50 protein-coding genes and 1 pseudogene (2 of these 51 running past the window's edge) are annotated in these 57671 nt (G+C 61.1%); 34 read left to right on the forward strand and 17 right to left on the reverse strand.

The features are described 5' to 3' along the window. From pseG to NFC98_RS07665, 12 genes are all read left to right on the forward strand, one after another. Positions 1-1446 carry the 3' portion of a UDP-2,4-diacetamido-2,4,6-trideoxy-beta-L-altropyranose hydrolase gene (gene pseG, locus NFC98_RS07610; RefSeq protein ID WP_254277479.1) on the forward strand. It extends 225 nt beyond the left edge of the window, so 1446 of the gene's 1671 nt are visible here — the last part of the coding sequence; its start codon lies off the left edge, out of view; the stop codon is at positions 1444-1446. Next, positions 1443-2516: a pseudaminic acid synthase gene (pseI, locus tag NFC98_RS07615; protein WP_254277480.1), complete on the forward strand. Its 1074-nt coding sequence runs from the start codon at positions 1443-1445 to the stop codon at positions 2514-2516. The genes pseG and pseI overlap by 4 nt, the downstream gene beginning before the upstream one ends. Before the next feature lie 145 nt (positions 2517-2661). Further along, on the forward strand, positions 2662-4446 hold the full coding sequence (locus NFC98_RS07620) for a hypothetical protein (RefSeq protein ID WP_254277481.1): 1785 nt from the start codon (positions 2662-2664) through the stop codon (positions 4444-4446). Next, a complete protein-coding gene (locus NFC98_RS07625; protein WP_254277482.1) occupies positions 4433-5707 on the forward strand; it encodes a hypothetical protein in 1275 nt (424 codons plus the stop codon). Before NFC98_RS07620 ends, NFC98_RS07625 begins: the two co-directional genes overlap by 14 nt. Positions 5708-5850: 143 nt before the next feature. Next, complete coding sequence (gene wecB, locus NFC98_RS07630; RefSeq protein WP_254277483.1) at positions 5851-7005, forward strand: non-hydrolyzing UDP-N-acetylglucosamine 2-epimerase; 1155 nt, start codon at positions 5851-5853, stop codon at positions 7003-7005. Between the two features lie 3 nt (positions 7006-7008). Beyond that, complete coding sequence (gene wecC, locus NFC98_RS07635) at positions 7009-8364, forward strand: UDP-N-acetyl-D-mannosamine dehydrogenase (protein ID WP_254277484.1); 1356 nt, start codon at positions 7009-7011, stop codon at positions 8362-8364. 114 nt (positions 8365-8478) lie between these two features. After that, on the forward strand, positions 8479-8799 hold the full coding sequence (locus NFC98_RS07640; RefSeq protein ID WP_254277485.1) for a type II toxin-antitoxin system MqsR family toxin: 321 nt from the start codon (positions 8479-8481) through the stop codon (positions 8797-8799). Positions 8800-8813: 14 nt separating this feature from the next. After that, positions 8814-9386, forward strand: coding sequence for a type II toxin-antitoxin system MqsA family antitoxin (locus NFC98_RS07645; protein WP_254277486.1), 573 nt, complete (start codon positions 8814-8816; stop codon positions 9384-9386). Next, positions 9379-9846, forward strand: a complete 468-nt coding sequence (locus NFC98_RS07650; RefSeq protein WP_254277487.1) for a hypothetical protein — start codon at positions 9379-9381, stop codon at positions 9844-9846. Before NFC98_RS07645 ends, NFC98_RS07650 begins: the two co-directional genes overlap by 8 nt. A gap of 105 nt (positions 9847-9951) precedes the next feature. Further along, positions 9952-11697 (forward strand): heparinase II/III family protein, encoded by a 1746-nt coding sequence (locus NFC98_RS07655; protein WP_254277488.1) that lies wholly within the window; start codon positions 9952-9954, stop codon positions 11695-11697. Between the two features lie 44 nt (positions 11698-11741). Beyond that, positions 11742-13007 (forward strand): glycosyltransferase family 4 protein, encoded by a 1266-nt coding sequence (locus NFC98_RS07660; protein WP_254277489.1) that lies wholly within the window; start codon positions 11742-11744, stop codon positions 13005-13007. Between the two features lie 136 nt (positions 13008-13143). Further along, complete coding sequence (locus tag NFC98_RS07665; protein WP_254277490.1) at positions 13144-15561, forward strand: MraY family glycosyltransferase; 2418 nt, start codon at positions 13144-13146, stop codon at positions 15559-15561. Here the strand turns inward: NFC98_RS07665 and NFC98_RS07670 are convergent. Further along, positions 15558-15908, reverse strand: a complete 351-nt coding sequence (locus NFC98_RS07670) for a hypothetical protein (RefSeq protein WP_254277491.1) — start codon at positions 15906-15908, stop codon at positions 15558-15560. The two genes, NFC98_RS07665 and NFC98_RS07670, sit on opposite strands and share 4 nt — an antisense overlap. A 124-nt stretch (positions 15909-16032) precedes the next feature. On the opposite strand from NFC98_RS07670, the gene NFC98_RS07675 reads away from it, so the two are divergent. The 3 genes and pseudogenes from NFC98_RS07675 to NFC98_RS07685 all read left to right on the forward strand — a co-directional run bounded on the left by NFC98_RS07675 (position 16033) and on the right by NFC98_RS07685 (position 19879). Continuing rightward, positions 16033-17121, forward strand: a complete 1089-nt coding sequence (locus tag NFC98_RS07675; RefSeq protein WP_254277492.1) for a hypothetical protein — start codon at positions 16033-16035, stop codon at positions 17119-17121. 272 nt (positions 17122-17393) lie between these two features. Next, positions 17394-18670 (forward strand): annotated as a pseudogene (tviB, locus tag NFC98_RS07680) (Vi polysaccharide biosynthesis UDP-N-acetylglucosamine C-6 dehydrogenase TviB). Positions 18671-18838: 168 nt separating this feature from the next. Then, positions 18839-19879 carry an NAD-dependent epimerase/dehydratase family protein gene (locus NFC98_RS07685; RefSeq protein ID WP_254277493.1) on the forward strand — a complete coding sequence of 347 codons (1041 nt, stop codon included), beginning with the start codon at positions 18839-18841 and terminating at the stop codon, positions 19877-19879. Between the two features lie 121 nt (positions 19880-20000). On the opposite strand, the gene NFC98_RS07690 is transcribed toward NFC98_RS07685, so the two are convergent. The 4 genes from NFC98_RS07690 to NFC98_RS07705 form a co-directional block, all read right to left on the reverse strand. Next, positions 20001-20159, reverse strand: coding sequence for a hypothetical protein (locus tag NFC98_RS07690; protein WP_254277494.1), 159 nt, complete (start codon positions 20157-20159; stop codon positions 20001-20003). Beyond that, entirely contained in the window at positions 20156-20893 is a 738-nt protein-coding gene (locus NFC98_RS07695; protein WP_254277495.1) for a zeta toxin family protein, read from the reverse strand. Before NFC98_RS07695 ends, NFC98_RS07690 begins: the two co-directional genes overlap by 4 nt. 337 nt (positions 20894-21230) lie before the next feature. Continuing rightward, on the reverse strand, positions 21231-21545 hold the full coding sequence (locus NFC98_RS07700; protein ID WP_254277496.1) for an addiction module antidote protein: 315 nt from the start codon (positions 21543-21545) through the stop codon (positions 21231-21233). Between the two features lie 3 nt (positions 21546-21548). Continuing rightward, the gene (locus tag NFC98_RS07705) at positions 21549-21827 is read right to left on the reverse strand and encodes a type II toxin-antitoxin system RelE/ParE family toxin (protein WP_302055100.1); all 279 of its coding nucleotides are present in this window, start codon (positions 21825-21827) and stop codon (positions 21549-21551) included. Positions 21828-22177: 350 nt separating this feature from the next. On the opposite strand from NFC98_RS07705, the gene NFC98_RS07710 reads away from it, so the two are divergent. The 9 genes from NFC98_RS07710 (at position 22178) to NFC98_RS07750 (ending at position 31145) form a co-directional block, all read left to right on the forward strand. After that, positions 22178-23317, forward strand: a complete 1140-nt coding sequence (locus tag NFC98_RS07710; protein ID WP_254277497.1) for an ImmA/IrrE family metallo-endopeptidase — start codon at positions 22178-22180, stop codon at positions 23315-23317. Then, on the forward strand, positions 23314-23805 hold the full coding sequence (locus tag NFC98_RS07715) for a DUF4411 family protein (RefSeq protein WP_254277498.1): 492 nt from the start codon (positions 23314-23316) through the stop codon (positions 23803-23805). The genes NFC98_RS07710 and NFC98_RS07715 overlap by 4 nt, the downstream gene beginning before the upstream one ends. A 257-nt stretch (positions 23806-24062) precedes the next feature. Then, positions 24063-25229, forward strand: a complete 1167-nt coding sequence (locus tag NFC98_RS07720) for a nucleotide sugar dehydrogenase (protein WP_254277499.1) — start codon at positions 24063-24065, stop codon at positions 25227-25229. A gap of 196 nt (positions 25230-25425) precedes the next feature. Then, entirely contained in the window at positions 25426-26958 is a 1533-nt protein-coding gene (locus NFC98_RS07725) for a Fic family protein (RefSeq protein WP_254277500.1), read from the forward strand. Positions 26959-27080: 122 nt separating this feature from the next. Continuing rightward, positions 27081-27515 carry an antitoxin Xre/MbcA/ParS toxin-binding domain-containing protein gene (locus tag NFC98_RS07730; RefSeq protein WP_254277501.1) on the forward strand — a complete coding sequence of 145 codons (435 nt, stop codon included), beginning with the start codon at positions 27081-27083 and terminating at the stop codon, positions 27513-27515. After that, positions 27512-27964: an RES family NAD+ phosphorylase gene (locus NFC98_RS07735; protein ID WP_254277502.1), complete on the forward strand. Its 453-nt coding sequence runs from the start codon at positions 27512-27514 to the stop codon at positions 27962-27964. The genes NFC98_RS07730 and NFC98_RS07735 overlap by 4 nt, the downstream gene beginning before the upstream one ends. 333 nt (positions 27965-28297) lie before the next feature. Further along, positions 28298-28534, forward strand: coding sequence for a helix-turn-helix domain-containing protein (locus NFC98_RS07740; protein ID WP_254277503.1), 237 nt, complete (start codon positions 28298-28300; stop codon positions 28532-28534). Next, positions 28531-29802 (forward strand): type II toxin-antitoxin system HipA family toxin, encoded by a 1272-nt coding sequence (locus tag NFC98_RS07745; RefSeq protein WP_254277504.1) that lies wholly within the window; start codon positions 28531-28533, stop codon positions 29800-29802. The genes NFC98_RS07740 and NFC98_RS07745 overlap by 4 nt, the downstream gene beginning before the upstream one ends. 188 nt (positions 29803-29990) lie before the next feature. Next, positions 29991-31145 carry a Fic family protein gene (locus tag NFC98_RS07750; RefSeq protein WP_254277505.1) on the forward strand — a complete coding sequence of 385 codons (1155 nt, stop codon included), beginning with the start codon at positions 29991-29993 and terminating at the stop codon, positions 31143-31145. Positions 31146-31182: 37 nt separating this feature from the next. On the opposite strand, the gene NFC98_RS07755 is transcribed toward NFC98_RS07750, so the two are convergent. Further along, complete coding sequence (locus NFC98_RS07755; RefSeq protein ID WP_254277506.1) at positions 31183-31830, reverse strand: transposase; 648 nt, start codon at positions 31828-31830, stop codon at positions 31183-31185. Between the two features lie 122 nt (positions 31831-31952). On the opposite strand from NFC98_RS07755, the gene NFC98_RS07760 reads away from it, so the two are divergent. Then, on the forward strand, positions 31953-32723 hold the full coding sequence (locus NFC98_RS07760; RefSeq protein ID WP_254277507.1) for an ElyC/SanA/YdcF family protein: 771 nt from the start codon (positions 31953-31955) through the stop codon (positions 32721-32723). Positions 32724-32771: 48 nt separating this feature from the next. On the opposite strand, the gene NFC98_RS07765 is transcribed toward NFC98_RS07760, so the two are convergent. Both NFC98_RS07765 and NFC98_RS07770 read right to left on the reverse strand, forming a co-directional pair. Beyond that, entirely contained in the window at positions 32772-33215 is a 444-nt protein-coding gene (locus NFC98_RS07765) for a DUF86 domain-containing protein (protein ID WP_254277508.1), read from the reverse strand. A gap of 19 nt (positions 33216-33234) precedes the next feature. After that, on the reverse strand, positions 33235-33636 hold the full coding sequence (locus NFC98_RS07770) for a nucleotidyltransferase domain-containing protein (RefSeq protein WP_254277509.1): 402 nt from the start codon (positions 33634-33636) through the stop codon (positions 33235-33237). A 117-nt stretch (positions 33637-33753) separates the two neighbouring features. On the opposite strand from NFC98_RS07770, the gene NFC98_RS07775 reads away from it, so the two are divergent. From NFC98_RS07775 to NFC98_RS07800, 6 genes are all read left to right on the forward strand, one after another. Next, positions 33754-34167, forward strand: coding sequence for a plasmid pRiA4b ORF-3 family protein (locus tag NFC98_RS07775; RefSeq protein ID WP_254277510.1), 414 nt, complete (start codon positions 33754-33756; stop codon positions 34165-34167). Between the two features lie 55 nt (positions 34168-34222). Beyond that, positions 34223-34876, forward strand: a complete 654-nt coding sequence (locus NFC98_RS07780; RefSeq protein ID WP_254277511.1) for a helix-turn-helix domain-containing protein — start codon at positions 34223-34225, stop codon at positions 34874-34876. Between the two features lie 3 nt (positions 34877-34879). Then, positions 34880-35584 (forward strand): hypothetical protein, encoded by a 705-nt coding sequence (locus NFC98_RS07785; RefSeq protein ID WP_254277512.1) that lies wholly within the window; start codon positions 34880-34882, stop codon positions 35582-35584. Then, on the forward strand, positions 35584-36267 hold the full coding sequence (locus NFC98_RS07790; RefSeq protein WP_254277513.1) for a protein phosphatase 2C domain-containing protein: 684 nt from the start codon (positions 35584-35586) through the stop codon (positions 36265-36267). The genes NFC98_RS07785 and NFC98_RS07790 overlap by 1 nt, the downstream gene beginning before the upstream one ends. 155 nt (positions 36268-36422) lie before the next feature. Beyond that, a complete protein-coding gene (locus NFC98_RS07795; RefSeq protein ID WP_254277514.1) occupies positions 36423-37118 on the forward strand; it encodes a plasmid pRiA4b ORF-3 family protein in 696 nt (231 codons plus the stop codon). Between the two features lie 91 nt (positions 37119-37209). After that, complete coding sequence (locus NFC98_RS07800) at positions 37210-37446, forward strand: hypothetical protein (protein ID WP_254277515.1); 237 nt, start codon at positions 37210-37212, stop codon at positions 37444-37446. Positions 37447-37503: 57 nt separating this feature from the next. On the opposite strand, the gene NFC98_RS07805 is transcribed toward NFC98_RS07800, so the two are convergent. Further along, positions 37504-37956, reverse strand: a complete 453-nt coding sequence (locus NFC98_RS07805; protein ID WP_254277516.1) for a hypothetical protein — start codon at positions 37954-37956, stop codon at positions 37504-37506. After that, positions 37953-39548 (reverse strand): ATP-binding protein, encoded by a 1596-nt coding sequence (locus NFC98_RS07810; protein ID WP_254277517.1) that lies wholly within the window; start codon positions 39546-39548, stop codon positions 37953-37955. Before NFC98_RS07810 ends, NFC98_RS07805 begins: the two co-directional genes overlap by 4 nt. A 541-nt stretch (positions 39549-40089) precedes the next feature. On the opposite strand from NFC98_RS07810, the gene NFC98_RS07815 reads away from it, so the two are divergent. Next, positions 40090-41400, forward strand: coding sequence for an ATP-binding protein (locus tag NFC98_RS07815; protein ID WP_254277518.1), 1311 nt, complete (start codon positions 40090-40092; stop codon positions 41398-41400). A 149-nt stretch (positions 41401-41549) separates the two neighbouring features. Here the strand turns inward: NFC98_RS07815 and NFC98_RS07820 are convergent, their stop codons facing one another. The 4 genes from NFC98_RS07820 to NFC98_RS07835 are packed head-to-tail and all read right to left on the reverse strand — an operon-like array spanning position 41550 to position 44972. Next, positions 41550-42542 (reverse strand): site-specific integrase, encoded by a 993-nt coding sequence (locus tag NFC98_RS07820; protein WP_254277519.1) that lies wholly within the window; start codon positions 42540-42542, stop codon positions 41550-41552. 14 nt (positions 42543-42556) lie between these two features. Beyond that, entirely contained in the window at positions 42557-44122 is a 1566-nt protein-coding gene (locus NFC98_RS07825) for a DEAD/DEAH box helicase (protein ID WP_254277520.1), read from the reverse strand. Further along, positions 44119-44769: a hypothetical protein gene (locus NFC98_RS07830; protein ID WP_254277521.1), complete on the reverse strand. Its 651-nt coding sequence runs from the start codon at positions 44767-44769 to the stop codon at positions 44119-44121. Before NFC98_RS07830 ends, NFC98_RS07825 begins: the two co-directional genes overlap by 4 nt. Beyond that, complete coding sequence (locus NFC98_RS07835; RefSeq protein WP_254277522.1) at positions 44766-44972, reverse strand: hypothetical protein; 207 nt, start codon at positions 44970-44972, stop codon at positions 44766-44768. The genes NFC98_RS07830 and NFC98_RS07835 overlap by 4 nt, the downstream gene beginning before the upstream one ends. A 314-nt stretch (positions 44973-45286) precedes the next feature. Here NFC98_RS07835 and NFC98_RS07840 point away from each other — a divergent pair, with 314 nt between their 5' ends. Continuing rightward, complete coding sequence (locus NFC98_RS07840; RefSeq protein ID WP_254277523.1) at positions 45287-45493, forward strand: Rpn family recombination-promoting nuclease/putative transposase; 207 nt, start codon at positions 45287-45289, stop codon at positions 45491-45493. Positions 45494-45735: 242 nt separating this feature from the next. Here the strand turns inward: NFC98_RS07840 and NFC98_RS07845 are convergent, their stop codons facing one another. The 3 genes from NFC98_RS07845 to NFC98_RS07855 are packed head-to-tail and all read right to left on the reverse strand — an operon-like array spanning position 45736 to position 51334. Continuing rightward, the gene (locus NFC98_RS07845; RefSeq protein WP_254277524.1) at positions 45736-48162 is read right to left on the reverse strand and encodes a hypothetical protein; all 2427 of its coding nucleotides are present in this window, start codon (positions 48160-48162) and stop codon (positions 45736-45738) included. Continuing rightward, a complete protein-coding gene (locus tag NFC98_RS07850) occupies positions 48153-50528 on the reverse strand; it encodes a hypothetical protein (RefSeq protein WP_254277525.1) in 2376 nt (791 codons plus the stop codon). The genes NFC98_RS07845 and NFC98_RS07850 overlap by 10 nt, the downstream gene beginning before the upstream one ends. After that, entirely contained in the window at positions 50525-51334 is an 810-nt protein-coding gene (locus NFC98_RS07855) for a hypothetical protein (protein ID WP_254277526.1), read from the reverse strand. The genes NFC98_RS07850 and NFC98_RS07855 overlap by 4 nt, the downstream gene beginning before the upstream one ends. Positions 51335-52957: 1623 nt before the next feature. Here NFC98_RS07855 and NFC98_RS07860 point away from each other — a divergent pair. Further along, positions 52958-57671, forward strand: the 5' portion of a protein-coding gene (locus tag NFC98_RS07860) for a hypothetical protein (protein ID WP_254277527.1). Its footprint extends 65 nt past the window's final position; the window shows 4714 of its 4779 coding nt (coding positions 1-4714); it begins with the start codon at positions 52958-52960; the stop codon falls past the right edge of the window.

The raw sequence follows: 57671 nt of genomic DNA on the forward strand, positions 1-57671 counted from the left end.
GGCAACGGAGCCGACTCCGGCGCCAAGAAGAACCTCGAGCTGGAGCCTGCACATGCCCACTGGCTGGGCGCGAGTTGGGTCCAGGATGCCGCGGCCTGTCTGCCACACCTGGCCGAGTTGAGTCCCGCCTGGCTGGTAGTGGACCATTACGCCCTGGATCATCGCTGGGAAATGGCGGTGCTCGATGGGCTCTCCGACTCAAGGCCGCGCCTGCTGGTGATCGACGACCTGGCGGATCGCCACCATATTGCCGATCTGCTGCTGGACCAGAACCTCGGCCGGCAGGCGGAGGACTATCGTGGCCGGGTGCCCGAGACCTGCCGGGTACTGTCCGGCCCGCGCTATGCGCTGCTGCGCCCCGAGTTCCGCGAATGGCGCGAGGCCAGCCTCCGCCGGCGTGCTCGCGAGCCTCGACTGCAGCGCCTGCTGATCAATCTTGGCGGCGTGGACAAGGACAACGTCACCGGCCACGTGCTGGAGGCCCTGAGCGGCTGCGACCTGCCGGCTGACCTGCAGATCAGAGTGGTGATGGGAGCCTCCGCCCCCTGGCGGGAGGCGGTGACCGCCCAGGCCGGGGCGATGCCCTGGTCCACCGAGGTAGTGACCAACGTCAGCGATATGGCTCGACGCATGGCCGAGGCGGACCTCGCCATCGGTGCCGCCGGCAGCACCTCCTGGGAGCGATGCTGCCTGGGCCTGCCCACCCTGATGGTGGTGCTGGCCGACAACCAGCGCGAGATCGCTGACGCCCTTGCCGCAAAAGGCGCGGCGCTGGGGCTGGAGCTGGCGGATCTCGGGACGTCGCTGCCAGGCCAGTTGGCCAGGCTTGACGTGTCCGGCGCGCTGACGGCGATGAGCCAGCAGGCGGCGGACCTGGTAGACGGGCAGGGCACGGCCCAGGTGCTGGCAGCGCTGCAGCGGGCGGGCAACCGCCGGCTGCGGCCCATGCAGGCACAGGACCTCGAGCGCGTGCTGGCCTGGCGCAACCATCCCGAGGTGCGCCGTCACATGTATACCCAGCGGCTGATTAACCCGGAGGAGCACCGTGGCTGGTTCGCATGCGCGAGCCAGGCGCCCCAGCGCCACCTGCTGATCTATGAGCAGGACGGCGAGCCCCTGGGTTTCGTCAACCTCAACGTGGTGGACACCGCGGCCGGACGCGCTGAATGGGGCTTTTATCTCGCCCCGGACGCCCCCCGCGGCAGTGGCCAGGGGCTAGGGCAATGCACCCTGACCTATGCCTTCACGACGCTGAAGCTGCACAAGCTGTGTGGTGAAGTCCTCGCCGACAACACGCGCTCGCAGCGCTTCCACGAGCGCCTCGGCTTTCGCCGCGAAGCGACCCACCGCGACCACTTTCATGACGGCAACACCTATCACGACGTCATCGGTTTCGGCCTGCTGGCCGAGGAATGGCGCGACTCACAAGGAGCCGATACCCCATGACATCACCCTGGATCGAGATTGACGGCCGCCGCATCGGCGATGGCCACTCGCCCTACATCATTGCCGAGCTGTCGGCCAACCATAACGGCAAGCTGGAAACGGCCATGCGTATCATCGAAGAAGCCGCCAAGGCCGGCGCCGATGCCGTCAAGCTGCAGACCTATCGCCCCGATACCATCACCCTGGATTGCGACAGCGACGACTTCAAGATCAAAGGTGGGCTGTGGGACGGACGTACCCTCTATGAGCTCTACGAAGAGGCCCACATGCCCTGGGAGTGGCACCAGCCGCTCTTCAAGCATGCCCGCAAGCTCGGCATCACCATCTTCAGCTCCCCCTTCGATACCACCGCGGTGGACCTGCTCGAAGCACTCGGTGCCCCGGCCTACAAGATCGCCTCCTTCGAAGCGGTCGACCTGCCGCTGATCGAGTACGTGGCCAGGACCGGCAAGCCGATGATCATCTCAACCGGCATGGCCGACGCCGAGGAGATTCAGGAAGCCATCGACGCCGCCCGCGGCGCCGGCTGTGAGCAGCTGGCCATCCTCCACTGCGTCAGCGGCTATCCGGCCCCGCCGGAAGACTACAACCTGCGCACCATTCCCGACATGGTCGAGCGCTTCGGCCTGGTCACCGGGCTATCCGACCATACGATCGATAACACCACCGCCATCACCAGCGTTGCGCTGGGGGCCAGCCTGATCGAGAAACACTTCACCCTCGACCGCAACGGCGGCGGCCCCGATGACAGCTTCTCGCTGGAGCCGGCCGAGCTCGCTGCCCTGTGCCGCGATGCCAAGACCGCCTGGCAGGCCCTCGGCCAGGTCGACTACGGCCGCAAGTCGAGCGAGCAGGGCAATGTGCAGTTTCGGCGATCGCTGTACTTCGTCAAGGATCTTAAGGCCGGGGATGTGATTACCGAGGAGGCGGTGAGGAGTGTTAGGCCGGGATATGGGTTGGAACCTAAATATTTTGAACTAATAGTAGGAAAAAAATTGATCAAGCCCGTATATAAGAGTACTCCCGTACTTTATGATTACGTCCAATCCGCAAATGACAATAATTCCTGAATTTTCTCGAAGATAGCGCTTGTTATTAACAGAGTGCTCGTAATTATTATAATTAATAAAATAGATACAGAAGCTTTCAAAGCCAAATGATTCGTTTTATTAGGGCCGCCGATGTTGCTTGATCGCACAACACATAAGGCATAAAATGTATATTTATCTCCATAATAGAGTTAAAAAAAAATATGTTAGCGAGCTTTCGAGAGACAGGCTTGTTGTATGTTCAAGTGCCGTTTCAAGCTCTTTTAAGGAGATGGGGTTTTATGTTGAAGAAATTAATTTAAATAATTACAATTGTGAAAAAGAGCTGGCTGAAAAAGTTTCGATAGAGTTCTCTAAAATAAGTGATGAAGAAGTTAAAGAGCTTGTTAGGCCTTTTTTAAATGAGTATTTTTCATATTCTTTGCGTATAAGTTATCTTATAAATCGCCATGTATTCGACTTGATTAAAAGGTTCAGTCCTGGCTGCGTGACTATAATTTCGCCAGGCTCAAGAATGACCAAGCTTCCTTTTTACGGGTTCGTAACTACAGAGTCCAAGAGAGGTTCTTCAAAATTATATAATGCAGTTTGCGCTAACGTTTTAGCGGATAAAATAACAAAATACCACCCAAATATACTTGTTGCAAGATTTTGTGTGGGCTCTGATTTTCTTTGCTTCAATCTTGTTAGGAAAGCTTTTTACAAGCTGCTAAATGCTATCTTTTTGATTCTGATGGTTTTGCAGTGCTTGATTCTTTCCTTCGCCATGAAGTCGAGAGCTCTAAATAGCAGAGTAAGCACGAATAAAAAAGAGGAGGTAAATTTTCTTATTATAGCTAGAGCTCCTCACCATTACAGGTTTGCAGAGAAATTTAGTTCTAGTTTATCCGGAGCTAAAATTGCTTTGTTTCCGCAGTCAACACAGTTAAATCTCCTTGGCAATTTGTCTTTTATAAAAAAAAATAAGAATGAAGAAAAGTTGTTTGGGTATAGCCCTCTCGATGTTATGCATGCGCTTAAAAGACACGCAAAAACACTAAATAAGCTGAGAAGAAAGTCGAATAGCTTTAGCGAAGAGTTGAGGTTTAAATACATCGACTATCGATGGCTTCTTCAGGAATTGCGCGCAGTATCAGTGGTTTATTTCTACAAAGAGATTTTGACTGTTTCAGTAAAGCAGCCTGTTAAGCGATTGCTCTCTTTTGAGATATCTGGACGTGCTGCTGCTTTTGAAACCGCAGAGATGAGAAAGAAGAACATTCCATCAGTTTCATATCAAACAGTGGTTGTTTCAAGTAAACCATTGGTTTTTTTTCCTTTGCATGATATTTTTTTATCCGACTCATCAGTCAGTAATAAAAATGCCAAATCTATTGGCTCCATTAGAGAGGGCGAGTGTTTATTTAAAGGCGTGCATAATATTAGCGAGGGCGTTTCCCCAGTTAGTGGAAAATCGATAGTTACTTTCTTCACTCAACCCTATGAGCATGAAGTGACACTTTTAATAATAAAAGAAATTGCAGATTGGGCACGGCAAAAAAATTCGACGCTGAATGTAAAATTGCATCCTAGAGATAGTGAGTCTTATTATAAAGAAATTATAGATTATAAGGAAGTTGAAGTCACTGGTGGCAGCAATCCCACACATGTAATTAATAGTTCCGATATTGTGGTCACGCGAACGTCAAGTGTTGCAAAAGAAGCTTTGCTCTTAGGGAAGCCGATTATACTTTGCTTGTTTTCTGACTTTGACAAGAAGGTCGAGGTGGATTTTATAAACAAGAATCTAAAAAGTAGCGTCATTGTGAGAAATGCCAGCGATTTGCTTTCTCTTTTAAATGACAAAGAGTGCCTGTTGGATGCTAATCTGGAGTTGAAAAATTGGCTTTATCAATCTGATGATTGCGGGAATGTTTTCGATTACTTGAGTCTCTTAGATGCTGAAAGTTAATAAGTTTTTCACTCTTATAGTTTTGATCTCTTTGTTCTTCCCGTACGTGGGGTTTGTTAGTGGAATAGATGTTCAGCCGCTGTTTGTGTTTTTTTTACTTCCATCAGTTTTTCTAGCACTTTCAGTATCAGTTCCATTAAAGGCTACTTTGGTTTTTTTATTAAGCATATTTACGTTAATTTTATATGGCTTAGTGTTTGGTTATTCAGTGACATCTAAGTTTATTCTTACTTATTTGTTTGCCGTTACCACTGTCTACTTCATTTACATTTATATTAAAAATTATAATATAGACATTGGTCTAAAATTTGTTTTTTTTGTTCTTTCATGCTACATCGGGGTTGGTCTAGTTCAGCTCTTTTTTATGCCAGAATTTCTGGCTGGACTAGTTCATAGGGATAGCGCGGTGGTACACATCCTTAAGGAAAGTGGTAGAGGTGCTAGGTCATTAACGGGCGAGCCATCGCACCTGGGCAAAGTTATAACTCTTATGAACGTATTGATGCTTTATATAATTATGAAGGAAAATTCTTATGGCTTTTCATCAAGATTAAATATGTCTTTTGTCGCAAGTTTTTTGTTGTTGGCGCTCAGTGGTTTGGTAGCTAGGTCTGCATATGCATTTGCAGTGCACCTTTCGGTTGTGCTTTTTTTCTTTGTAAGCGTTATGAAAGCAAAAACTGTAATTCGCATTATTTCTTCAATTTCATTAATGTTTATTTTTTTTATTTTGCTTCACCTGTTTGATGTGATGTCCGGAACCCGAATCGAAGCCATGTTTTTGCTCGCTTTTAATAACCCAGAAGCTTTGCTTCAGCAAGGAGCCGCGCGAAGAGTTTTTAATATACCTCTCTCACTGAATAATCTTCGATATTTTGGTATTTTTGGGAGCGGCGAGAGAGAGAGTGTATATAACGCAGTGCTGTGGACCCCAATCGGAGACCTAAGTTATTTTGCTAATTACCGTAACCTGGGTGGGCTTATTGAGTTTGTGATGAGATTGGGGGTTTTTAGTTTCCCGTTCTTGTTGGTTTTTTTGTTATTTTCAATAAGGGTATTAAGGCTTAACTCTTTTTCTGACCTGTTTGGGTATTCTGGGTTTGGTTTTTTTGTACTTTATTCTTTTTTGATTACAATGGTTCAAGATGGGCCTTTTGTTCTGCCAATAGGTTGGTTTGTTTTTATTTATATTGTTTTGGATAGTGATAGAGAGAGATGTGGACTGCCGCGAAACAGTGGGCATCTCATTAAGATGAACTGAGGCTCCAAGTGAGATATGGACAGGTGTGCAGTTTTTTTGGATAAACTTTATAGCGATTCGCGAAATATAACATTAACAGATGGCCTGGCCAGCCGGGAGCCTACATGTATGTATAAATCGACCTTGCTGATGGATGACTGTGCATGACTTCACCGCGACCCCTGCGCACGCTCTGCGTCTTCGGTACGCGCCCGGAGGCGATTAAGATGGCCCCATTGGCGCTCGCCTTGCAAGCTGACCCGCGCTTTGATGCCCGGGTGTGCGTAACCGGCCAGCACCGGGAAATGCTCGATCAGGTATTGGACCTGTTCGAGCTGGTGCCGGATGTTGACCTGAGCATCATGCAGCCTGGGCAGGACCTTACCGACGTCACCACGGCCATTCTGCAGGGGATGAAGGCGGTACTGACCGAACAGCGCCCCGACGTGGTGCTGGTGCACGGCGATACGGCCACCACCTTCGCGGCGACACTGGCCGCCTACTACCAGCAGGTCCCCGTGGCCCATGTGGAAGCAGGTCTGCGCACCGGCAACCTCTACTCGCCCTGGCCGGAAGAGGCCAATCGCAAGCTGACCGGGGCGCTGGCCGCCTGGCACTTCGCGCCGACCGAGCGTTCACAGCGCAACCTGCTCGAGGAGGGCGTCGACCCGGCAAGCGTTAAGGTCACGGGCAACACCGTGGTCGATGCGCTGCTGGAGGTGGTCGGGAAGCTGGAGACGACACCGGCGCTGCAGGCGCGGTGTCGCGACCAGTTTGCCTTCCTGGAAGGCGACCGCCGGATGGTGCTGGTCACCGGGCACCGCCGGGAAAGCTTCGGCGGCGGCTTCGAGCGCATCTGCCAGGCGCTGCGGACAACCGCGAGCCGGCACCCCGAGGTACAGATCGTCTACCCGGTGCACCTCAACCCCCAGGTGCAGGAGCCGGTCAACCGCCTGCTGGCGGATATCGACAACGTTCACCTGATCGAGCCGCTGGATTACCTGCCCTTTGTGTACCTGATGCATCGCGCCCACCTGATCCTTACCGACTCCGGCGGTATCCAGGAAGAGGCGCCGTCGCTGGGCAAGCCGGTGCTGGTGATGCGCGACACTACCGAGCGGCCCGAAGCCGTCCAGGCGGGTACCGTCAAGCTGGTGGGCACCGATGTTGACTCTATCACCAGCGCGCTCGATACCCTGCTGGGTGATAACGAGGCCTATCGACGCATGAGCCGCGCCCACAACCCCTACGGGGATGGCCAGGCCTGCTCACGAATCCTCGACCACCTGGCTGACACGGCTCAACCGCAGGAGCACTGAGAGATGGACTTCAAGACAATTTCCGTGGTCGGCCTTGGCTATATCGGCCTGCCTACCGCCGCCGTCATCGCCTCGCGCCGCAAGAAGGTCATCGGCGTGGATATCAGCCAGCGGGCGGTGGATACCATCAACCGCGGTGAAATCCATATCGTCGAACCCGAGCTCGACATGCTCGTGCATGCGGCGGTGAAGGAGGGCCACCTGCGGGCAACCACCATACCGGAGCCAGCGGATGCCTTTCTGGTCGCCGTGCCAACGCCCTTCAAGCGCGAGGAGGGCAAGGAGCATGTGCCGGATCTGAGCTATATCCGCGCGGCCAGTCTGGCAATCGCTCCGGTACTGAAGCCGGGGGATCTGGTCATCCTGGAGTCCACCTCTCCGGTGGGCGCCACCGAGCAGATGGAGGCCTGGCTCGCCGAGGCGCGCCCGGACCTGAGCTTTCCCAGCCAGCAGGGTGAAGCCTCTGACATCCGCGTAGCGCACTGCCCCGAGCGGGTGTTGCCCGGCCATGTGGTGCGTGAGCTGGTGGAGAATGACCGGGTAATCGGCGGCATGACGCCGCGCTGCTCGGAGGCTGCCTGCGCGCTCTATGAGCTATTCGTGCGGGGGGAGTGCATCACCACCACGGCACGCACCGCCGAGATGGCCAAGCTAACCGAGAACAGCTTCCGCGATGTGAACATCGCCTTCGCCAACGAGCTCTCGATCATCTGCGACAAGCTCGATATCAACGTCTGGGAACTGATTCGCCTGGCCAACCGCCACCCGCGAGTCAATATCCTGCAGCCGGGGCCCGGGGTGGGCGGCCACTGCATCGCCGTGGACCCCTGGTTCATCGTCAGCGAGACCCCGGAGCAGGCCCGCCTGATCCGCACGGCCCGCGAAGTCAACGACAGCAAGCCCGAGTGGGTGATCGACCAGGTCAACCAGGCGATTGGGCAGTTCCTTAGCCAACATCCCGAGCGCACCGCACGAGATGTCACTGTGGCGTGCCTGGGGCTGGCGTTCAAGCCGGATATCGACGACCTGCGCGAAAGCCCCGCGCTGGCGATCACCCATGCGCTGAAGGCCAGGCTGCCCGGTAGGCTGATGGTGGTGGAGCCCAATATCGATGAGCTCCCCGAGAGTCTGCATGGCGCCAAACTTACCAGCATCGATGTGGCCCTGGACGAGTCCGATATTGTCGTTCTTCTGGTAGATCACAAGGCGTTCAAGAAGATAGCTAGCGAGCGCCTGGCTGGCCGCCACCTGGTGGACACCCGCGGCGTATGGACCGGGCAGAACCGGCGCCGAAGCGATGTGCTGGTCGCGCTAGTGCGAGAGAGCGTCGAGACGGCCGAGGCGCACCCCGCGCAGTGAAGGCTGGGGTAGCTGGCTACAGGCCCACAGCGTCGCCGGCCCCTGCAGCTGGCGCATGATCGGTTTGCACGTTACACTCAGGGAGCTAACCATGGTGGTTAGAAGGGGTGGGTGGTGCCGATCTATGACCTGAACGATGTCCATGCTGCGGCAAGGCAGCTACGAGTCGAATATCGGGGACGCAAGGTCATGCGCGATGTGGCGAACCTGGGCTATGAGCTTGAGGATGTTGCGGACTGCCTGTCGAGGCTGAGCGAGGCGGAGTTCAGCAAGAGCCATTTTCGGCAAGCCGCGCCCGGTGATGATGAGTACATTTGTCGCTATCCACGGCCGGATAGTCAGGATGGAGAGACGGATCAGCTATACGTGAAATTTTGCTTGATCGATAACTGCCTGGTCGTGGACCTAGGCTCTTTCCATCTGACGCAGTTTTGAAACGAGGTGGCATCATGGGACATTGCAAACTGTGCGGTTCCCACGAAGTTCAGCAATATGCCGAAGTAGAGCCGGTGAAGTATAAAGCAACCGTGCTACAGGTACCGATGGAGTATTCGGTATGTGCCAATTGCGGGAGGGAGTTTATTGCGACGGAGCAGATTCGGCGTAATGATGCTGCAGTCCGCGATGCGAAGCGTGCTCAAGATGGCCTGCTGACCGGTAGTGATATTGTTCGATTGCGCAGTGAGCTCGACCTCAATCAGGAAATGGCGGCTCTGCTGTTTGGCGGAGGCAGAAATGCATTTTCCAAATACGAAAGAGGGGAGGTGACCCAAAGCGCCGCGATGGATAGATTGCTGCGCTTGTGTTATCGCCACCCTGAGCTGGTCGATGATTTGAAGGCCATGACTCATCGCTCTTTTACTTTTCGAAAGCGTGTTATCGGCCATCAGGTATCCGGCGGGTCGGAAGATACCGAGTCCTGGGAGACTCACTCTCCAGATGCCGGTGATGGCGTTGGCAGCAGTGGCTTTTCACGCTATCGCGTCAAGACATTGACCGTAGAAGAGCTGCGGTATGGATAAGCAGTTGATCGCCGAGGCGACGGAAAAGGTCGAGATTGTCGATATCTATCTCTATGGCTCTACCGTGAGACGTCATGATGAAATTCATCAGAATAATATTCCCGAAGGAATGGTGCAGCAGGATAAGCTGGCCGTTTCTGTCGATCTGCTGGAGCCTGTTGAGGCCGGCGAGGACGGGGCCGATAGCCTGCTGAGGGCTCGTATCGATTATGGGGTAAGGTTTGTACTGCTGCCTGAAGCAGGCGATGAGGATTCGGTACATGTGCTGGCTGAGATCACGGCTTGCTTTGCTGCGACCTACCGCTACCGAGATGGCCTTTCCGAAGCGGCTATCAGTGAATTCATGCGATACAACGCCGTTCATAATACCTGGCCGTTCTGGCGAGAGCACGCATTGCGGATGTCGGCCGAAGCACGCTTGCCGCGTCCCACCATCCCCCTGATGAAACCGGTGGGCTGACGACCCTTCTTCTATCGATGCCCCAAGAATTGACAATCGTGTGATAGTTAACCGCCGAGGCCGAGTCTTCGGTGTTGTTCTTTGGTCTTGAAAACGGAACTTTCAATGTTGTCGCGTTACTCGCGCCTGTTTCATACCGTTCGCTACCTCAAGCCTGGCCAGATCGGCTGGCGGCTCTATTACCGCTTGCTGCGAGGCCGCGTGAGCCGGCAGGCCCTGGCCCCCCTGGGGCCGGTGGCACGGCGCCGGTGGGCCGATGCCTGGTCGGCACCGGCCTGGATGCCGTCGGCGCTGCTAGGCGAGGGGAAGGCTGGGGAGTCGAAAACAGGAGAGCGGGAGCCCGGGGAGTGGGCGTTCGATTTTCTCGGCGAGCGGGGTGAGCTGGGCAGCGCGGAGGACTGGAACCATCCCGGCAAGAGCAAGCTGTGGCTCTATAACCTGCACTACCTGGATGAACTCTGCGCCCAGGGTGCCGAAGAGCGCGATGCCCGGCACCGGGCGCTGGTGGCGCGCTGGATCGACGAGAACCCGCCGCTGGCCGGTAACGGCTGGGAGCCCTATGCGCTGTCGCTGCGCCTGGTGAACCTGGTCAAGTGGCTAAGCGGGAAGGCCGGGCAGGCCGGCGAGCCGATTCCGGCGGCCTGGGTGGCGAGCCTGGCGCGACAGACCCAGGCGCTTTCTGCCCAGCGCGAATACCACATCCTGGCCAATCACCTGTTCGCCAACGGCAAGGCGCTGACCTTCGCCGGTGCCTTTCTGCAGGGTGAAGACGCCGAACGCTGGTTGCGTCAGGGCCTGGCGATCCTCGATGCGGAGATTCCCGAGCAGTTCCTGGCGGACGGCGGCCACTTCGAGCGCTCGCCCATGTACCACGCCACCCTGATGTGGGACCTGGCCGACCTGATCCAGCTGGCCGAGTGCAGCGGGCTGCCGGCCCTTGAAGGGCGCGCCCTGGCCTGGCGCGAGACACTGGTCAGGGGGCTGGCCTGGCTGGAGATGATGAGCCACCCGGATGGCGAGATCGGCTTCTTCAACGATGCGGCCTTCGGTATCGGCCCGGCTCTGGCGGATGTGACGGGCTATGCCGAGCAACTGGGGGTTGTGCCTGAGGGGGAAGCCGCCTCGTTAATCACTCATGCCCAGAGTGCCGCCGTGGTAGTCCGCCATGCCAAGGCCAGTGGCTATGTGGCACTGGAATGGCCGGAAGCAGGCAAGGCGCTGCTCGATCTCGCCCCGGTCGGACCGGACTACCAGCCCGGTCATGCTCATGCCGATACCCTAAGCTTCGAGCTCAGCCTGTTCGGCCAGCGGGTGCTGGTCAACTCCGGAATCTCCCGGTACGGCGAGGACGCCGAGCGCCACCGCCAGCGCTCTACGGCTGCCCACAACACCGTGGTGGTGGACGGCGAGAACTCCTCCGAGGTGTGGGCGGGGTTTCGCGTCGCCCGCCGGGCCCGACCGGGGCCGGTCGGCATCGATACCCAGGCAGAGGGGGTGACCATCACGGGAAGCCACGACGGCTATCGTCGCCTGCCTGGCAGGGTGGTGCACCACCGCGAATGGGGGTTCCAGAAGGGGCAGCTGGTGGTTCGGGATCGACTCGAGGGTCGCTTCACCCGGGCCGAGGCGCGCTTCCACTGCCATGCGGGGGTGTCACTGGCCTTGCAGGATCCCCGCCATGGCGAGCTGACCCTGCCCGATGGCCGCCGCCTGGCACTGGCCATCGAAGGCGGAGAGGCGCACGTCGAGTCCGCCAGCTGGCATCCCCGCTTCGGCGAATCTCACCCCAGCCAGTGCCTGGTAGTGGCCTTCGCGGCCCCCGCCTGTTCCACTGCCTTTCGTTGGGCCTGAGCCCCGCTTGCGCCCCGTTCCTTCTTCGCTTCAAGACGAGCCCCATGCGCATCCTGTTTCTCTCGGATAACTTCCCCCCCGAAACCAATGCACCCGCCAATCGGCTCTATGACCATGCCGTGCGCTGGGTGCGGGCCGGCCATGAGGTCACGGTGGTGACCTGTGCTCCCAACTTCCCGGAGGGGAAGGTTTTTTCCGGCTATCGGAACCGCTGGTATGCGGTGGAGGAGTGGGACGGCATCCGCGTGGTGCGGGTGAAGAGCTATATCACCTCAAACGAGGGCTTCCTGAAGCGCACCCTGGACTATGTCTCCTTTATGGTCAGCGGTTTCGTCGGGGGCCTGTGCCAGAAGCGGCCAGACGTGATCGTGGCCAGCTCGCCACAGTTCTTTGCTGCCGTGGGCGGCTGGGCCTTGGCGGCGGTGCGGCGCAAGCCGTTCATCTTCGAGCTGCGTGACCTCTGGCCCGCTTCCATCGTTGCCGTGGGTGCCATGGAAGAGAGCCGTACCATCCGCCTGCTCGAGAAGCTCGAGCTGTTTCTCTATCGCCGCGCTCGGCGCGTGGTGGCGGTGACCCACGCCTTCAAGCAGGACCTGATTTCGCGGGGCATCGACGGCGGCAAGATCGATATGGTGCTCAACGGCGTGGACCTCGCGCGCTATCAGCCGATGTCGCCGGATGAGGCCCTGCGCCGCGAGCATGGGCTGGAAGGCAAGTTCGTGGTGGGCTATCTGGGCACCCACGGCATGGCCCATGCGCTGGACAAGGTGCTGGAGGCGGCCGAGCGGCTGCGCGAACGCGACGATATCGTCTTCCTGTTCGTGGGGGCCGGCGCGGCCAAGGCTGAAGTGGAGTCCAGAGCTGAAGCGCTAGGCCTCGACAACGTTCGCTTCGTGCCGCGCCAGCCTAAAGACGCTATGCCTGGATACTGGTCGCTATGTGACCTGGCGCTGATCCCGCTGCGGGATACGCCGGTGTTCGAGAGCGTGATTCCCTCCAAGATGTTCGAGTGCATGGCCATGGGCATTCCGGTGCTGATGTCGCTGCCGGAGGGCGAGGCCACCGGCATCCTCAAGGAGTCCGGGGCCGGCGTGTGCGTCCCGCCCGAAGACCCGCAGGCCATGGCAGAAGCCATCCAGGCACTGCAGCGTGACCCGCAGCGGCGAGCGGTGTTGCGCGAGCGTGGCCTTGAGGCCGCCAGGACTTATTCCCGGGACCAGCAGGCGGAGAAGATGCTGGAGGCGTTGGAAAGGGCCGCTGGGAAAGCTGACGTTGCGGTGGCTTCTCGGTCAGAGGGTGTGAGCAAGTGATGAGTTTTTTGCTGTGATGGTTAGTGTTTGGCGGTGACGAACGGGGCGGTATTCCTAAGTTCCAGCGGAAAGTGCATCACAGCCACAAGGCCCGCGGAAAAGGGTCATCAAGAAAAATGCAAGGAAGAGAACTGAAATGGGTATCACCCCAATATTGCCCTTGTTGGCTCTGGGCCTTTCCGCCCTTGCCATCCTGCTGCTGCGCCGTCCTGCCGTTGCCTGGGGCCTTGCGGACATTCCCGGCGGCCGAAAGCAGCACCAGGGTATCGTGCCGCTGACCGGGGGGCTGGGGGTCTTTGCCGGTTTCCTGCTGGTGCAGCCGCTGCTCGCGGTGCCGCTGGGCGAGCTGCTGCCGCTCTACGTCGGCCTGGTGGCGCTGGTAGCCTGCGGGGTGATCGACGACGCCCGGGACATGCGCAGCACCGTCAAGCTGGGCGTGCAGCTGGCGGTGGCCGCGCTGATGGTGCTGTGGGGGCAGCAGGTGATGGTCACTCTGGGTCGCTTCCCGCTGGTGGGCGAGGTGCAGCTGGGTTGGCTGGCGGTGCCCTTTACCATCGTGGCCGTGGCGGGGCTGATCAACGCCATCAACATGATGGATGGGGTGGACGGCCTGGCCGGCGGCAGCGCGCTGAGCGTGCTGGGCTGGCTGGGGTTCGTGGCGGCGCTACAGAGCCAGCTCACGCTCCTGGCGGTGATCGTCACCCTGGCCGCCTCAGTGGTGGGCTTTCTGCTGTTCAATATGCGCCACCCCCTGCGTCGTCGCGCCAGCGTGTTCATGGGTGATGCCGGCAGCATGGCGCTGGGCTTCGCCATCGCCTGGTTCGTGGTGGCGCTCTCCCAGAGCGAAACGGCGGTGGTCAGCCCCATCGCCTACGGCTGGGTGCTGGCCCTCCCGGTAATGGACACCCTGAGCCTGATGGTGCGGCGCCTACGCAAGGGGCGCAGCCCCTTCTCGGCGGATCGCGATCACCTGCACCATATCTTCCTGCGCGCGGGCTTCTCGCCGGGGCAGACCACGCTGATCCTGATGCTGCTGGTGGCGGCGCTGGGCGCGGTGGGGGTCAGCTTCTCGCTGGCAGGCGTGCCCGATGGGGTGCTGCTGGTGGGCCTGGTGGGCCTCTTTGCCCTGCACGATCTGTTCGTGCGCCGCGCCTGGCTGACCAGCAAGGCGCTGCGCCGCCTGCACCTGGCCACGCTGGGGGCGGCTCGGGTACAGCAGAGCGAGCGGCTGGCGGTGCGCCTGCGCCAGCGCCCCCTGGTGGGCGGCAAGCGCCGGCGCCTGGCGGTGCTGGGCGCCTACGTGCTCTGCTTCACCCTGCCGCTGAGCATGCCTCTGGCGATGGCAGGTGCGGCCATGATGCTGGCCGCGGCGCTTGCCTCGGCGCCGGCACTGTGGCGGGATCTGTCGCGGCTGCCGCTGTTCTGGCTCAGCCTGGCGCTGAGCGGCTATGTGCTGGTGCGGCTGGGGCTCGGCGGGGCGTCGCTTGAGGACGAGGGCTTCAACCTGCTCGCCCTGACCGGGCTGCTGAGCCTTCCGCTGGCCTGGTGGCTGGCCCAGCTGCGGGTGCACTGGACCTGGCTGCTGCTGGCCCTGTTGAGCGGTGGCGCGGTGGCGTTCGTGATGCAGGCCGACTGGGTGCGCCTGGAGCAGGGCTCGCTGACCAGCCCCTGGGCCTGGGGGGAGCCGGGGCGGGTGGGCTTCATGGCCAGCGCCGGGCTGATGCTGCTGCTGGCGCTGCTGTTCTCCGGCCTGCAGCGGCTGGGCACCGGCTGGCGGCCCGCCTATCAGGTGGCGGTGTCGCTGGTCTGTGCGGTGCCCGGGGTGATCATCCTGATGGGCACTGGCTTCACCACCGCCTGGCTGGCCACCCTGGCCGGGGTGCTGTGCTTTGCTGCGGCCAGCCCGGTGCTGGGGCGCCACCAGGGCTACCGGATCGGCCGGCTGGGCCTGCTGGTGGTGCTGGCCCTGGGGCTGCTGGGGGCCGGTACGCTGCAGCTGATGCTGGGCGGCGGTGCGGCCCTAGCGCTGGTGGTCGTCGAGCCGCTGCAGGCCATCGGCATGGCGCTGCGCGGCGAGCTGGATCAGGCCCGCGCGCTGCATCCGGGCATGGTCGAACGGCTGTCCCTCTGGTACCACGCCTGGCAGGCCTGGCAGGAGAGCTGGCTGCTGGGCAGTGGCCAGCTGGCCCCGGCGTCGGTGGAGGCCCGGCTGGCGGGTTACCCCAACTACTACTCGCTGGTGGCCGCGGTGGGTGCCGGCCTGGGGCTGGTGGGGTTGCTTGGCTTCGCCGCGGTGGTGCTGATCCCCGCCCAGGCGGTGGCGTGGATGGCGCTCAAGCGCGTCTGGCACTCCTCCTGGGCGCTGGGCGTGCTTAGCTGCGGGGTCACCGTGCTGGTCATGGCGCTGCTGGCCATGCCGGCGCAGTACCCGGAGTCCCTGGCGTTCATGGTGCTGCTCACTGCCGCCGCGCAGATGGCGGTGCTCCAGAAGTCCTGGATCAAGCAGAGACAAGCTCGGCTACCGCAGGCCGGCGGTCAATCACAATCGGCCTAGAGTAGGGCGAGCAGCATGGCGATAACGCCGCCGAGTCCCATCGGTAGCATCAGGTCCGGCGGTTGCTTGCCGTTCCAGATCCACCCCGTGAGCTCAACGCATGCCGCCAGCGTGATTACGCCTACCCAGGCAACCAGGTGGCTGGAAACAGTCGCAAGGCCAAGTCGTTCAATCCCCCAGAACAGCAGCCCATAAAGCACCACCCCTAGCAGCACCCAGGGCGCCCAGGCGCTGAGCTTGGGCAGCGGCAGCCGAGGCCTGCGGCGACCGGGCTGGCCGGAGCGTTTTGGCTGACGTTTTGGTGTTGGGATTTCGCCGCGGAACAGATAGGGCTGAGTGGGATTCATGGGCAGGCTCGGTTTTTAACGTTGGCGGGAGGCTAACGGGGGGTAGGGCTGGGGTCAATATGTAGCGCTCGGTGTGGTATTCGGCGAGGAGAAGTGATGGAGTTGAGTAGACAGGGAGGTGACTTTGGCTGAGTGTCTTATTTCTTTATTGGTGATCGTCTATGCTGGGGCAACGGTTTGGGCAATTCGCCACATCAAGATAAATGCGGGGAAGAAGGATGAGCTTTGGCTGACACCCTTTGTCATGCTGGTGACTGCCTTGGTGGTCAAGATTGCGGCGCACAAAGGGACCAGCGTCTCTGCAATGACAGGCTCCCCGGGATTTTTTACCTTCGTTGGTGAAACCTTCTTCGATGCCATGGTGGTGCTTTGGTCTTCTCTGCTGGGCGCCGTCTTTCTCTTGGGCACAAAGAGCTCCGCAAAGACGCCGCCAGCTGCTCCCGTTGATGGCGCTCTGCGGCAACCTGACGACAGAGCGGCCGTGGGCACGAGCCCGCAGCCGCACTCCGCCAAGGGAGAGGCGGCAGATGAAGCTGCCCTGATGGCCGGGCCGCAACAAGGTTCCCGCGGTAGTGAAGGAGCCGGGGAAGTGACCACCTTTTCCCAGCTGCTCGACAAGTTTCGTGACGCCCGCCCAGCTTCCTCCAATGCTTCCTGCAGGTGGAAGGAGCTCTTACCGCTACTCGCGCTGCTGCTGGCGGTGTTGGCGCTGATCGCCCTTCCTGCGGACTGGCGAGAACCTGGATGGGTGCGTGCCGCGGCGCTGGTTACCGTGCTGGCATGCTATCTGTACGGCCTCTGGCTGCTAGTGCTGCCCATGCGCACTCTTGTGGATCCGGTGCCGGAGCTGATGCGTGAGCTGGACAAGCGCTTTGAGCAGGAGAGTAGGTTGCGTGACTATTTGCAGGGCGTGCCGGCGGAGCAGCGGCGATTGATGTCGGCCCGCCTGGAGCGCTACATGCGCCGGCTTTCGGGAGCCAGCAAGGTTTCTCAGCTGGCCTTTGTTCTCTCGCCACTCTTCGCCTTCCTGCTGGAGCTGGTCAGCCAGGGTAAGCTGAGCAGCCTCGAGAGCGGCCCGCTGCTTATTGGTGGGGCGGTGCTGTTCGGGGCCCTGATCGGCATCATGCAGCTGCGTCGCGCCTTGGTGGAGCTGGAGTCGCTACAGTTCAGCCTGGCGGCGATGCCCGAAGGTGAAGGTAGCCAGCGTGGCTGAGCTATTTGGAATATGCTGGCGGCACTGGTGGGGTTGAGGCCGGTATTGGCGACTTTATCAAGTGCTGGCGTAGCCCCCTTGGGTCAAACCCCTGCCGCGGGGGGAACCCCGTGTTGGCGCTTATCGCGGGTAGGGCGGCCTCCGCCGGGAGTCTGAAGCGGCGGGTGCGCGGCGGGAGTTGTTTCCACCGGGGTCAGACCCTTCGGCAAACTTAGGCCAACCCCCGCCTAAGTGTGTCGAAGTGTCTGACCCCTGCAATCAAGGAATTTTCGATGTTGGACATGGATAACGTGCGTCTGGGCGTGATCGGCCTGGGCTATGTGGGGCTGCCGCTGGCGGTGGAGTTCGGCAAGGTGCTGCCCACCGTGGGCTTCGATATCAACACCAAGCGCATCGGTGAGCTGCGCGATGGCATCGACCACACCCTGGAGGTGTAGCCGGAGCTGCTGGCCGAGGCAAGCCAGCTGAGCTTCGCAAGCGACCTCGAGGCGCTCAAGGCGTGCAACGTCTATATCGTCACCGTGCCGACCCCCATCGACGCGAGCCGCCGGCCGGATCTGACGCCGCTGATCAAGGCCAGCGAGACCCTGGGCCAGGTGATGGGGCAGGGCGATGTGGTGATCTACGAGTCCACCGTCTACCCGGGCGCCACCGAAGAGGCGTGCATCCCGGTGGTGGAGCGGGTCTCCGGGCTCACCTACAACCGCGACTTCTTCGCCGGCTACAGCCCGGAGCGGATCAACCCGGGCGACAAGGAGCACCGGGTGACCACCATCAAGAAGGTCACCTCCGGCTCTACCCCCGAAGTAGCCGACTTCGTCGATGCGCTCTATGGCCGGGTGATCACCGCCGGTACCCACAAGGCGAGCTCCATCGCCGTGGCCGAGGCCGCCAAGGTGATTGAGAACACCCAGCGCGATATCAACATCGCCCTAATCAACGAGCTGGCGGTGATCTTCAACCGCCTGGGGATCGATACCGAGGAGGTGCTCCAGGCCGCCGGTACCAAGTGGAACTTCCTGCCGTTCCGCCCGGGGCTGGTGGGTGGCCACTGCATCGGCGTGGACCCTACTACCTGACCCACATGGCTGAGCAGGTGGGCTACCACCCGGAGATGATCCTCGCCGGGCGGCGCATCAACGACGGCATGGGCGCCTACGTGGCAAGCCAGCTGATCAAGCAGATGATCAAGCGGCGTATCCACGTGGAGGGGGCCCGGGTGCTGGTGATGGGCCTCACCTTCAAGGAAAACTGCCCGGACCTGCGCAACACCCGGGTGGTGGATATCCTCAATGAGCTGGCCGACTACAACGTGGCGGTGGACGTCTTCGACCCCCAGGTGAACAAGGCCGAGGCCGAGGCCGAATATGGCATTCGCCCGGTAGAGGCCCCCGAGGCCGGTGCCTACGACGCCGTGATCCTGGCCGTGGCCCACCGCGAGTTCCGCGAGCTGGGGGCGGAAGGCATCCGCGCCTGGGGCAAGCCGGAGCACGTGCTCTATGATCTCAAGTACGTGCTGCCCAAGGAGAGCGTGGACCTGAGGCTGTAATCAGCCTTCGTGGCCCCTCCATCGGGGTGCCTTCTCCACCGGGGTCAGACCCTTAAATGGACTTAGGCAAAGGGCCGCCTAAGTTCATTTAAGGGTCTGACCCCTGCCGGTGTGGCTACCCCTGCCACTGTGCTACTGCCGCGATGACCCTGCAATTAAAGGAACGTGATGAGTCGTTATGAAACCCTGCGGGGCGAGCTTGCCGCTGCGCCGCGTACCTGGCTTGTGACCGGCTGTGCCGGCTTCATCGGCAGCAACCTGCTGGAGAACCTGCTCAGGCTCGACCAGCGCGTGGTCGGCCTGGACAACTTCGCCACCGGCTTCCAGGCCAACCTGGATGAGGTGCGCTCGTTGGTCAGCGCCGAGCAGTGGGCGCGCTTCACCTTCATCGAGGGCGATATCTGCGACCCGGCCACCTGCCGGGAGGCGGTGATCCTCGATGGCAAGCCGGTGGACCACGTGCTGCACCAGGCGGCGCTGGGCTCGGTGCCGCGCTCCATCGCCGACCCGATCGCCACCAACGCGGCCAACATCGGCGGACAGCTCAACATGCTGGTGGCGGCCAAGGATGCCGGGGTGACGAGCTTCGTCTATGCGGCCTCGAGCTCCACCTATGGCGACCACCCGGCGCTGCCCAAGGTGGAAGAGCGCATCGGCAAGCCGCTGTCGCCCTATGCGGTGACCAAGGTGGTCAACGAGATGTATGCCGATGTCTTCGCCCAGACCTACGGCTTCAAGGCCACCGGGCTTCGCTACTTCAACGTGTTCGGCAAGCGCCAGAACCCCAACGGCGCCTATGCGGCGGTGATCCCCAAGTGGGCCGGCGCGATGCTCACCGACGAGACGCTGTTCATCAACGGCGATGGCGAGACCAGCCGCGACTTCTGTTATATCGCCAATGCGGTGCAGGCCAACCTGCTGGCGGCCACCGCGGACGACAAGGCCCAGGGGGAGGTCTACAACGTGGCGGTGAGCGGGCGCACCACCCTGAACCAGCTGTTCGAGTACCTGCGCGGCGCCCTGGCCGAGCAGGGGGTGAGCTACGCCCAGGCCCCCACCTACCGCGACTTCCGCCCCGGCGACGTGCGCCACTCCCAGGCGGACATCGGCAAGGCCAGCCGCCTGCTCGGCTACTCGCCCAGCCACACCATCGTCGAAGGCATCAGTGAAGCCATGCCCTGGTACATCGAGCACTTCCGGCGGGGGTGAGGATGCCTCGGGGTCAGACCCTTAAGCCGATTTAGGGGTCTGACCCTTAAATTTACTTTGTCGATGGTGCGGAAAAGAAAAAACCCGCCTCTGGGGCGGGTTCCTGGACGACGACGAAGGATCAAGAAGGCTTGTGGGCTGCCTTCTGCAGCACCAGCTGCTGACGCTGGTTGGCGCGTTCAATCACCTGACGATAGACATCACGCTTGCGCTCAGGGCTGGCGTCGCGGATGAATGCGGATAGGGGGCTGCTGCCGGTCTTGGCGTCTTTGGTCATCATATCGGCTTCCTCGTCTTTTCGGCGAGCTTCTGCAGAAGAGGCTGGCGAGCGTATCCTTCGGCAATGTGGGTGTCAATTCGTTCCACGTTCTGCACGTACTCTCCATGCGAGCCGTCGTGATTTTTGATCAGCAGATCAACCATCACTGATTCTCCGAACTCTTGCTTGATGCGATTGGTCACGCCTCTTGCAGCAAAGTATTGTTCTACAAAGCTTTCCATCGGTATTCTTCGCCCTTCCAGCGCTTCGCGTGCAGCCACAAACTCCCAAGCCAGCAACGGATCTTGATAGACGTACAGGATCTGTACAAGCCTGGATTTGTCAAGCGAGCGCGCTACGTTGTCGCGAGCCTTGGCATAGTTGGCGAAGGTGCCATCCAGTAGAAAGCTTTGGCGCTGCTTCAGGACCACGTCCAGTAGCTTTTCTACTAGAATAGAGACGGCCGGCTGAAACAGCCAGGCATTCCCCCCACGGTAATCGTCGAATTCCTCGCGAAGCTCATCAGGGTCGATGCGAAGGACACCCTGACCATTTTCGCTGAGAACCGCGATAAGTTCCTTTGAAGCCTCTGTCTTTCCAGCTCCAGGAGAGCCCGCCATGAATACCGAGACCGGGTCATCTTCCGGTGGGTACAGATTCTTATCGGCCACGCGCTTGGCAATCCGCTTCTTGTGCTTCCGGGCAAACTCGATGGCTCTCTCAGTGGTGAGGTGTTCTTCTGCCTGTTGAGCCATGATGGTTACCTTGTGTTGGTGGCCATGCTGCGAACCGGTAATTTAATCAGGTGACCTTGCATCCCTGGAAGATCGAGAGTGATGCCCTAGTCTATTCACCACGTCAGAACAGCGTAAGGCGATCAAACAAAAGTAGGAAACGAGCCATTCAGCCACAGCTAGTTGTTCTTGATGCGCTGGCGAAGCCCCTTGGGTCAGACCCCTGCCACTTTGCCAGGCCTGTGTGGTGCCGATGGCTGGCGGGGTGGCCGCCGCCGGGAGTCTGACCCGGCGGGGCGCGGCGTTGGCGGGGTATTGGCCGGTTCAGACCCTTAAGCACGCTTCGGGCTTGCGAGGGTCAATGGGCCGGAGGCGGGGACATCGGCTTGATGGTCAGCTGTAGCCCCAGAGCGTTGGCGACCTTGTTGATGGTGGAGAAGGCGGGATTGCCTTCACCTGAAAGCGCCTTGTAAAGCCCCTCACGGCTCATACCAACGTCCTTGGCCAGCTGGCTCATGTTGCGTGCACGGGCAACGTCACCCAGAGCGGCAGCGAGGAGTGAGGGATCATTCTCTTCCATCACGGCTTCCAGATAGGCGGCGATCTCCTCCTCGGTCTGGAGGTACTCGGCGGTGTCGTAGTGGCTGAATGTCACTTGGTGTTGGGTTGCCATGGGTTACTCCTTCCATTGCTTGGCAATGGCTTTGGCTTGCTCGATGTCGCTGGGCTGGCTGCCCTTGTCGCCCCCGCAGAGTAGGACGACTACAATGGGGCCTCGGGTGAGGTAATAGACCCGGTAGCCGGGGCCATGGGGTATGCGCAGTTCCGAGATGCCTTCACCGACAGGTTTGACATCGCCGGGGTTGCCGAGGCTGAGGCGTCTGAGCCGCACCGTGATCTTGGCGCGGGCACGAGTGTCACGCACGAAGGCTGCGCAGCCACCGATCAAAGACATCGGTTTTGATAAGCTCGATCATATGCCAACCCTAGTTGACAGTCTACGTGTGTCAACTCTGGTTATCATTTGCTTGCGGGGTCAGACCCTTCGGCCAACCTCAGGCAACCTTGACGCCACTGGCGTAGCCCCTTGGGTCAGACCCCTGCCAACTTGGCAGGCGGGTGTCGTGCCGATGGCTGGCGGGGAGGCTGCCGCCGGGAGTCTGACCCGGCGGGGTGCGGCGTTGGTAACGCCAGAGCGTTCGATTCAGGGCCAGGATCTGTCCTTCCGTCAGGCTGCCGGGGCGGCGCTCATGCTACACTCTAGCCAGCGATACACTGTATGTCTGAACATGTAGAAGGGCTGTGATGGGACAGGCGCTGATCAATGCCGACATGCTGAGCTGGGCCCGGGAGCGGGCGGGGCTCAGCATCGCTATGCTTGCCGAGAAGCTCCAGCAGCCGGAGGACAAGGTCGCTGCCTGGGAGGCCGGCGAGGCCCGGCCGACCTTCCGCCAGGCGCAGCAGTTTGCTCAGCAAGTGCATGCTCCTTTCGGCTACCTGTTCCTGCGCCAGCCCCCCGAGGATGATCTGCCCATTCCCGATCTCCGCACGGTGGGAGACCATGCCCCACGCGGTATCAGTGTGGATTTGAAGGATGTACTGCGCGATGTGCTGCGCCGTCAGGTCTGGTATCGCGACTATCAGATCGCCATGGACGAAAGTGCTGTGGCGGTGGTGGGCCGCGCCAAGGGTGTAATGGCCGCAGCAGTAATCGTGACAGACATGCGGGAGTGGCTTGAGGTGCCGCCTCATCCGGACAGAGGGAATTGGGAAGCGTACTTCCGCGATCTGGTTCAGCGAATCGAGCGGCTGGGCATTCTTGTTATGCGCAGCGGCATTGTCGGGAACAACACGCGGCGAGTGTTGAGCGTGGAGGAATTTCGCGGCTTCGCTATCGCCGACCCCGTCGCACCGGTGATCTTCATCAATGCGGCCGATGTGCCTGAAGCGCGCCTGTTCACGCTTGTGCATGAGCTGGCTCATATCTGGCTGGGAGAGTCCGGGATTTCCGATGGAGATCCAGCCAACCGCAGACGCACCGAGAAGCTGTGCAATGAGGTCGCGGCGGAATTTCTGGTGCCGGAGGCAGAGTTTTTGCCACTGTGGCAGGAAGTAGAGGATTGGAAAGCCAACCTGGCGCCGCTGGCCGCGCATTTTCATGTGAGCCAGTGGGTTATTGCTCGCCGGGCCCAGGAGCTCGAACTGATTGCAGAGCACGACTACCGGCGATATGTGGTCAATCGGCTGGAGGCCTACCGCAATAGGGAAGAGCGCGGTGGAGCAAGCTTCGATCGTGTGGTCCCCGGGCGGGTCAGCAAACGCCTGGCCCAGGCGGTGGCAAGTGAGGCGATGAGCGGGCGGCTGTTGCTGAGAGATGCCTACCGGCTGATTGGCGTGAGACCACATAGGCTCAAGACGTTTGCCCGCAAGGAGCTCGGCCTGTGACCTACCTTCTTGACGCCAACACCTATATTCAAGCGAAATCACTTCACTACCGGATGCATATCGTGCCGGGGTTCTGGGACTGGTTGGATCAGCAGTTTGGAGTTGGACAGGTTGGCAGCATCCGCAGTGTCTATGACGAGCTGTCGGCAGGCGGCGATGAGCTGAGTGAATGGGTGAAGCTGCGTCGCCACCAGTTCCTTGCCGTAGATGACGAGGCAACACAGACCGCCTTCGCCGACATTGCGGACCATGTTGCTATGCATTCGTCCTATCAGGAGCCGCATGTCAGCAGCTTTCTTGCCGGCGCTGACCCGTGGCTGGTAGCAAAGGCCAAGGCCATAGGCGCCCAGGTGGTGACCAATGAAGCCAGAGTCGGGCCGGGTAGCAGGAAGGTCAAGGTACCCAATATTTGTGATCAATTTCAGGTGGCATGCCTCGATACGTACGACCTGCTGGATACCCTTCGGGCAAGATTCGTTCTCGACTGACCGTATCGGCCTGGCGGGGTCAGGCCCTTAAGTGGAATTAGAGGTCTGACCCTTCGGCCAACCTCAGTCAACCTTGACGCCACTGGCCTGGCGTAGCTCCTTGGGTTAGCCCCTTGGGTCAGACCCCTGCCACCTTGCCAGGCCTGTGTGGTGCCAGTAGCTTGGGCGGTGCTCGCCGCCGGGAGTCTGACCCGGCGGGGTGCGGCGTTGGTGGGGGCTGCCCCCAGAAGTCGAAGCTTGAAACATAAGGAACTGCTGTGAACATTGCCATTGCCGGTACCGGCTACGTCGGTCTCTCCAACGCCATGCTGCTGGCCCAGCACAACCGGGTCGTGGCGGTGGATATCCTGCCCGAACGGGTCGCGATGCTGAACGAGGGGCGCTCGCCCATCGAGGATGCCGAGATCAGCGAGTTCCTGGCCCACCGCCAGCTGGACTTCACGGCGACCCTGGACAAGGAGGCCGCCTACCGCGATGCCGACTTCGTGGTGATCGCGACCCCCACCGACTACGACCCGAAGACCAACACCTTCGATACCTCGAGCGTCGAGGCGGTGATCCAGGACGTGATGGCGATCAACTCAGGCGCGGTGATGGTGATCAAGTCCACCGTGCCGGTGGGCTACACGGCCGAGGCCAGCCGGCGCTTCGGCACCGAGAACCTGCTCTTCTCGCCGGAGTTCCTGCGCGAGGGCAGGGCGCTCTTCGACAACCTGCACCCGTCGCGGATCATCGTCGGCGAGCACTCCGCTCGGGCCGAGGCCTTCGCCGGCCTGCTCAGGCAGGGGGCGCTGGACGACGAGATCCCGGTGCTCTTCACCAACAGCACCGAGGCGGAGGCGATCAAGCTCTTCGCCAACACCTATCTCGCCATGCGGGTGGCCTACTTCAACGAGCTGGACAGCTACGCCGAGACCCACGGCCTCGACACCCGCCAGATCATCGAGGGGGTGGGGCTCGACCCGCGCATCGGCAAGCACTACAACAACCCCTCCTTCGGCTACGGCGGCTACTGCCTGCCCAAGGACACCAAGCAGCTCCTGGCCAACTACCAGGACGTGCCGAGCAACATCATCGCGGCCATCGTCGATGCCAACCGCACCCGCAAGGACTTCATCGCCGAGCAGATCCTCAAGCGCAAGCCGCGGGTGGTGGGGGTCTACCGGCTGATCATGAAGACCGGCTCCGACAATTTCCGTGCCAGCGCCATGCAAGGCGTGATGAAACGCATCAAGGCCAAGGGCATCGAGGTGGTGGTCTATGAACCGGTGCTCGCCGAGGAGACCTTCTACGGCTCCCGGGTGATCCGCGACCTCGACGCCTTCAAGGCCGAAGCCGACGTCATCCTCAGCAACCGCATGGCCGAGGAGCTCCAGGACGTCGCCGAGAAGGTCTACACCCGCGATCTGTTCGGCAGCGACTGAGCGAGCCACCCAAGCCTCGGGGTCAGACCCTTAACCCCGCTTAGGGGTCGTACCCTTAAGGAAACTTCGAAGCCCGGCCATGTGCCGGGCTTCGGCGTTATTGGGAGGAGGTGGGATCGGTTAAGAAAAAATCATTGTTGGGTTGTGTACTGAAAATTTTCTTGCTGTAGTGAACGAAATATCCCACGCCTCGGGCATGATGATGAAAAACGTTGGCTATGCGCACCTTCATGAACACCTGGCGCTGGGTGTCTTGCCGCCGCGATGCCCGGCACGCGTGCGGCCGGTGACGCGCATGACGCGGTTCGGGGAGGAGCTGGCGGTTCCGCCGGAGCGTTCGCCTGCCGATGATGACCTGCTCGCCCATGTGCTGTTCGCACTGAAGCATGAGGGCGTGGATCTGGCCATTCTCGCCGAATCGCTGCCTCATCTGCCAGTTGATGTGCTGGTGGCATCCCTGGAGGCGTCACCCAACGGTATCTACCTGCGCCGTCTGGCCTGTCTCTACGAGGCCTTCGTGGCACCTCTGCCGCTCGAGCCCGCTGTCAAGGGGCGCAGCGTGCCGCTGTTCGACCCCAAGCACTATGTGACAGGCCCTGCCAGCCGCAATAGCCGGTGGCGGGTGGACGTCAATGGCCTGGGCACCCTCCACTACTGCGCCGTCGTGCGGCGAACACCTGAGATCGAGGCGCTACTGAAGGAAGATATATTGGCCGAGGCGCGTGCCTTCATGGCGTCGCTGCCACCGGGCATGCTGGACCGCGCGATCCAGTGGGCCTATTTAAGCGAGACGCAATCTTCGTTCGAGATCGAGCGCGAATCGCCCTCTCCCGATAAGCAGCAGCGCTTCATGCAGCTGCTGCGCAAGGCACATGACGGCCAGCCGCTGGATGAAGGCTACCTGGTGGCGCTTCAGAACAGCGTCGTCAGCAACCCTTTCGATAAGGCGGCGGCCTTTCGCCATGAGCAGAACTACCTGCACAATGGGCTGCCCGGCGCTATCGGTGTCAGCTATCTGCCACCACCTCCGGCGCTCTGTGACGCCCTGATGGCAGCGCTCATGGGGTGGGCCAATGCGCTGTCTGAGGCCGGTGGCAAAGCGAGCAGCGAGAGGGTGCCGGCACTGGTGGCCGCTACCGTGATCTCGTTCGGCTTCGTGTTCCTGCACCCCTTCATGGACGGCAATGGTCGTATCTCCCGCTTTCTGCTGCATCATATGCTGTGCCGGCTGGGCGAGTTGCCGCGTGGTAATCTGCTACCCATTTCCATTGCCATGAAGCGCCATGAGGGGGAGTATCTCGCGGCACTCGAAGCCTTCTCGGCACCGGCTCGTGAACAGTGGCGGGTCAACTGGATCGACGCCGACCATCATGATTTTCACTTCGCTGGGAGTGAAAGCCTCTATCGATATTGGGATGCTACCCAGGCCGTGGCCTTCACGCTGAGCATGGCACGCGAGGCGCTGAGGGAAGACTTGAAGGCGGAAACTCGCTATCTGGCCTGTTTCGATCGCGTCTATCGCGCCATCGATGCCCGTTTCGATGTGCGCGGCAGCGATCTGTCACGCCTGGTGATGATGTGTCTGAGCCAGGGTGGCCTGCTGTCGAAGAATCGCCGCCGGCAGTTTCGCTACCAGGTGCCCGAGGAGGTGCTGGACGCCATCGAAGCAGAAGCCCGCAAAGCCCTCGACGAGTGCGCTGATCAGGGTCAGACCCTTAAGCCCAATTAGGGGGCTGGCTCCTGCGTTGCGCCCCTGGTCAGCCCTGCCATCCGCTGTTGTGAGGCTGCCACGATTCGCAGAGCTGGGCACTTTGCCGTATAGTGTGGGCAAATTGCCAAGAGGTGTCGGCTATGGAGGCCTTGAAAGAAGAGCGCAAGCACGAGCGAGACATCGAAAAGGAAGTCCTCAGACTCCTGGGGGGTAGCGTCGGCGACACGCTGGACGCGCTGATTCGCTCGGGCATTCCGCTGGTCGCCCTGGACAACCTCAGTGAGCACGGCGTCGATGTCACTCGTCTTGGCCTCATCAATCGGCGCACCCTGCGTCACCGTCGCCAGAAGTCAGAGTCCCTGTCGAGCGATGAGGGGGATCGACTCTACCGTCTGAGCCGGATCGTGGTGCTAGCCGAGGATGTGTTCGGCAACCAGGAGAAGGCCGCCAGGTGGTTGAGCAAGCCGCGCCGGGCCCTGGATGGACTGAGTGCCCTCGATGCCATCAAGACGACCCCTGGCTTCCTCGCTGTCGAGGAGCTGCTGGAGCAGCTGCGCCATGGGTACGTGGCATGAGCGAGGCGTGTCTCTGGCGGATTTCGCAGTTCGAGGATCTCTCGGGTATCGGCGGGACCATGGTGCCAGGGCGCTGGCACCACAAGGGTCGACCGATCGTCTACCTCGGCGACTCGCCGGCCCTGTGCCTGCTGGAGATCCTTGTCCACCTTGAGGCTTCCGCGGACGAGCTCCCGGAAGCCTTCTCGCTGCTTCGCGCATCGCTTCCCGCCAGGGAGGTGGAGAAGGCTCCCACGGTCGACCTGAGTGCGAACTGGCGCGAGGATCTGAACACCACCCGGTGCATCGGGGACGACTGGTTGGCGGCGGGCGAGTCGCTCCTTCTGCGCGTGCCCTCCGCGATCGTGCCGCACAACGTCAACTACCTCTTCAATCCCCTGCATCCCGCGGCCGACCAGGTGGCGCTCTCCAGCGAATCCTTCCCGGCGGACCGGAGGCTCTTCGCTTAGGGGGCGTGCCCTTAAGGCAACTGCGAAGCCCGGCCATGTGCCGGGCTTCTGGTTATTGCGGCTCGAGGAGGCTGATGCCTACGTCAGCCCGGGGCATCGTCGTGCGTTCCGAGCAGTGGGCAGCGTTGCCCGCTAGGGTGGGGGGACGGCAGCTACTTTGCATTTAACGCTGTCCCATGGCTCAGACTCGGGCCTGCTGGATATTTCCCTAGCGGGATATAAACCGCCCTGCTACAAGTAGTCAGAGAGAATTTTCCCGATAGGGATAATTTCATTGACACCAGCGTCGAAGGCTTTTAATTTTCCCTAACGGGAAAACTATTGGAGCGTTTCATGCGCCTCGGCACCCCAATTCACGATGCCGCCACCCTTGGCCGGCTGATCCGACAGACGCGAAAGCAGCAGAACCTGACGCTCGAAACGCTGGCAGGCCTGTGCGGGTTGAGCATACGTTTTCTCAGCGAATTGGAGAACGGCCGGGAAACCTGCAGCCTGGTACGCGTGCTGCTGGTGCTCGATGCCCTGGGAATAGAACTGACCGCCGAACCGCTCGAGACAGCCGCCACATGAGCCGACACGATACCCTGCACGTTTGGCGGGAGCATCGCCTGGTCGGCACACTGTGGCGAGGTGGCGGCGAACGCCTGATCGGCTTCGAGTACGACAGCGCATGGCAAGCCACCGGCCACGCCATTTCCAACAGCCTGCCGTTGGAAAAACGCACCTGGCTACCCGAAGAACAAACGGCCCATCGCTGGTTCGGCAACCTGCTACCCGAAGAGCAAGCCCGCATCGCGCTGCTCAAGCGGCTTGCCATACCCGACGACGATTTCGCCCTACTGGCCGCCATCGGTGGCGACTGCGCCGGCGCACTCACTCTTCTTCCGCCCGAGCAGCAGCCGGCCAGCCAATGGGAAACGACACCGCTGGCGCTGGATAAACTCGCACAATGGGCCGCCTACCGCGAGCGCTACTCGCTGATGGGCTCCGAGGGAGACGACCACCCCCCACGCCTCTCGTTGGCAGGAGCTCAGGATAAAATCCCGGTAGTGCTCGACAACGGCGAACTCAAACTGCCGCGGGGGGCTACCCCTTCGTCGCATATTCTCAAGTTCGCCGTGGAAGGCCGCGAACTGATCGTCTTGAACGAACTCTTTCTCAACACGCTTGCACGCCTCGCCGGTCTGGCCTGCCCCACCACGACACTGGGTCAGGCGGAAGGCCATGCCTACCTGCTGGTGGAACGCTATGACAGAAGCGGTATCGGCACCCAGGCGCTGCGCCGTATTCATCAGGAAGACTTCTGTCAGGCCATGGGGCTCTCGCGAATCGAGAAGTACCAGGTGCCGGACGGCCCGCGTTTTGGGCAGTGCATTGCCACGGCCCGACAAGCCTGTCGCCCCAGCGCCGCCTCGATCCAGCACCTGCTGCGCTGGCAAATTTTCAATGTCCTGGTCGGCAACACCGATGGTCATGCCAAGAACCTATCGCTGCTACAGAACGAGCGCGGTCAATGGCAAATCGCCCCCGCCTACGACCTGGTAGGCACCCTGATGCTGGGCTACCACCGCGACCTGGCTTTCTCGGTCGGCGAGCGGTTCAATTCTCAGCAACTGCTGCCGCGCGACTGGCAAACCTTCGCCAAGGAGTGTCGCTTCAGTTACCCCTTCGTGCGCCGCGAGATACACTCACTCGCCGCTAGGTTGCAGGAGCTATTGGAGGCCGATGAACTGCGGCAGGCCTTGAGCGATGCAGGGCTGAGCGAACATGGCTGGGTAAGGCTTCAGCAGCAGCGCCAGCACATTCAGTCTCAATGCAACAAGGCGCAGCACTGGTAGCAGGTGAACCGTACCGGCTTTCTGGTATGTCCCTTGCCGGCGGGGTCAGACCCTAAGCTTGCTTAGTTCCCCTCCGGCTCGATTCGATCCCGCTCTTGCCAGATGAGCCGAAACCGATCACTATTCGGCTCATGTTGTGAGCTGAATGTAGCGGCTATTTGGCTCCTCCGTCCTGCTGGAGGTCTGGCATGACCGATCACACCTCGACATGGATCTGGCAGCACCCCGGCTGGCCGAACTTCACCTGGCACGCGGCCGAGATTCAGCCGCGGGTCCGGGCATGCTGGCGGGATCTCGGCATCTTGCTGGGACGAGCGGGGGCCCTGGCCTCCGCGGATGACCAGAATGCAGAGGCGAGAGCCGCCCTGGATACGCTATTGCAAAACATCGTCACCTCCTCGGCCATCGAGGGAGAGCGTTTGAATGTGGCGTCAGTTCGCTCCTCCCTGGCCCGGCGCCTTGGCGTGGAGGCGCCGGAAGGCGCTACCTCCCCCCGTTCCGAAGGCCTGGCGGAGCTGATGCTGGATGCCACCCTCAGGCCTGACACGCCGCTGGACGCCGAGAGGCTGTTTCAATGGCATCGCTGGCTGTTCCCTGAAGCTGAGGCCGCGCTGACGACGCTGCGGCCAGGGCAATGGCGAGGGATGGAGCCCATGCAGGTGGTGTCGGGGCGTCTGGATCGTCCCAAGGTACATTTCGAGGCGCCGCCGCGAGAGGGGCTGGAACACGAGGTCGAGCAGTTCCTCGCATGGTTTGAGGCCAGCCGTCATGATCCGGCACTGGACCCCCTGGTCCGGGCGGGCCTGGCACACTTCTGGTTCGTGACGCTGCATCCGTTTGAAAATGGCAACGGTCGGATTGCCCGGGCCATCGCCGATCGCGCCTTGGCGCAGGCGGATCAGCAGAGTATCCGCCTGTATGCCATGTCGGCCGCCATCCTGGAGCGCCGTGCCGACTACTACCGATGCCTGGAAGCGAGCCAGCGGGGTACGCCAGACCTGACGGCCTGGCTTGTCTGGTTCCTGGAGACGCTGGATACCACCTTGCTGGACGTCTTGGCGCAGGTCGAGGGGACGCTGGCCAAGGCCCGCTTCTGGCAGCGCTTCAGGTCGGCGGGCCTGCTCCCCGAGCAGGTGAGTGTGCTCAACCGCCTGCTGGATGGAGGAGAGCGAGGGTTTGCGCACGGCATCAGTGCATCGCAGTACCAGAAAGTCGCCAAGGTCAGCAAGGCAACCGCTACCCGCCACCTCGTCGGGCTGGTCGAGAAGGGGTGCCTGGTGAAGCTACCCGGAGGAGGCCGCAGCACGCGCTATCAAGTACCGGATGTGCTCCGTCGGGAGTAGGTGTTTCTCAGCGCCCGTCCGACCCCGTCAGCCGCTCTTAAGGGGCTGACCCCGCCAGCCGTTGCCGCCAGGCCTCGCTGCCGTAGGGGTGGCCGCGGCGAGTCTGCTGGCGGATCTCCTCCAGGGTGTCGTCGGGCAGGGGCGCGTCGAAGAGCTGCCGGTAGTGGTGACGGCGCTGCTCGGGGTCGCGGGCGCTGGCCAGGTAGAGCGCATGGGGCGTGATCCGCGGGTCCTCGGCGCCCAGGGCGTTGGCCGGGTAGCTGGACCAGCGGTAGTCGCCGGGATGGGCGACTATGCCGGCGCGCACCGGATTGAGCTCGATATAGCGGTAGCAGGCGAAGAGGTAGGGCTCTTCCCCCACCAGGCAGGAGTAGTAGCGGCCCTCGAAGAGCCCGCCGGTGCGCTCGTGGCGCCGGTTGAAATACTGCGCGTAGCGCTGCCCGAGGCTCTTCATCATCAGGCTGATGCCCTGCGGGCCGTCGCGGGGCGTGGCCAGCAGGTGAACGTGGTTGGTCATCAGCACATAGGCGTGCACCTCGACCCGATACTCCCGGCGGGCCTCGTCGAGCAGATCGAGAAAGCGCTCGGCATCGCTGCGGAAGTGTAAGCATGTGCTGCGGTTGTTGCCGCGCTGCACCAGGTGAACCGGCGTCATCGGCAGGAGAATACGAGCGGGGCGGGGCATGGCCAATCCCCCATTCATGGCGTGCGGTGGCCTGCCTTAGTGTAGCCCAACCTCAGCCTCCTTCGGGGTCAGACCCTTAAGGGAATTTAAGGGTCTGACCCCTATAGCCCAACGGGTGATGCATGTATGACGTGATCAAGGCGCTGGCGTCCCAGCTGTTGATGCCGCTGCCGGTCAGTCTGGGGCTGATGGCATTGGGCCTCGCGCTGATAGCTTGGCGCTGCCGCCGTGCGGGTGGGGCGGTAGCGGCTATCGGCCTGGCGATTCTGTTGCTGGCCAGCTGGGGGCCCATTGCCGAGCGGCTGCTGATGCCGCTCGAGACGCGCTATCCGGCCCTGGAGGCGCTGTCAGAGGATGAGGGCCTGGCAGCGGTGGTCGTGCTGGGTGGCGGCTGGGCGCCGGAGGCGCCGCGCTCGAGCGTGAGCCGGTTGAACGACAGTTCGGCGATCCGCCTGATGGAAGGCATTCGGTTATGGCGGCAGAACCCCGAGCTGCCGCTGGTGTTCACCGGCGCGAGCCGTGATCCTGACATAGCCCCGGTAGCCCGGGGATATGCCGCTGCCGCCGCGGAGCTGGGCGTGCCGGAAGGGCGCCTGATGGTGCTGGACTGGCCCACCGATACCGGCCTGGAAGCCCAGGCCGTTCGTGAGACCCTGGGCGAGGGCGCGCGGGTGGTGCTGGTCACCTCCGCCTCGCATATGCCGCGCTCCATGCGCCACTTCCGCCAGGCCGGCCTTGAGCCACTCGCCGCGCCCACCCACTACCTGACCCAGCATCAGCCGGCCGGCCAGCTTCGCCACTGGGTGCCATCGGCCACCCACCTGCGGAAGTCGGAGCGGGCGCTCTATGAAGCGCTGGGCCTGCTGGCCGTTGGCTGGGAGCATGAGGGCTAGCCCCACCGCATCGGGGTAACCGCCCCCGGGTCAGACCCTTAATTACCCTTAAGGGTCTGACCCTGAAGTGGGCTTCGCTGCTGGTGCGGCATCTTCCAGTTGCTTGCCGGCAAACTCGAGCAGCTGCTGGTACTCCTTGCGGCTGATGATGCCGGCCACAATCGAGTCGTCGAGGTTCAGATAGTCATGTACCAGGGCGTTGCGCAGCCCGATCACCTTGCTCCAGGGGATATCGCTGTCGTCGTATCCCAGGCTGCGCAGCTTCTCGAAGGCCTTGCGCGCATCGCTCGGTACGACGCTACCTAGCGACTTCAGGCGCTGCTTGACGATGCCGATGCACGCCTCGGTGAGCAGCTGCAGATTGCGCTCGGCCGCTCGGTGGAGAAGGGGGCTCAGGCCTTGCGGTGACAAGGCGGCCTGATGGAGCTGCTCGAGCTCCTCTGCCAAGGTGGCGCAGTGCTCGCGCATGGCATCGATGTATTCCTCTTCCACGTCCAGACTCCCTTCGCCATCAAGCAAAATGCCGCTGGTGATATTGATGATCGAGCTCCCACATCGAGGTGATGCGATTTTCCTCGCGGATCAGGCGCAGGCGGTCGTTGGCCTGTAGTACCTGCCCGGTGCGGATCACGACATGAGCGAGGGGCAGGGGCGCCAGGTTGATGTCGATGATGGAGAGCTGCTCATGCGCCAGGCCCAGCTTATCCTGCCAGGCCTGTGCCAGGATCTCGGGACGCAGCCGGCGCTCCAGCGGATCCTGGTGGAAGTCCTGAAATGCCACGGCGAGGTCATAGTCGCTCTCCGCCGATTCGGTGCCCTTGGCACGGGAGCCGTAGAGCCACAGCACTGCGATGTCGTGCTCTGTAGCGGCCAGATCAGACAGGCGACGCAGGACGGTTGACTGTTTAGGCATTCGGCGCTCGCCAGTGAAGTATTGCCGCCCCAGTGTACCACCCTGTCGAGAGCGGGCCACTGTCCGCCGGTGGACCACCCGCGCTACCATGACGACATTGATTGCTGGAGAGTCTCTGTGCCCGATATTCGCCTGCGCATCGAACTGCTCGATACCGACCCGCTGGTCTGGCGCCGAGTAGTGGTGCCCGAGCAGATCAATCTGCACCGTCTCCACGAGCTTATCCAGGATGTGATGGGCTGGGGGGACTGTCACCTCTACGAATTCGAGTGCAACGGTCGCTTCTACGGCGAGCCGGACGAATGGAGCGATCGGCCCATCGCCCTGGCGCGCAATGCCAAGCTGAAGTCGTTGGCGGCTCGCGCCTTCCACTACCTATACGACTTTGGCGACGGCTGGGAGCATCGCACCGTGATCGAGGCGACAGGGCTGAAAGAAACCAACCCCTGCCCGCGACTGATCGATGTAGGTCAACCAGGCAACAAGCGGATTCGTCTGCGCAGAAGGGCTGCCCTTGACATCACGCGGTAACTTCATCAAGCATGTCCTGTGTCCTGGGACTAGGGACACCCTGGTGAGGTGCCTCATGAAAAGTCAAGATATTGGCCTGCTTTTAAAGCTGGTGTCCATAAGGGGTAGGGAAGGGCCTGGCCACGACACCCACGCTGGCAAGGGGGCAAGGGCGCTTCCCGATGACTGGCGAGACTGGGCGCTGGATGATCTCGACATCGACAGGCATCGGGAGGGCTTGCCCGGGCTCGATGGCGATCAGCTGCTCTCCCGCTACAGCGTGCGAGCCTTGGCCGAGCAAACCGGGATCAGCAAGAGCCAGGTGAGCCTTGCCCTGCAGCGCTGCCTGGAGGTGGGCCTGATCCGTAGGGAGCGCGGCACGGGGGTGCCGCGCGCCAACGGCCGGGCCCTGTTCAACTTCATCGTGCACGGGGTGCGCTATGTATTTCCGGCCAAGCCCGGCGAGATCACTCGTGGCATCGCGACGACCTTCGCCGCACCGGTGCTCGAGGGCCAGCTATATAGCTCGGGTGAGCTGCCGATGGTGTGGCCGGATGCTCGGGGCAACAGCAAAGGCCAGGCCATCGAGCCGCTGTTCAAGAGTGTGCCCTTCGCGGTGCGTCGCGACCCCGAACTGTACGCCATGCTGGCCTTGGTCGATGCCATTCGAATTGGCCACCCCCGCGAGAGCAAGGTCGCTGCCGAGCGACTGGCAGAGTATCTGGAGTAAGCGATGAGCCTATTCGACGATCAGCGGGCCATGCTGCGTCAGGTGGCCGAGGCCCTCGGGGCCGAACTGCGCAACCAGGTGGCCTTCGTCGGGGGGTGTACAACCGGGCTGCTACTGACCGATTCGTTTACCCGCGAGCAGGTACGAAGCACCGACGACGTGGATCTGATCATCAGCGTCATGACCTATGCGCACCTGCACCGCTTCAAGGAAGCGCTGAAGGCCAAGGGGTTCAAGGAGCCCTCTACGATGGATGAGGAGGTGCCCATCTGCGCCATGAAGCTGGGGGAGCTGCGCGTCGACCTGATGCCGGACCATGACGAGGTGCTGGGCTTCAGCAACAGGTGGTACCCCGAGGCGCTCAAAACGGCAGTGCCCGTCTCATTGGGCGGCGATCTCACGATTCGCGTGGTTACGCCGCCGCTGTTCGTTGCCACCAAGCTGGAGGCCTACAAGGGGCGCGGCGAGGGTGATCCTTTGTCGAGCCACGACATCGAGGACATCCTCAATCTGGTGGATGGCCGCCCCGAGCTGCTCGACGAGGTGCGAGCAGCCGACAGCGCACTCCAGGCCTACATCGCCGCCGAGCTCAGAGAACTCCTTGGCAAGGATGATTTTGGTTATGCCGTGCAGAGCCAGGCCGGCGACCCAGACCGGGAAGCGCTGCTCTTCGAGCGCCTGGAGATTCTGGCCGGGGAGCGGAGCTGATGCGCGCCCGCTGGTTTAGCCAGCAAGGCCGGGAGCGTGCCCGCAACAGCGATGCCGTAGCCGTGGGTCAGCAAGGCCAGTACCTCCTGGCGGTGCTGGTCGACGGTGCGGAAAAGGGGCCCCGGGGCGCGGAGCTGGCTCGGCACTGGGCCGATACTGTGTTGCAGGCGTTGGCCGAGGCAGCCGCTCTCTCGCAGGCAACGGTTGATTCACGCCTCAGACAGGCACATGCCCAGCTCCGCGACGGCTTTCTTCGCGATATCGCCAGCTATTGCATGGTCAGCCTCGACCTGGAGACGCTGGCGGTCCACGTCTGGCACTGCGGCGACTGCCGGGTAGGCCTGCGACGCCCAACAGAGACGCGCTGGCTGACCACGCCACACATCCTGGCACATCAGCCCGGCCTGCCACCTTCACGCGCACCTGAAGAGCAAGAGCGTCGGGAGCAGCAGCTGACCCGCAGCCTGAACGCCAGGCGTTTCTGTCCTCCCGAGCACCAGGTTTTCTCGCTGCAGCAGGGCCAAACGCTGCTGCTCAGCACCGATGGCTACTGGCAGGAGCACCTTAATGCAGGCACGCCACTGCACTGCCTGCGGGACGATGCCAGTCTGCTCATCTTGCCACTCGTGTCCGCACTTGATCAGATCGATCAGGCGTCGGATACCGACAACCTCCGGTCCTGACTTAGGCGCGTGCTGGGCAGGAGATCGAGAGAGGGCGATGTTGCAGAATACGCATATGTTGGCGCCACGCTGCGCCTGAAGGCCTGTGGCTGGGCACTGATCAACCGAGAATAGCCGCGTTACCATGCCACGAAATACCCGGATGGAGAATACTTGTGCCCGATATTCGACTGCGTATCGAACTGCTCGACACCGACCCGCTGGTCTGGCGCCGGGTGGTGGTGCCTGAGCAGATCAATCTGCACCGTTTCCACGAGCTTATCCAGGATGTGATGGGCTGGGGAGACTGCCACCTCTATGAGTTCGAGTGCAACGGTCGCTACTACGGCGAGCCGGACGAATGGAGCGACCGGTCCATCGCCCTGGCGCGCAATGCCAAGCTGAAGGCGCTGGCGGCTCGCGCCAAGGGTGGCGCCTTCCACTACCTCTACGACTTTGGCGACGGCTGGCAGCATCGCATCGTGATCGAGGCGACAGGGCTCAAAGAGACCAACCCCTGCCCGCGACTGATCGATGGCGCTATGGCTTGTCCCCCCGAGGATATCGGCGGCGCGGCTGGCTATGCGGCCTTGAAGGCGGCGGCGGCCGGCGAGAAAGACCCCTATGGCCAGGAGCTGCTGGAGGCGCTGGATGGCGAATTCGACCCCGAAGCGCTGGACGAGGAGGAGATCGCCGACATGCTCGAGCCTTTTCAGGCCGGTTTTCGGCGCCTCTGCAGCGCGTCCCGCACGCCGCGCCCGGCCCGGGCGCAGCCCCTCGACATGGAAGCCTCGCTCAAGGCCCAGGGTATTCACAGCATCGAGGAGCTAATGCAGGTGCTGCAGGGCGAAATCGACAAGAACCGCCAGTGAACGACTCGTGAAGACGGGGCCGGGACGCTGCGCAAGGACAGACTCACGTTATCAGGCGCAGTTCGCCTTACGACCACCGAGAGGCACTAAAATGAGCATCGAACCCGAACTGATTCAAAGCCCTCTGAGCCAATCCATCACGCGAGATGGGCACTCCTTGCAGGTTGATATTTACCGACTGGAGGATGAGGTCGACTGGGTGCTGGAAGTGGTCAATGAGACTGGCACTTCGCATGTATGGGACGACCGCTTCGCGACCGATCAGGCTGCCTTGGGCGCGGTATACGAGGCGATCGACGAGGAAGGTATCACCGCCTTTCTGGACTGAGAGCGAGTCGGGCCCTTGAAGAGCAAGCGGCTAGGGCATACGGCAGCGAAGAATTGTCTACCATTCTTCGCGACCAACATCCGGCATGGCCCGCCACTGGCGTAGCTCCTCGGAGTCGGCAGCGCTCGGGTCGCATTGGGCCAACAGCTCGTCGAGCGAGTAGGGGCGTTGTGCCGCAAAGCGTGGCTGCGCCAGAAGCGCTGCATGTTCGCTCAGCGCCCTGCGCAACCACGCGGCCACGTCTGCTTCGACGCGATCGTTTTCCTCGGGGTCTACCAGAGCAACCTGGTTGCCCTGTCGTCGCAAGTAGAAGGCGGCAGGAACCGTGATGGCGTAGCCGCCGCGCACATAGGCGACGATATCGCCGCTGAGCTCTGGCAGGTAGGCGCGTTCGCTCTGCAGGCATGCCAGCGCCTCGCGAAATGTTGCCACGGGCTCGGGAAAGCGATCGCGGAGATCGAAAACGCGATAGGCAAATATTGCTTCAAGCTGATCGGCTGTCGTTGTCATGGTGCGCTCTCCGTCTCGATATCGAAGGCCACGATCTGTCGCTGCTCCCGGGAGAACTCCACCCCGATCAGGTGAAGCGGCCTGCCGGCGGCTCGGTACTTGTCGGCATAGCCGCGGGCCTTGATCTGCTCCAGCGCCTTTCCCTCGGGCAGCTGTTCCACCACCTTGAACTCGAACAGGTAGAGGTGGCCGAAGGCCGCCACGGTCATGTCGACCCGGCCGTGATGACTGGCGTCTTCCACGGTGATATCGAGACCCAGGGCGGCGAAGTGGCTGTAGAAGACGCTGGCGTAGACCTGTGAGAAAGAGTGGCCTTCATACTGCGCTTTTGGGTTGTGGTGGTTCTTTCGGTACCAGTCGTGGGGCAGGCCGGCATAGAGGGCCTTGAGGTGGGCCTCCAGGCCTGCCAAGTTGTGCTTCTGTAAATGCTTGAACAGGCTGCGGCGCTGGCTGGGACCATTCTCGACCCCCAGGGAAGGAAGGAGGGCGTGGTTCAGGCTCGTCTCTACCTCTCGGTTAGGAAAGCCAAGTGTGTATTGACGATAGCCCAGCATGGGCTCCTCGACGTTCTGGATGGTCAGATACCCGGTCTGAAAGAGCAGGGCGTCGGTACTGATGTCATCAACATCGAACTGGCTGAGAAGTTCGTACTCCGTCTCCCACTGATCCAGCTGAGGTGTAAAGACCCCACGCTGCCTGAGGATGTCCACCAGAAATGTCGGCGTGGCGCTCTCGAACCAATAGGGGCCGAATTCTCGCTTCTGGAGGAGCAGTAGCACGTCAAAGGGGTTGTAGACAGAGGCAACCTCCTGTCCACCCCACCGATAGCCGTTGTACCAGCGGCGGATCTCGTCACGCTGAAGCCCCAGCAGCTCTGGGGCAAATACCTTATCGATGTCGTCGTCGGTATAACCGCAGATGGTGCTGAAGGGAGTATCCAGAGTAATATCATTGAGGTTGTTCAACCCCGAGAACAGGCTGACCTTGCTGAACTTGGAGACGCCGGTGATCAGTACTAGGTGTAAATGCGGGTCGGCGTCCTTGATCACGCTGTAGAGGTTCTTCAGCCCTTCACGCAATTCGCGGGCCCGCTCGGGCTCAAGGATGTTATCGAGGATCGGCTTGTCGTACTCGTCGATCAGCAACACGACCGGCCGGCCGGTTGTCTGGTGCGCCAGCTCCAGCAGGTCAGAGAACTCGCCGGGAACGTCCGCCTTGGGGGTTGTCGGCAGGTCAAGGTACTCGCGGCTCTTGCGCAGCTGGTGGCGAATACGCTCGTCTAGCTCCTCACGGTTGCGCATGACGCCGCTGCCGAAGCTCAGCCTAACCACTGGGTGAGTCTGCTCCCAGTCCCAGCGGTCATGGAGGTAGAGCCCCTCGAAGAGCGCCTGGCGCCCCTCGAACAGGCAGCGCAGGGTGTCGAGCAGCAAGCTCTTGCCGAAGCGCCGGGGACGCGAAAGGAAGTAGTACTTGTTCTGCTGGACCAGGCGCTCGATCACCGGGGTCTTGTCGACGTAGTAGTAGCCTCCCTCGATGATCTCGGAGAAGGTCTGGATCCCGATGGGCAAGCGTTTCTTCCCGGTGGCGGACAAGGCAACCTCCTGTCGGCGAGCAGCATGGGGCAGTGGCATGGCGATTGGCGCTGAGTGTTGGGCTGAGGATAGCATGCCGGCCGTCGCGAGCGGCGGGGCAGGCCAGCCTGGACGGCGAACAGGGAAGAGTAGGGCATCATCGATTTCAAGGCAGCAGGGCTGTCCGTCTCTGCCCATGGAGGCTTGCGGAAGTCCGGCGTATCGCCAGCAGCTGCCTGAGAAGTGGTAAGCCTCACCCGTGGCGCGTCAGCGCTCAGGGTGGGGAACTGTCACGCAGCAGCTCATTTGTAGGCGCGGAATATCAACACCTTCGGTGGCGAAGGGCGTTCAGACGGGCGTGAGCGAGGAGGCGCGGCTTGTCTCCAGGCTCCCTGCATGGCGTTGTGATGGGTTCATGCGATATCTCATGAAGCATTTGGACGGCGATTGATAAATCAATTGGACGAAGATTTATAAATCATCTGTACGATAGCTAAGAAAGCAGGTAGACGATAGACAAGGTTGCAATTAGACGATAAAGTGCTGCTCAATCGGACAGAGTATGAGCCACGACATGGCCTTTCCTTATCTTCCCCGGCAAATTCGCGACCGAGTGCTCGAGTCTCTCGCCGACACGCCAGTGGTGTGCCTGCTGGGGCCGCGACAGGTAGGCAAGACGACTCTCGCCCAGCGCATCGACCCCGAGCGTAGCTATCTAAACCTTGATGACCCAGCGCTGCTCGCAGCGGCGAAAGAGGATCCGCTCGGCTTCGTCGAGAGCCTGCCTGCACGCGTTATTCTTGACGAGGTGCAGCGGGCGCCGGAGCTGCTGTTGGCGATCAAGGCTGTGGTTGACCGTGATCGCCAACCAGGCCGCTTCCTGCTGACAGGCTCTGCCAACCTGTTGTTGCTGCCCAATGCACAGGACTCCCTGGCTGGCCGCATGGAAGTTATCTACCTGCATCCATTGACCGAGCAGGAAAAGCGAGTCAGTGACTCGGCTCTTCTCGGCATGCTGGTGGAGGGGACGCTGAGGCCCAGGATGGTGCCGGATACCGTGCCTCTCTCTCCCGCGGCAGAGGTGCTCTGTCAGGGCGGCTATCCCGAGCCCAACCGACGGCCGCCTCGGCGGGCTCGCCAGTGGTATCGCCAGTACCTCAACGCCATCGTGCAGCGCGATGTGCGCGATATCGCGGCCATTCAGGACGAAGACGGGATGCTTCGACTGATAGAGTTGTTAGCCTATCGCACGGCCAGTCTGCTCAATGTCAGTAATTTGAGTAAGGAGCTGGGGATGGAACGCGCCACCATCACCAAGTACCTTGGTATCCTGGAACGCCTTTTCCTGATTCAGCAGCTCCCTGCCTGGCATCGCAATCATGCCAAACGGCTGATCAAGAGCCCCAAGCTACACCTGGTCGATACTGGTCTTACCGCAGCACTGGGGCGCCTTGCACCGGAGCAATGGCTGACTGAGGCAGAACGCTTCGGCTCCCTGTTGGAAAGCCATGTGGTCGAGCAGTTGATCGCTCAGGCTTCCTGGGTAGAACCGGAGTTGCGCTTTTCTCACTACCGAGACAAGGATCAGGTGGAGGTCGACCTGGTCATCGAGCGAGGCCAGGACCTGTGGGGGGTGGAGGTCAAGCGCTCCGCCAGCGTCCAGGCCAAGGACGCCGCTGGCCTAGCCCGGCTTGCTGACCAGGCCGGCAAAAGCTTCCGTGGCGGTATGCTGATCTACACCGGCCGCCACTGCCTCAGGCTGCAGGTACCAAGATGCTTCGCGGTGCCGATCGGCATGCTATGGGGAGAGGAGCCAGGCAAGACCATCTCTAGCGAGGCTGTGATGCAGGCCTTGGCCGACCAAGCCCAGTAACTGCACTTGACCTCCTCCCCTCCCTACGGGCGTTCATGACATGCCGGGCGCCGCGAGCGGCGGGGCAGAGCTGGCCCAGAGGGCGAGCAGGGAAGATGCCCTGCCCGCCGATACGCCGATGTGATGGCTGGTGAACGCCGTTCGGGCGCTCACAGGCCGAAAAAATCGCCTCCGTGGTTCTCGAACGCATCCGCAATGCGAATATAGCGCTCGAAGGTGCGCTGGTCCCGATGGCCGCTGACCCGCTTGATCTGCACGTCGCTCTTGCCGCGCAGGTGCGCCTCGGTGATAAATCCCGCCCGGAAGCTGTGCGGTGAGTAGCTTTCCTCGAGCAGCCCCGCCGCCGCCAGCCCCTTTTTCATGCGCACCGCCAAGGTGTTGGCTGTCATCCGCCCGGCGCCCAGTCGCCCACCGAGGGTCACGCCCCGAAATATCGCGCCTTTCTGTATGCCGGACACCGCCAGCCATCGCTCCAGCATGCCCACGGGACAGTAGCGCGTGCCGGGTGGGGCCCGCATGATGCTCTTGGTCTCGATGCGTCCGGAGCGGTTCATCTTGCTGTAGTGCAGGGTGACGATCACCCCCTCCGGCCGCCACTCCAGGTCCTCGCAGGCGATCACCACCACCTCGCTGCGCCGAAACGCTCCGTAGAAACTGAGCAGAAACAGAGCGCTGTCGCGCAGACCATGCAGGGTGTCACGATCGACCACGTCCAGCAGTCGATGCAGCTCCGCGAGCCGCAGCGCCGGCGCCGAGGCCTGGCGAGTATCTCGCGACTTCTTGATGCCGCGAATCACGCTGCGCACTGCCATCGATTTCACCGGCGAGGGCAGATTGTGATAGCGGTGCCACATGTGCAGTGAGTTGGCGTAGCGCTCGATGGTGGCCGGCTTCTTGCCCAGTTTGTTCTGTGCCGAGAGAAAATTTGCGATATCAACGTCGGTGGCTGGTAGCACGCCGCCTGCCTTCTGGTAGACCTTCAGGTCCGAGCGCATACCGCGCACGGTGTTGGGCGAGACGCTTTCCGAGAGCAGTCGCCGAGCCTCCCGAGACAGCCCTTCGACGGGTGCTGTCATGGCGCCCTGGTCATAGGGGCTTTGCCGACGCCGAGTCAGCGATTGACGCGATGGACTACGTTTCATCGTCGACTCCTCCCTCAGGGTGTCAGCCGCAGGGCGATCAGGCGCTCGAAGAACGACTCGGAAAATGCCACGTCGGGCGCCACACTGATCGTGGCCTCCGAGCTGGAGGTGCCCATGGTGACCGAGACGCTACTGCCGGCCGAGGCTGTGTCGGACGGGCTCTCCGCCGGTGCGTCAGACAGATCCGGTGCGTGAGGCGTAGGAGGGGAGTCGTCCGGTGGCGGTGCACCGTGCCCACCGGTGGGGGGCGTTGTCTCGCTGCTCATTGAAACGGTGGCCAGGTCCTGGGGGAGGTCGTCGCTGAGGCGGCGTGCCATTTGTGCGAGGCGCGTGTCGTTCAACGCATAGAAAAAGCAGTCACTGTCTCGCTCCCCCTGCCGGCGGATAATTCGGCCTAGCACTTGTCGGAGATGTTGCTCGGTGCGGATATGGCTCAGGTAACAACCAACGCGCAGGCGCGGAATGTCGACGCCCTCAGCGACCATGCCCACTGCGACGATCCAAGGCGTTGATGCATATCGAAATGCGTTCAGACGGGCGTGAGCGAGAGGGTCGCGGCTGGTAACCAGGCACACTTCATGACCGTCTGCCTCCAGTTGTTGTGTCACCGCCTCGGCATGCTCGATATCGGCGGCAATGACCAGTCCAGCGGCGCTCGGGTCCTGATGGCGGAGGGTGTTCAACTGTTGGGTGCCGAGAGCCAGCAGGCGCTGCATAGGGGCATCCAGCCGGACCAGGCTGCCGTAGTCGATGGCGGGATGGCGCAGCAGCTGCGGGATACTGACGTAGCGGTGGGTCTCCTGGCGGCCGGTGCGTGGATGAAAGCTGCTGAGTTCGATGGCTCGATTGTCCACGAGCTGTACATGCGGGTAGCGGCACACGCCATCCCGGATGGCCTCTTGCAGGGTGTAAACAAAGTCCGGTTGCAGGATCTGCGATCCCGACGTTTCCAGGGCCGCACTGCCAGCTATCGCCCCCTCCGGTACATCCAGCCTCGCCGCGGCTCCCTTGTCATCATCGACGACCTCCAGATACCGCAGTAGCGGCATGCAGCTCCCGTCGGTTCGCCACGGCGTGCCTGACAGCGCCAGGGTGTAGGTGACATGGCGTTCCAGGGCCATCAGCGTGCTGCCCCACTGATTCGGGCCCTCTCCGCCCAGAGTTCCGGCTGCGTGGTGGCTCTCGTCCCAGACCAGCAGCACGCGATGCCGCTGGCCCAGGCGCCTCAGGGCATCCAGCCGTCCCGGGAGGGCCTGGTAGGTCATCCCGGCACCGGCGGCGCCCATCTGACCGTGCATGGGGTGTCCGGTGACGGTCTGCAGCGTCTCGATGGCGGCCTGAACCACGGCCCGAGTGGGGCCGCAATAGAGGACATAGTCGATATCGCCGCGCCTGATCAGTGCCCGGGCGAGTTCGGCCGCCACGCGCATCTTGCCGGCGCCGGGCGTGGCCTGACACAGAAAGTGCGGATGCGCTCGCGACAATGTTGTCAGTGCCTTCTGCAGGCAAGCCGACTGCCAGGGGCGCAGCGGCGGCAGAGAAGGGCGCTGCGCATCGCGTGACGCGGGTGGCAGAATCATGAGCGTTCCTCCTGACCGGCTGACATCCCGGACCCACCGCCGTGTGCCAGCCGCTGCCGAACCTTAAGGTTGGCATCCCACTGGCCCTGCAGGCGGCCACTGTGCTCGATGGCCGCCTCCAGTAGCGGGGCGATCTGCGACCGCTCATCAGGGAATGATGCGATCAGGTGCTGGTAGTGTTCTGCTTCGTTGATGAGCGCCTGCATGGCCGTCTGCAGGTAGCGGCGTTCCTGCTCCAGGTGTTCGAGCAGTGGCCTGGCGGATGTCTTCGATGAGTCGGTCTGGGAGGACGGCGCTGATGAGGGTGGTGGCGTCGTTGTCTCCGACGTTTCTGCAGTGGAGTCCAGTTGCATGCGGTACAGACCACGGTTCTTTCCGCGCACCCCGATCCGTACCACCAGACCATGCTTCTCCAGGGTCCTGAGCCGATCGCGAACCCGAAAACGCAGTAGATTCGGGTCAATGCCTTCGAGTTCTGACCGCTTGAGCAGCTGGTCACGGATCTCGTAAGTGGTGAAGGGATCGCCTGTCTCTGCAAAGCAGAGCAGTTGATGATCGAGCGCTTCGGCGATCATGCGCGAAAGCGGATCATGTCGGCGAGACTTCGGTGCGGGCAGGGTATTACCAGGATCGACGCGCGGGCTCATTCACTCACCTCCTGCACTGCCTCCAGGGCGATAGCATCGGCGGCACGCGAGAGGGCCTCGGCCTTGCGCATGTGGGCGTGGTAGCGGCGGTAACGAACTTGCAGGCTGCTGTTGGAGGCCAGGGAAGCCATGGCCATGGCGCGATGAGCGGCAGCACGCGCGCGGCGGTTGCTGCGATGGGGAAATACGGTCGGGTGGACCATGGGTAGGGCTCCTTTCTGTTGGAGCCGACCCCGCTGTCGCCAAACAGGATGGGGGCGGCCGTACGCAGGTTGGCGAACCGGCCAGAAAGGACACCGGCAGACCCGAGAGTCTCCCACGCACGACCGCCATAGACACGGCAGGCAAACAAAAAGCGCCTACCATGGCAGCGGCGCTTATGCGCCTTTCTGGATTCGGGTCGCCAAACCCGGCCGAGCGATTTAGCTCGACGTCCATACAGTAGCAACGGATGCTGGATGTGTAAAGACCCGGTCGGCAGGGCTGAGCAATCATCGTCCGAGACACAGCGCCCCGCATGGCCAACCATCACGACCACAGCTACAAGCTCCTGTTCTCTTATCCCGAGATGGTCAGGGACCTGCTCACTGGCTTCGTCAAGGAGGCCTGGGTCAGTCAGCTCGACTTCTCCACCCTGGAAAAAGTCAGCGGCTCCTACGTCACTGACGAGCTGCGTGACCGGGAAGACGACATCATCTGGCGGGTGCACTGGGGAGACGACTAGCCCTATGTCTACCTATTGTTGGAGTTCTAGTCGATCGTCGACCGCCTCATGGCAGTGCGAATCATGAGCTACCTGATGCTGGACGAAGGCGCTATCGTCGAGGTGACCGATGAGTCAAACGAGACGCGCAACGTGACGGTAGCCTTGATCCGGCTATAGCATAACCGCGATGATCAGTATATGCGCCGCCACTCGTGTTTATTGATTTCTGGCGCCCGTCATTATCATTAGAAAACCCTTTTTTATTGGCTTAGTAAAGGTCGATCTCCACGGTTTTTAGAGCCCTTTTTGGCCAGGATGTCCCCATGAATCAACCCCAGCGTATGGGCGTAATTCTCCAATAGTGTTGCGGGGTCACGGTGCCCGATCCACTTGGCCACATGCAGCAGTACGGTGCCCCGTGCTAGGGTGTCGCGCCCTTCGGCACCGCAGAAATAGCGTAGCGTTTCTTGCAGTATTTCCGGCTGGAACATCCAGTGATGCCGATGCTGTAGCGTCTCTGCAAATCCCGGATGCTGCGCCGCATGGAGGCGAACTAGCGTCCACGAAACGGCCGCATGGCGAAGACCGTGAAAATCGATGTCTTCACCAAGGCGGTATCGCATCTCCTCAATCGCTAGCGTGATGAGATGACGTCGCTTATAGGCATCCGGAGAATGCCGCGGGCCAAATAGCGCAATGTCTGCCAATGCCGTGTCACTGCATGACTGTTTGCGCACCTCAATCCATCCTCCTAGCTCTATTGTCACCGCTGGCGGGGCCATGATATGCAAAGCGATACGGCGTCTGGATGCCGCCGTCTTTCCACCGTGTATATCGATCCAGCAGCGGCTTATTCCGCTCTCATCAGGTGCGACTATCTGGATGTCATTGAGCGTCAGGGACTCGATTTCTGAGGCGCGCATGCCAGCGTAGAACCCCAGAGCTATCACTAGCGCTATCATTTGACTTGAAGAACCGTCGGGCATTCCGTTGGTGAGCTCTTCCCAGACGGTGTACATATGATCGGGTGTTATAATCCGTGTGCGAAGTACGCTGGGTGTGAGGTTGTTGGTGCGTTTTGGAAGTGTAATTTCTTCTAGCAGGCCATGCTGTTGGCAGAATCGAAAAAATCCTCTCATTGAGCCCCGAAACGATTCTAGCGTCGCTGCCGACCAGCGACTGCCCTCTCTGGCTGCCATTTCCAGCTCCAGCACGACCTCATCGTCCCAGTCGTTAAGGTCTAGCACGGCGTCATGAAAAAGTAGCGTGACAGGCGTTAGGCGTGAGAGGTACGTTTTTGCCGAGCTGATCTTATTACCTTCCGTGCGTAGTTGGTGATACAAAAAATGCAGCACCCAGCCAGGGTAGTGCCCGCTGAACCCCAGTAATTTGTCGATCCTACCTTCATAATAAACCAATAGCGCTTGCATATCCTCGGCGTGCTCATCGCCTTTGACCGACGTTTTCGACTGGCGCGCGGTTTCTGACAGGAACTGCTGTAGGAGATTTTTTACCCGTCGACGCCAATCCAGCGGCAGGTGGTCGGTGTCGATCTGATGCACCCCTGCCGGGCGCGTAGCAGGGATGGGGGGCGTGGCGGCAATCAGCGTCGTGTCTGCTCGCGCCTCATGGGGCGACGGGAAGTCGACCCTCGATTCGCCTTCGGGGGCGCGAGGAGGGCGATGTCGACTCTGGCGATCAGGTAGGCGTCCCCTTGGGTTGCCTGGTGAGTAGTGGTGCGCATTGTTCTGTGCCAACCGGAGGGGCGTGGGGGTGCAGGTGGGCAGCGGGTAGTCGTGCAGTAACGTGCTCCACAGCGGAGGTGTGCCAAGCATTACCGCTACATAGCGGCAGGATTGCGCTAACTGCGGCCAGCGCTTGATATGCGAGGTTGAGCGACGCGACGTGACCTGCGGGTCCTTCAATAGCTGCCGAGCCGCCAAGGTCAGGCGTTTGCGAAGTTGTTGTTGGCGCTGTTGCAGTGGCAGCGTCAGCGCCTCGTCATCAGAGGCGAATAGCCAGGCGTCTGAGGTACGGTTCTTCTCATGGGTCATGATGGCCCGCAAGGGAACCCACAGGGAGTCGGGAAGCGCAATCCGGTAGTGCCCGTCATCCAGGCCAGACGCATCCGGAGAGGAAGGGATGGCCAGCGAGCGATGCCGCTTATCGATATGCTGCAGGGTCAGCTGAGACAGAGTTCCCAGCATGACCCGTTCGCTCATGCCGAGTCGCGTCATCAGGCGAATAGCCATCACCAGCAACCAGGCGTCACCCGTGTTCGTTGCTCGGCACCAGCTGTGCAGGCTGCGATCCAGCTCCTTCATCGCCATGGCGGCCGTAAAGAGGCGCGAAGACGTGGGTAAGGCGGTCGGGCGGTGTGTCTGCACCGGTTCGGGGATGAGCACTGCGCTGCAATCGGGCAGGGTGTTCAACTGCGCCAGAATACGGTTAACACGTTTTCTGGCTATGGCGTGCCTGATGGGGCTCCCGGCAGTTTGGCGATGCTCCATCAGTCCCTTGACGAGGTGGCGTGCCTCGTCTCCGCCCAGGGATAGCGGCGGTGTCTGTGGTCCATCGAAAATGGCCGCCAGGACCCACTCCGTGTCAGGCAATGATCGTGGGTCCACCAGCGGATTGCCCTCGGCTTTCCACAGGCTGACGATCTGGTCTGCGTTGTTTACCACCATGGCAGGCGTCTCCAGTCGAGGGGGCGGTAGCCGCAATGGCTCAGCCACTCGGTCAGGGCTCGGCGCAATCCATGTTGCTGCCCGAGCGTGGCCTCGGTGCGAGGCGATGAGAGCATCCGGCCGTGCCGCGTGTGGCCCAAGAGGTGATCAACCTCGGCATCGGGACAATGCTCGCGTAGCCAACTGGCAGTCGAGTGGCGACACACGTTGTGTGGCCAGGCGGCCAGCGGAGGCAGCGCGGCCATATCTCCCCAGTGCATATCACGTAGCGTGATGGCCTTTCCTCGCCGCGAGGGTGTCACCCAGTGCGGTGTCTGGCATATCGCGGTTCTCTGATCATCCAGTCGTATGTGGCCCTCGGCCACTCGGGTGAGGATGGCCTGCGTCCACTGGTGATAGGCCTGTAGGCTGTTGTGGACGGTGGTCAGCAGCGGAATGACACGCGACTCACGGCCCTGGCCGGAGGCCTTGTCACATACCCACTGCAGCTCGCCTGTCAGGCAGTGTTGGCTGCTGGGACCGATAGGGCGTGCGCCTGTGGCGAGATGCCAGGCGAGCAGTTCATGAGTGGACACCAGCTGATGAAGGGTCGTGACGGCCGTCAACGGTATCGGCTCCCCTGGCCACCATGCCGCCAGCTCGGCGCTGGGGTCCTGCATGGCGTCGCGTAACCATTGAAACAGCTCTGCGAAGGCGCTTGCCGGTTGCGCGACTCCTGACCCTGCCATCGCCATGTCGCGATGGAGTATCAGAGTGGGAGTGGCCGGTCGCGTTGGTGACGCGGGGACGGACCAGCCGAGCCGTCGAAGCGCCTGCTCGAAAATATCCTGGTGCTCTGCTCGCGGAATACGCCGGTAGGCGGCGGGTGCTGAAAGGCCGAGCCCGAACTGTCCGGAGAGTGAGGCCGCCGCCACGTCGTCCCGCGCATGGGGGCGGCAGTACAGCCAGCTGCTGGCACTGAGCCGATGAGCGGTAGGGGTAACGCCGGGGGTATCGGCAAACACCCGGCGCAGTTGCTGGTTCAGTGAAACACGCACGCCCTGAAACGGCCGCTTGGGAAACGGCACCTCGAGGCCCGTCAGGACCGTGGCCAGCGACGCCGGCAGTGCTAACATCACCCACGTGGCGCCAGGCGACGTTTCGCGTGGCACAGGTCCATCCAGCAGGCGGTAGATAAGCAGCTGATGCTCGGGCAGCCAGTATGGCCGATCATCGGCGTCGGCAATGAGCGCCTCGAGGTCGCCGGCTTCCTGCACAGTTAGGCGGGCCAGCCTGGCAGGTGGCAGCCCGGTACTGAGCAATAGTGTGGCAAACAGTTGGCAGGCCGGTGTCAGGGGGCTCGACATGACCTGATCTACCTGGTCCTGGGTGAGGCGGGCGAGATCAGTGGTGCACTTGAGCGAGGTTGTCGGTGCGCCGGCGAGCCAGCCTCTGACCAGCCGGCGATCATCCGCCGGTGTCTGCAACGAGGGTGTCTGGCGCTGCAAGATGATCGTTTCGCTTGTCGCTTCATTGGTACCATGGCCGTCCACCGCCGGGCGTGCCCGCATGCCCATATCGCGCAAGGTGGCGTCGCCAGTTGCGTCATGTGACGACACATCCCGTAGGACGGCATTTCGGCGTGTCATCGGCGGCCGGCTCGACTGTTTGGCCAACTCCGTGACGCGTGCGGCGTGCCACTCATCCCGTTTGGCGACGCCTCCACGCCCGTCGCCACTTCCACGCCTGCCGCCACCGCTCCCCTTTCGTTGTCGCTGGATTCCGCCCGGCTCAACCTCGCCTCGGAGCAGCATCTGAAATGTCTCGATTTTACGCGCAAGAAGTTTGTCGATGAGCCCATAGAGGGCGTCAAGATGCAAGGCGGCGAGCAGCGTCTCCTCGCGAGTTCCTTGTGCGTCCTCCGGCTGCCATCCCGATGCAATGATAGCCATCATCACATCTCGAATAACCAAGACATGCTTGTAGAATTGATCCCGTGAGATCATGCTGCCGGGTGCGGTCTCATGAAAAATATTGCTGAGAAAATGCCTGGCGAACTGGCTGGCATGACACTGAGGGTTGCCCAATTTATCGGAACGGGTGAGGGCAAAATAAACCGGATAATTTCTACCGGGTCGTTCGGGGCGTGCCGAGCTGATATCGGCTGATTTCCGAATAGCATCTAGGCTTGTCGCGCTGACCATGATGCCATGATCAGCGGCATAGATAGCGGAGGCTGCGTCGAATGCCTCGACATACATAGGCGGCTGGGAATAGGAGACGATGGCCAGGACTGTGCATTTTTCACTAGGGTCAAGATCAAGGGCGTCTAGGGCCTCTTTCCAGCACGCCCTGATCTCAGTTGGAAATGGGATCTCATCCGTCATGCATCCTCCTCGGTGAGTGCGAGGTGAAATTGGTGATCCTCACTAGGGTCGGATGGGGAGCTCATGGTTGGCGATCGAGTGCTGCTTGGATGGATATCATCGCTGGGTCTTGCCTCCTGCGCTGGAGGAGATGTGGCGGAAACCCCTTGCGCCACAATGTTCGTGTTTTCATGTTCAACCGTGCTGTTTGTCGTCAGGCCGTTGATATTTTGGGGAGACGTGTCGCTTTCTTTGGTCTTATTCTTTTTTCTTATGGACTTAATCCCGGTGGTGTTTTTTAAACTTTGAATTGATCGATCGCCAAGGTTGGTGGCCGAAAATAGAATCTTGTAGTGCCGATGTGCAAGGGATGTTCTGCCGAACAGGTCCTGGGCGATGGCCCTATAGAGGGCTCGGTCGGTTTTCAGCGTATTGGCGGCGACCTCTGCCAGGCTATTCTTGTTGGCGTCTTTTTTTCGGTAGTGCAATGGTTGCAGCTGACCATAGAGGAAATGCAGGGTACGCAGTGACATGTCCAGCGAAGCGGCCCTGAGGGTGTAAACCACGAGGCTATTGGGCTCCCGAGTCCCCGTGCCACCATTCAACTGCAATTGGGATACGACAGCATCGCGATTCAGTAGGACCTCACCGCCCTCGGCATGCACAATCAGCACCGGCGGGTGACTGAGCAGTTGGGGTGTAGGGTCGTCAGACATGCTGCCAAAATCCTGCGGACCCAGGATATCCTGGGTGGCGCGCGTCTCCTGTATTGCCGGAAGGGTGAGCGGGTGCGTCGGCAGCGGCCGGATGCGTACTGCGTTGTTCATGGGGTGGCTCCCAGGTGTCTGACATGACCGTGTGGGAGTGATAAGGGGTACCAAACCACCCGCTGCCGGTAAGCAGCGATTTTCGGGAGTCCACGCCACGCGGAGCGGTGGGCTATGCAGCTGAAAATACTGGCAATTTTCTTGAAATACTCAAATGCTAGTAAGCGAGCTGACAACACCGCTTGTCAGTGACCAGGCGTTGTGCTGCCAGTTGTGAGGCAGGGGTGCGTGGAGCTGGTTGGCCTCCGGGGTCGACATCGGCAGCCGTTCCAGTACATCCTTCAGGTAGGCATAGGGCTCGGCCATGCAGCTTGGGCGCCTTGGATCAGGTTCTGGCAGGCCAGGGTCGATGAGCAGTCCCGTAGCAGACTCTTCCAGCAAGCCTTCTGTCGGCAGTCGGGAATTCCCGTCAGCTCCTTCAATCTCTGGAAGTGGCGACTGGCTGGCGAGGCGCCAATGCTCTACCTCATGGCTGACGATTCGGCGCACTTCGCGCCGGTGTCGCTAACGGAGGAAGATGCGGGCGTGACTTCAGAAGCGTACTCGCAATGTTTTAACGGGGTATCATAGCCTGATAGTTGACGTATAATGCCCTATCCTAAATTGTGAGAATTTTTAATATATGTTTGGTTGTTGTAATTTCTGCATAAAGATTTGAGTGTAAACATGTCTCGAAAAAAAATAAAATCGGCGTGCCATCTTTTCCCACCAGAAATCATTGACCGCATAGTGCCATGGGCTGGATCCAGAGAATCAGCCTGTGACTGGTACCTGAACTACCCGATAGCCGCATTGGGTGGTCTAACTCCAGAGGAATTGGTGCATGAGGGCAGGGTGCAAGATCTAGTTTCATATTTAAAGCACATAGAAGAAGGTGGGTATGCGTAGTTAAATTTTTTATTTTTTATGAAAATGAACTGTAAGTTAAGGTTGTGCAGCGATGTTTTTATGGTTGGGGGGGAGGGGTGTCCATCCTTGTATGTGCTAACTTTATGATTCTTCACAGACTGGGTGAATGCGGGTTGCCCAAATCCAAGTGGACACCTGGACTATGCATGCATAGTCCAGGTGTCCACTTATGCATCAGCGCACAGCCCGGCAGCGGCTAGCAATGTTCGACAAGGCGGGTTGATCCATCTATACCCGACAAGGCTTGGCGATCCTGTTCTGAGAAGAGCGCCAAAAAAATCTGCAGGAAGGCATCAATCGATTCAGTAAACAGGGCTTGCTCGAAGGTGTGGCCCGGGGCATCTACTGCCTCTTCGTCATTGGCCAGAGAGTTCCGAGGAGGGCGTGTTCATCGGACGCTTACACCTGACTGTCTATGGTGGTGATCGCACACTCAGAATCAGGTGGCTAGATTCATTATGCCACTACAGTGGTGTGTGGTATTGGTTGCTCGCTGAGGATGCTGGGCTAAAGTGGGAGAGGGGGGCGAGTCGGCAGGCGAGATATGGTATAACCTATTGAAAAACGAGGAGCAGCTGGCGGGCAGCTGGCGGTTCCGCCGGAGCGTTCGCCTGCCGATGATGACCTGCTCGCCCATCCAGAAACACATTGCCGCCGGTTTGACGGGACTGTGTGGGCGTCTAGTCTAACTGTATCTTTGGGTGCAGCTGAGACATGGAAATGTGCAAGGATGCCAGCCCAGTAAAAACCCTGTATCAACGCTTTCACCAAGCTGCTCGCCAGGCGACACACCCCGTCATCGCGCAGCAGAACCTCGCTACAGGTACGGGAAAAAGCTACTGGGCGCTGGAAACTGCTGCCGAAACGCTGATCGAGGCCAGAGAGAAGGGCGAGTCAGTCGTGATTGTTTACGTCGCCCCTCAGCATGCCCACATCGACATCACCAACCATCATCATGACCCACAAGCCCTGCCTGCCGCCCAGCAGAGACTGCTGACGCAGGGGATTCCTTGCGTCAAGGTTCCCTCGCGCACCCAGCTCACCGACCCTGATCAACCCCACTGTCTCTACCAAGACGTGCGGGCGTTGGAAGCCGGGCTGAAGAAGAAGGCGGACCGGCAACGAACCAGCCCCGGGCTGCTGGACAGATTGCAACAGATTCTGAATGACGCTCATCTACAGCAAGACGACGAGCTCTATGCCAGCGATGACGTCTCCGAGACAATAGTAGAAACTGAAGAGAGCGATGGCCGCTCAGATACCCTTGCCACGTGCATGAAGCTGATCCGGCGCCGCCATGAGCAACTCGTCAGGCTGCGACAGGAGGGATTTGATGACGACGCGCTCGAGGCGCCAGTCGATCAGCTGAAGAAGGCCCACGGGCAGCTCTATAGCCTGCTGCAGCGAGCCGTGATCGGCACCTTGAGCCAGGCTAGCCGAGAGGGCGCGACCCTTGAAGGCGTGCTGGGAGAGGCTGCCCTGGTGGCGCCATTCCAGCTGCTGGAGCGCCAGCTGTTTCCGCTGTATCGCGTCATGCGTGACCACGCACAGGCCCTTGGCCTGGTAGCAATGACGGCTGATCGGCTGATGACCCACCTGACATTTCCGCGGCGCCGTCGTCTCCAACGAGCGGGTTGTGGCGATTTCGGTCGTTACAGCGGGTACCTGGAAGATGCCGTTCATGGCTTACAGGAGGAGGCGGCGGAGATCATCGGCCTCGACGAACACCGGACGCGTTTCCTCTTCCTGATTGACGAGGCTGATGCGGTCAAGGACATCATCGGCAAGCCTGCCAAGTTGGGCGGCGGTCGGATCTATCTGCGGGGCCTGATCCTGGATCAGGGACGTGCCACTCAGGTCGGGCAGACGCTGCTGCATGAGATGCCGTTGCTATTTCGGCCCCAGTCGGAGTTCTTGACGATCATGCAGGGCTACCAGTCGCTGGTGGCAGAGCACCCCTGTATCGACCAGCAGTGGCTGCTCAAGACGCCGGCGGATCTAGGCGCTGTCTCGCCCATGACGCCTGAGGCTGCCTCGGCATTACGCCGCTTTCGGGCGACGCATCGGCTGGGCACCACGCATCCAGCACACCACCGCCAGCAGGCGGCCCTGCGCTCTCGGCTGCTCCATCTGCTTGCCTTGCAGTATGAGCAGCATCCTGTCATTCAGGGTGCGCCGGAAGAGATGCTGCAGGCGTTCCATGAGCGGCTCCAGGCCCTGTGCCAGGGAGCATCCTGGATCAACCTCAATTTGGATGACCCCACCGTCGCCAGTGCCGGGAGCACCGGTGCCTTCACCGGTGGAAGCTGGGCCTTCATCAACCTGGATGACGAACGCTTGAGCGGGCTGGTGGCTCACCGCGACAGCGGCGCATTGAGCGATGTGCAGCTGGTCAGCAGCACTTACCTCGAGACGTTGGGCAAGCCTGACGACGGCGCCATGACCTTTCGTCTCGAGGACGCGTTCGAGACGATGCTCACCATCGCCGCGCTGGTGCACGAGCTGGGCACCGATGACCCTGCGGACCCCAGCGACAGGTTTGCGATCCTGCGCAATGCCTACCGAGCAGGCAATACCACGACCTCGGCGCCATTGACGGCCCTGCTGCGGGATCTGTCCCACGTCCGAGTACGCTTGCTGATGCAGGCGCGTCGGCCCATCGACCCGCTTGTGCCCATTGATGATGACCTGGCGTTTCGTACGCCACACCTGGTCATGCAGTGGGTGCCCGACTTCGAGGACCGCTACCTGCCTGGTGAACCCGGCGTTTCGGTGGTTCCCAGCATAGGTTATCGAGCCTGGTCGGCAGAGCATCACCTGGAGCGACTGATCTCACCGCAGGCCTACTGCCACAACTTGCCTCGATACCCGGTCGTGGCGGAGGGCGATAGTATGGCCCCCGCCGCTACTGGTCACGATCGAGACGTCGTCGAGCGCCCGACGCATTCGCTGGTGCTGATCAGTGCCACCGGCGGCTTCGATGCTACTCATCTGGGCGGGTTCTGTCTGGATATGCTGTCCCGCTCTACCCATGTCGCCTACGTGCCGATGTCGGATGAAGATCTGACATTGGCCCGGCAGGCGAGGGAGCAGCGCCAGCAGGGCGTTAACGGCAATCCGGGGCGGCCGGCACCCAAGGTGGCGGAGATTCCCGAGCAAGCGGGATTGTTCGCCTCGGGCAATACGCCTGAGCTTACGCGGTCGCTACTGGCGGCTGCTGATACCCAGAGCCCCTACAAGCGCCGTGAGCTTACCCGCATCGGTGATCTGATCGCGCTGCTCAGCCTGGGGGCCGGGGCGGTTGATGAGAGCATGCTGGTGTCATCAGCGCTGCGCGACGTGCTGTCATCGGTGCAAGCGGGGCCACGGGAGGCTGGCAGCCCGCTGGTGGCGCTGATGCTGGTGCAGAGCCTCAAGCACTTCCGTCAGTCTATTAAGGACTTGCCGACTCGTCAGGCCGAGCTGAAAACGATCGTGCCGCAGCACCTCTACGGCCTCGAACCGGGGCATCGGCGGCATGGGCGGCGTCCGGTATTGGTGATGAGCTATCAGAGTGGTAGTGCTGCCAGCACCGATGCTCAGCTGCAGCGTGCGCTGGCGGCGTCTGATAGCGAGGCCACCAGGGCGCTGGCAGAGTTTTTGGGACGTTCCCCCGAGCAGCTACCCCAGGTCGAAGACGCCACTGACCTGCTGAGGCGAGACCTGGGCTGCCATATCGTGGTGGTCACGCCCTATGGCTCGGCTGCCAGGGGGATCAATCTCAAGGTAGACCGATACGCTGGCGACGGTCACCAGCGGGATGTGGATCTCATCGTGCTTGGGATGTCGCCGTTCTACTCCGAGGCGAAGCCCAAGTTTGAGCCGCTGAGCGGGCCACCTGGCGAAGACGCCAAACCCGAGAGTCAGCGCGAGCGAGCGGACCGGGAGCATCGAAATCAGCGCCGCTTCTCGGCGAACAACCTGATTACTCACCATCTGGCCTTCACCGGCCTTGAGCTCGCCGCGCGGCTCAATGAAGGGAGCTGGGGGCGTGTCGAGGATATTCCGTCGCAGCGCTATCAGGCACGGGACATCCGGCTCCATCCCGACAGCTATCTGCCGCCATTTGGCCGCTTTCTCGCCGAGCAGCATGTGATCGATCTGGCGCGCACCACCTTCCAGGCGGTCGGGCGCGGTGAGCGAACCTCGGCGTCCCAGCAGCAGGGCGTTCTGGTCTGCGAAGAGATCGTGCGAGACCTCCTGGCCGCCGACCCCATCCTCTACGGACGAGACGATAAAGGGTGTTCCCTGGCGAATCGGCTGCATGCGGCATCGCTCAACAGCATGACGCTGATGACCTTCGCACGGCAGCAGCGTCATTCGCTCTACCAGCTGCCGTCGCCCTCGGCGCTGGCGTCATACCGGCGCCGTGTCCGCGAAGGGGATGAGGCCTTCAGTGATGCCCCCGACGTGCCGGGCTGGAAGAACCAGCAGCTGGCAGCCATTCGCAGGCTCAATGAGCAACACCACGCGCCGTCGCCCTTCCATGAGGCGACGAAAGCGATAGTCAGCGAAGAGGTCGCCCAGGCGATAGTGGCGCGCTGGGAGGCCTGGCACAGCCCTGATCTGCTCTTCGATTCGACGCGAGACGCTTACGAGCAGCGCCTGCTGACGCAGGGTATGCCCGCCGAGGTGCTGGCGATGATGTGGCTGCCGCTGGACTCACGAAAGCAGTTGCCGATTCGTTACGGACCGCACGGGGGGTATCAGGAGGTCGTCACCCGACTCCCCGGTGCCGAGCATCCTGCCGCGGTTCATGGCTATCCCGACCCGGGTAGGCTGCTGCGCTATCAGTTGCCCAGATCGTTTGTCGACTCCCCTTCAGGATCCGCAGGGCATTACCTCAAGGCAAGGCTTTCGGAGCAGGCAGGCCCCTCCCTTCGCTGGCACGAGAAGTCATGTGTCCTGCACCCGACGCTGCAGCCGGACTTCGATGGTATCTGGGGAGAGCTGGCTCTGGATGCCTGGATTGAGGTGGCTCAGACCGCCTATCCGCCGCTTGCCGAGCTGAAGCGACTGGCAGCGATGGAGACGCTGGGGATATTCGAGTGGTTCGACCGCTGCTACGCCGTCGATGGCACCTCAGGGGCACGCTGTCTTGTGGCGGTCGATGCCAAGCACTACGCACGGCGTACGGACCAGCGTCATGGTCAGCGCTTGCTCGACAGGGCACAGGACAAGATGGCTCGACTCAGAGATTGGGCGCAGCAGCGAGGTTATGAGCGATGCCTGGGGGTGTACGTCAATACTCAGCCGCAGCCTCAAGAGGTCGCACGACCGAAGCATGCGCCAGGGGACGTGCTGGTGATCAACGCTTTCGTGCGCATTGCGCTCACGGATGCCAATGCGCCCAGCGATGTTACCCCGGCAAGAGAGCGAGGAGCCTCTT

It is taken from the genome of Halomonas sp. 3H (assembly GCF_024206005.1).
GTDB lineage: Bacteria > Pseudomonadota > Gammaproteobacteria > Pseudomonadales > Halomonadaceae > Halomonas > Halomonas campaniensis.

Coding starts and splice junctions, on each gene's coding strand:
- pseI (WP_254277480.1), top strand. CDS start 1,443: ATGACATCACCCTGGATCGAGATTGACGGCCGCCGCATCGGCGATGGC.
- NFC98_RS07620 (WP_254277481.1), top strand. CDS start 2,662: ATGTATATTTATCTCCATAATAGAGTTAAAAAAAAATATGTTAGCGAG.
- NFC98_RS07625 (WP_254277482.1), top strand. CDS start 4,433: ATGCTGAAAGTTAATAAGTTTTTCACTCTTATAGTTTTGATCTCTTTG.
- wecB (WP_254277483.1), top strand. CDS start 5,851: ATGACTTCACCGCGACCCCTGCGCACGCTCTGCGTCTTCGGTACGCGC.
- wecC (WP_254277484.1), top strand. CDS start 7,009: ATGGACTTCAAGACAATTTCCGTGGTCGGCCTTGGCTATATCGGCCTG.
- NFC98_RS07645 (WP_254277486.1), top strand. CDS start 8,814: ATGGGACATTGCAAACTGTGCGGTTCCCACGAAGTTCAGCAATATGCC.
- NFC98_RS07650 (WP_254277487.1), top strand. CDS start 9,379: ATGGATAAGCAGTTGATCGCCGAGGCGACGGAAAAGGTCGAGATTGTC.
- NFC98_RS07655 (WP_254277488.1), top strand. CDS start 9,952: ATGTTGTCGCGTTACTCGCGCCTGTTTCATACCGTTCGCTACCTCAAG.
- NFC98_RS07660 (WP_254277489.1), top strand. CDS start 11,742: ATGCGCATCCTGTTTCTCTCGGATAACTTCCCCCCCGAAACCAATGCA.
- NFC98_RS07665 (WP_254277490.1), top strand. CDS start 13,144: ATGGGTATCACCCCAATATTGCCCTTGTTGGCTCTGGGCCTTTCCGCC.
- NFC98_RS07670 (WP_254277491.1), bottom strand. CDS start 15,908: ATGAATCCCACTCAGCCCTATCTGTTCCGCGGCGAAATCCCAACACCA.
- NFC98_RS07685 (WP_254277493.1), top strand. CDS start 18,839: ATGAGTCGTTATGAAACCCTGCGGGGCGAGCTTGCCGCTGCGCCGCGT.
- NFC98_RS07690 (WP_254277494.1), bottom strand. CDS start 20,159: ATGATGACCAAAGACGCCAAGACCGGCAGCAGCCCCCTATCCGCATTC.
- NFC98_RS07695 (WP_254277495.1), bottom strand. CDS start 20,893: ATGGCTCAACAGGCAGAAGAACACCTCACCACTGAGAGAGCCATCGAG.
- NFC98_RS07700 (WP_254277496.1), bottom strand. CDS start 21,545: ATGGCAACCCAACACCAAGTGACATTCAGCCACTACGACACCGCCGAG.
- NFC98_RS07705 (WP_302055100.1), bottom strand. CDS start 21,827: ATGTCTTTGATCGGTGGCTGCGCAGCCTTCGTGCGTGACACTCGTGCC.
- NFC98_RS07710 (WP_254277497.1), top strand. CDS start 22,178: ATGGGACAGGCGCTGATCAATGCCGACATGCTGAGCTGGGCCCGGGAG.
- NFC98_RS07725 (WP_254277500.1), top strand. CDS start 25,426: ATGATGATGAAAAACGTTGGCTATGCGCACCTTCATGAACACCTGGCG.
- NFC98_RS07730 (WP_254277501.1), top strand. CDS start 27,081: ATGGAGGCCTTGAAAGAAGAGCGCAAGCACGAGCGAGACATCGAAAAG.
- NFC98_RS07735 (WP_254277502.1), top strand. CDS start 27,512: ATGAGCGAGGCGTGTCTCTGGCGGATTTCGCAGTTCGAGGATCTCTCG.
- NFC98_RS07740 (WP_254277503.1), top strand. CDS start 28,298: ATGCGCCTCGGCACCCCAATTCACGATGCCGCCACCCTTGGCCGGCTG.
- NFC98_RS07745 (WP_254277504.1), top strand. CDS start 28,531: ATGAGCCGACACGATACCCTGCACGTTTGGCGGGAGCATCGCCTGGTC.
- NFC98_RS07750 (WP_254277505.1), top strand. CDS start 29,991: ATGACCGATCACACCTCGACATGGATCTGGCAGCACCCCGGCTGGCCG.
- NFC98_RS07755 (WP_254277506.1), bottom strand. CDS start 31,830: ATGCCCCGCCCCGCTCGTATTCTCCTGCCGATGACGCCGGTTCACCTG.
- NFC98_RS07760 (WP_254277507.1), top strand. CDS start 31,953: ATGTATGACGTGATCAAGGCGCTGGCGTCCCAGCTGTTGATGCCGCTG.
- NFC98_RS07770 (WP_254277509.1), bottom strand. CDS start 33,636: ATGCCTAAACAGTCAACCGTCCTGCGTCGCCTGTCTGATCTGGCCGCT.
- NFC98_RS07780 (WP_254277511.1), top strand. CDS start 34,223: ATGAAAAGTCAAGATATTGGCCTGCTTTTAAAGCTGGTGTCCATAAGG.
- NFC98_RS07785 (WP_254277512.1), top strand. CDS start 34,880: ATGAGCCTATTCGACGATCAGCGGGCCATGCTGCGTCAGGTGGCCGAG.
- NFC98_RS07790 (WP_254277513.1), top strand. CDS start 35,584: ATGCGCGCCCGCTGGTTTAGCCAGCAAGGCCGGGAGCGTGCCCGCAAC.
- NFC98_RS07800 (WP_254277515.1), top strand. CDS start 37,210: ATGAGCATCGAACCCGAACTGATTCAAAGCCCTCTGAGCCAATCCATC.
- NFC98_RS07805 (WP_254277516.1), bottom strand. CDS start 37,956: ATGACAACGACAGCCGATCAGCTTGAAGCAATATTTGCCTATCGCGTT.
- NFC98_RS07815 (WP_254277518.1), top strand. CDS start 40,090: ATGAGCCACGACATGGCCTTTCCTTATCTTCCCCGGCAAATTCGCGAC.
- NFC98_RS07820 (WP_254277519.1), bottom strand. CDS start 42,542: ATGAAACGTAGTCCATCGCGTCAATCGCTGACTCGGCGTCGGCAAAGC.
- NFC98_RS07825 (WP_254277520.1), bottom strand. CDS start 44,122: ATGATTCTGCCACCCGCGTCACGCGATGCGCAGCGCCCTTCTCTGCCG.
- NFC98_RS07830 (WP_254277521.1), bottom strand. CDS start 44,769: ATGAGCCCGCGCGTCGATCCTGGTAATACCCTGCCCGCACCGAAGTCT.
- NFC98_RS07835 (WP_254277522.1), bottom strand. CDS start 44,972: ATGGTCCACCCGACCGTATTTCCCCATCGCAGCAACCGCCGCGCGCGT.
- NFC98_RS07840 (WP_254277523.1), top strand. CDS start 45,287: ATGGCCAACCATCACGACCACAGCTACAAGCTCCTGTTCTCTTATCCC.
- NFC98_RS07845 (WP_254277524.1), bottom strand. CDS start 48,162: ATGGTGGTAAACAACGCAGACCAGATCGTCAGCCTGTGGAAAGCCGAG.
- NFC98_RS07850 (WP_254277525.1), bottom strand. CDS start 50,528: ATGACGGATGAGATCCCATTTCCAACTGAGATCAGGGCGTGCTGGAAA.
- NFC98_RS07855 (WP_254277526.1), bottom strand. CDS start 51,334: ATGAACAACGCAGTACGCATCCGGCCGCTGCCGACGCACCCGCTCACC.